This is a genomic window from Lysinibacillus sphaericus (assembly GCF_015844675.1).
Lineage (GTDB): Bacteria > Bacillota > Bacilli > Bacillales_A > Planococcaceae > Lysinibacillus > Lysinibacillus sphaericus_E.
The window spans coordinates 173,014-230,684 of record NZ_LDGC01000013.1 but is presented as its reverse complement, the minus strand read 5'-3'; the positions used below and the strand labels follow the sequence as shown (position 1 = coordinate 230,684).

Here is a 57,671-nt window from a genome sequence, read left to right as displayed (position 1 = left end):
TCAAAGAAATCTGTAATAAGCATCTAGGTCGCTACAAGATTCCTAAAAAGATACTCGTCATTGATGAATTGCCAAAAACAAGCGTCGGAAAAATTGATAAGAAAGCTTTGCAAATGTATGCGAAATAAAAAAATGCTTGGAGATCCAGGCGTTTTTTTGTTTCTATAAATGAAATGTTTCCTTCATTATCTATTTGTGGAAGTCCCTTGAAGATGTGAATAAACGGATAGGAGAGGCTAATCAATTGGGCCAGTTTTTTGAGAATCCCTTGTGTAATTATGATAAAATATTGCGAGTGAAATCAGATTTTTAACGATTTTCTGTAACAAAGAATATATTTCAGAAACGAAGAAAGGTCAGTACTACTATGGAAAACGTAACAAATGTAGAAAAATTGGAATCAATAAAATCTTTACAATCGACAATCAGCAAACTCGAAAAAGCCTTGTCTCAGATGACCGAGAAAGGCGCAAATACTACTTTAGTAAAGAAACGACTTAAAGCTGTTTGTGTTGGATTAGCGATGCTAGAAAATGTATGGAATCAAAGCCCCCATCATTATAATCAGGAAGATTTAGCAATAGCGCGCAATGTTCTCGCTGGTTTATTACCATCAATTGAGAACATATACATGAAGTCAAAGGTTGGTAGTCCCCAAAGAACGCTTTTAGAAAGAAGAATTAAAGCATTGGAACTAGCTGTTCAAGTGATTGATGACCATTCAATAACTAAATAGAGTTTCAGGAGCTTTAATAATCATAGTAATCCTTTTGAAGAACATATACTGCACTTCATTAGCGCTAAAATCATTTGTTGCCCTGACGCCCCTTACGTTGTGAATTCACTGTCTGCCACTGTTCACTAATTAGTGAGCAGTGGCTATGAAAAAATAATATCAAGGGGAATAGAGCAGTTTCCGTTTTTAGTGTGTTCATACAATAATTGACAACGCAATGATAGTTAAGTAAACTAAACTTAACTAAAAGTGAATGGGGGCTGATTAATCTGTGGATGATTATTTATTAATGATAGACCAAATCAATCAAAAGTTTGAGCAGTTCAAGTTGTTAGTTTTACAAGAAACCAAAGAGGTTGAAGAATTAGAGAACTTTCACTTAACTCCTCAACAAGAAATTATTATGTTTTATATCATTCGCAATGAGCCTGTAATTGCAAATGATATTGCAAATCATTTTGGTATTTCAAAAAGTGCGGTTAGCCAAGTAATTTCAAAGCTCGAAGAAATGAAAATGATCTATCGTCAAGAGAATTCAATAAACCGTAGAGAGACCTTTATATATCTTGGAGATAGAGGTCAAGATTTTCATCAGCTTCTAAATAAAATTGATGCCATGCTTGTGGAAAAATATTATTCAAAAGTTAGCTTAACAGAGTTAAAAAATGTTCTTGATACATTAAATAAGATTGTCGGTACTAATGAAAACAAAGGGAGTTAAGGTAATGGAGAAAAATTTGAAACAACTAACGAATCGTATACATTATTTACCGCATGATCCTGAAACAGATCGACCAATACTGTCTGCCATTTGTGGGGATCATCAAACCTTAATTGTTGATGCAGGAAATTCTCATAAACATACTAAGTTATTTCTTGATGAACTAAACCAAAGTCAAATTGCTAATTATCATTCTGTAGTATTAACGCATTGGCATTGGGATCATAGCTTTGGAACAAATCAGATGAATCTCTTAACCATCGCACATGAAAACACAAAAATGCATCTTGAAAAAATGATGGAATATGATTGGTCAGATGAAGCTTTAGATAATCGTGTTGAAAAAGGCCTAGAGAATCAGTTTTGTTCCGACATGATTAAAAAAGAATTTGGAGAAGACCGAAATATTACCATCAAATTACCTAATATTACTTTTAAAGATAAATATGAGATTGAATTAGGTGGTATTCGGTGTGTAGTCAAACATGTCGGTGGAGATCATTCCGATGACTCATCAATTATTTATGTAGAGGAAGAAAAGGTACTTTTCTTAGGGGACTGCTTGTATCCAAGTATTTACTCACAACAACCACAATATAAAATTGAAAATGTTAGACATCTCTTAGAAAATATTGAAATGTTTGATGCTGAAATTTATGTACTTTCGCATGAGCCCCCATTATCTAAAGAGGATTTTATGGGGTATATAATGTTGTTGAAGTTAATTTGTGATTTAACAGAAAAACATCAAGGAAACCATTCGAATTTAGTTAATGAACTATCTACTCAACTAAATCGTAAATTAAGTCAGTTAGAAGAAGAAATAGTATATTGTTTTAGTAACGGGTTAACAGTAGATTAATTATAGTTACAAGTAATTATAGAACCGAAAAAACGCTTGGAGATCCAGGCGTTTTTCAATTCTACAAATGAAATGTTTCTTTTATGCTCAAAGCAACTTCTTCAGCACTCAAGTTTGTGTTGTTGATCTTGAGATAATTTCCATATTTTAATTCGCCTTCTAAGGAATTTAATCTGTATTTTTCCATTGAGCTTTTCAAATCCTTTTCGTACCATTCAATATCTCTCTTTGAAGGTTTATGCTCAAGTCATTACCGCTTTTATTTCTTTCCAATCTTTCTACTACATCAGCTTCACGCTCTACAAAATAAACAGTACCCCCTCTAGATTTAAAAAGCTTTGCAAGATCTTCGACATAGTCCCAATCCTCCTGCATATCAAAAGCCCAGACATAAGTAAAAATTAAACCATACAAATTACTTTTGGATACCAAATTAACCAATCTTTTTCCTTCTGTTGTACCATAACGGATAAGTGGATTGGATTGGAGACTGAGCGACTTCACGTGCGACGTCAGTCCGAACGGAAATCAACCACACGTTGTGAATTCATTGTATTTCCCTTAGCTACTGCTCACCAACAACTCATTTATATTAAAATTGTTAATTTATTGATAAAGTATTGAAACTATTTATAGAATAATGTTTAATGAAAATGGATTACATTTTATACATAATATTCCTGTTAAATATGAGAAAGGAGAGATGAATTATTTGCGCACTTTTAAAATTAGTACGAAATTTAATTTGCTTTTAGTGGGCGTTATCCTATTTTTAAGCATTATGATTGGATTTGTATCCCATATACAAGTGAAGGAAATTATGCTTAATAATTTTGAGCAGAGTGTAACCCATATTTCAAAGGTCGGCTATGCGCTTCTAGAAGAACGATTTAAGGGCGATTGGACTATAAAAGATGGGGAACTTTACAAAGGGGATTCAAAAATAGTTGATCAGGAAGTCTTTGTTGATGAGGTTGGTGAAAGCATCGATGGTGGTGTAACCATTTTCCAAGGCTCCAAAGGACTTATTACTAATCTAAAGCTAAATGGCGAACGTTTAGTTGGCAAAGATGCTGATCCAAAAGTAGTTAATAAAGTAATGGATAAAGGGGAAACCTTTATTGGTGAGGCTGATGTAGTAGGAACGAAATATTTAACACTCTATGCACCTATTAAAGACGCAAATGGAGACATCATTGGGATGTGGTTTGTCGGTGAAACGATCGATGAAGTGAATGCTATTATTTTTGCATTTATTGGCAAGCTGCTCATTGTATTGTTCATCGGAGCTGTCATTGCTATATTAGGTAGCTTTCTGTTTACAAGAGCATTTGTAAAGCCGCTTCGAGAAATGAATGCTCAGCTTCGAGATATTGCGGATGGAGAGGGAGATTTAACAAAACAGCTGCAAATTAATTCTAAGGATGAAGCAGGTGAGCTTGCGCAATCGTTTAATAAAATGCTGACAAGCTTAAAGGTAGTCATGCAACAAATAGCACAATCCTCTAAACAAGTTGATGTATCTTCTGATGGCTTAACATCTAAATCACAGCAAACCGCTGACATGACGAGACAGCTAACTTCAACACTACAAGATTTAGCCGATGGTTCAAGAACAACATTACATAGCACAAGTGATAGCTTAACGGCCATGCAGGAAATGGCAATTGGCATCCAACAAGTTGCTGAAACGGCTTCAACGGTTTCAGATGCTGCTGATTTAATGAGTGACGAGGCTGCCCAAGGAAATGATTCTTTGAATCGTGTATTGAATCAAATGACAATTATTAATCAATCATCTGACCATGTAGAGGCGCAGGTCCGAATTTTAGGTGATCAGTCGCAACAAATTGGCAATATCGTTGATGTGATTACAAGCATCGCTGATCAAACAAATTTGCTTGCCTTAAACGCAGCCATCGAAGCGGCTCGTGCCGGGGAGCAAGGGAAAGGCTTTGCTGTCGTAGCAGATGAAGTTCGTAAATTGGCAGAACAATCAAAGAAATCTGCCGATCAAATAGCATCCCTTATTCATTCAATTCAAAGTGATACGGACAATGTTATTACGGCTATTTCTAGTAACTCGAAGGAAGCTGCCGCAGGTATGGATGTTGTCGATGATACAAAAATGGCCTTCCACAAGATTATGCAGTCGATTAAGGGAGTAAGTACACAGTTGCATGACATCTCCGCTGTGACGGAACAAATGTCTGCAAGTGTTGAAGAAGTTACTGCTTCAACAGAAGCAATGGCACGCATTGCAAGCAAGGCTACCGAAAGCACAGAACACGTTACGATAACAGCGGAGGAGCAATTAGCTTTCATAGATAATATGGCTTCTTCAGCAAAAGAAATGGCACAACAGGCAGACGAGCTTCAAAGCTTAATAAAGAAATTCCAATATTAAAGATGGTGAAAAACGCTGATCCTAGCTATTTGAAGTACAAGAATGGGAACGGTTTTTCTCAAATTTTATTAAAAGGATAGAAGAGCTTAAATAAATTCGCTCTATCTATCCTCTTTTTTATCAAGGTGGCTTTATTTACTACAACTACAATTTGTTCATTCATCAACCTATGTTGCGGTAATTCATATCAATTATTAAATGAACATTCAGCCTATTTCTTAATCGCCTATGTAAAAAAGATATAGGCTGTTTTCAGATTGATCCTATTCAACTAATGATAAAGGCTATGTTAATGAAAATTGCAAATATTCAAAATTAAATGGATGTATGTTAAAATAGTTATTTGATACATAAATATTTTTATAGGAGTATATTTATGAAAATCGTTGAAAAGCATGGAAAAGTAATAATAGACAACTTTGAATTTTATGGTCAAATTGAACAAGATAAATATTGTTCTAAATGCAAGTTTAATCTAGTATATTATGATGATTTTGATGCTTATTTTTGCCCTAAATGTAATAGTTGGACTGAATCAATATGTAGTGACCTTAATTGCAAATATTGCGCTAACCGACCAGAAAAACCTTTAACTTCTTTCAGTATTGATGAAAACTAAAACCATGAAAGGAGAGCTAAAAGTGGAAATAAGATTAGCCAAAATCGATGACTTATCGCAATTGATGTATATATTAAATGAGGTTACATTAAATTTACAACAAAAAGGAATACAGCAATGGGAATTTCCTTGGGATCATAATATAATTATAAACCAATTAAAGAATAATTTTTTGTGTAACGTTCTGTATATATGATATAGAAAATAAAATGAATTTTCCTTTGATGATAAAAGTAAGTATCTATCTCAAATTGCCATTTTACCTAAGTTTCAAAGAAAAAACATTGGTTCTGCTATAACAAAATTTTCTTGTTGCTTGGCAAAAGGATTAGATAAAACCTTGTATTTAGATTGTTGGGCTGGAAATGAGAAGTTAAAACAGTTTTATTCAAGGAACGGTTTGGAATATATGGGTGATTTTCCTGAAGAAGACTACTTCGTTAGTATTTTTAAATACAGCTAAACATATTTGCTTCAATTGGAAATAAAACATACACATGGGTATGAATTAATGTACTCCTGAACTATAGGGGCTAATATTGAGAATAACAGGTAGACAGGCTTTAAAGCATAATAATGAAATTCCAATATTAAAGATAGTGAAAAACGAACGCTTGGATATCCAGGCGTTTTTTCAATTTTGAATGAAGTGATTTATTTTAGAAATTGTAAAATAAGGATATAAGGAGGGGGAAAATGACAGAATACACATTGCATTACAAAGCGATAAAAGAAGTTGGAGAACTAAAGCTAGTAGGTTTTCGGGTTTTATGTCCCGATGATCAATATATAGTTGAAATACCTAAAACCTCTTTGCAGTTAAATAAACGAATTAGCGAAATTAAACATGTAAAAAATCCTTTACAGCAAGTTGGGGCTTTTGTTGTGGAACATGAATTTGGTGAAGAAGATGGATACTGGGTTTGTGTTGAAGTGAAAGAGTTCGAAGATATTCCACATGAAATGGTCACTCTAACAATCCCACCTCAAAGATATGCGGCTTTAAGACATAAAGGGGCCAATTATAAAATAATGGATGCCTATAAGAAACTACATTTGTGGATTGAAAAAAATAAATATAAAAGACTTAAAAATAAATGGCACTTAGAAATTTTCCACAGCATGAAAGATAGTGAAAATTTAGATGTAGAACTATTAGATACGATTGAGTAAAGTCTATCAATAGAGTCTAAACGTCAAACATTATATTAAGGGGAAATTTCTGTTTATCGTTTTTTGAAACTAAATTGTTGTGCCGATATTTATTTTTCTCACAAAGGTTCCCATAATACGAACATATCAGTAAAATAGAGTAGGTTAGGGGGACAGTATTTTGAAAGATCAACATTTTAAAATTGCGCATCGAGAGGCGCTTATCGGTATCGGGCTTGTTACCGTTAACTTTGCGATATGGTTCGGCTTTGCCTATGGACTAGGCTCTGGTGATCCAACAAACTATACGTATGTTTTCGGTTTCCCTGCATGGTTTTTCTATAGCTGTATAGCAGGGACAGGCTTTATGATTATTTTAATTTGGTTCGTCATGAAACTCTTTTTCAAAGAGGTACCATTTGACGATGAGGAGGTGGATCGATAATGCACTGGCAAGTTATTGTTCCACTGCTTTTATTTTTAGTCATAATCTTTGGTATTGGTATCTGGTCAAATAAGCATATACGCTCTTCCAATTCATTTTTACAGGAATACTTCCTCGGTGGCCGTGAAATGGGAGGCTTCATCCTTGCGATGACAATGATTGCTACGTACGGTAGTGCAAGTAGCTTTATTGGTGGTCCAGGTGTTGCTTATACGAAAGGGCTAGGGTGGGTCTTACTGGCGATGGCTCAGCTTCCAGCGGGTTATTTTGTTTTAATGATTTTAGGGAAGAAATTTGCTATTATCGCAAGACGTTATCAAGCGATCACGTTAATAGACTTTTTACGAGAGCGCTATAAAAGTCATGCCATAGTCATTTTATCAGCCATCAGTATCATCATCTTTTTATTTTCTGCCATGATGGCACAATGGGTAGGTGGTGCTCGATTAATTGAATCATTAACGGGCTTAAACTACACAACGGCATTGTTTATTTTTGCAATTTCCGTGTTAGTTTATGTGATCATTGGGGGCTTCCGCGCTGTAGCATTGACAGATATGGTGCAAGGCTCCATTATGGTGGTCGGAACAGTTATTTTATTAATTGGGACAATCATCGCTGGCGGAGGAATCGATAATATTATGGCCTCACTTGTCGCTGAGAATCCGAATCTTGTGTCTCCATTTGGAGCTGAAGGTGAATTAACGCCATTATACGTTTCTACATTTTGGATTTTAATCGGTGTTGGAGTAGTGGGGCTTCCACAAATCGCTGTTCGTGCGATGAGCTATAAAGATTCAAGAAGCATGCATTTAGCCATTATCATTGGCACTATAGCCATCGGGACAATTATGTTTGGGATGCATCTAATTGGTGTTTTAGCAAGACCGGTGATGCCAGGTATTGAAATTGGTGATAAAGTTATGCCACTGCTAACTTTAAAGGTATTGCCACCATTTTTAGCAGGTGTTGTTTTAGCAGCACCAATGGCAGCAACGATGTCTACAGTTAATGCGCTCCTAATGCTTGTTAGCTCAACAGTAGTGAAAGATATTTATTTAAATTATATAAAGCCAACAGCAAATGATACGGAAATTAAACGTGCAAGCTTTATTGTTACAGCAGTGATTGGTTTAGCGGTTATCGTATTTGCACTAAATCCACCAGATTTATTAGTATGGCTTAATTTATTTGCTTTCGGCGGACTAGAGGCAGTCTTTATTTGGACCGTCGTTTTAGGACTCTATTGGAAAAAGGCCAACAAATATGGTGCAATCGCGTCAATGATTTCAGGGATGACCTTATATATTATCATTGATCGTTTTCACCCTTCTGTCTTTGGCATGCATACCGTGACAATTCCAATCGTCGCTTCCTTCTTCATTTTTGTTATCGTTAGCTTATTAACGAGTCATAAATTTAAAGACGAAAAGTTGTTTATTTAATCTAAGAAAACGCCGTAGAGGAAAAATCTACGGCGTTTTTTTATTGTAGGCAGTAAGAGATAGATAGAAACTTTGAAATGATGGATAGAATGTCAGAAATCGTGGATAGAATCTCTGAATGGATGGATAGAATTAATGAAGCGACGGAAAGAATCTCTGAAATGACGGAAAGAACCCACGAAGCAACGAAAAGAACTTCTTCGAACTGAAGGAAAGCAAGCCCCAAAAGTTTATAGACAAGCTAAAACGCCGTAGAAATAGCCTATCTACGGCGTTTTTTCACTGAACTACTATGTAATCATAAGCATTTTTAGTGAGCAATGTAATCGTTACGATAATAAATAATATGCGAACAAAGCCGCTCCCTTTTTTGATCGCCATACGAGAGCCTACAGTCGCACCGGCAATTTGAGCTATACCCATTAATAAACCGTAGACAAAATGTATTTGACCTAAGTAGGCGAACATTAAAAGACCCGCAAAATTACTTGCTAAGTTTAAAAATTTGGCATTTCCTGCAGCCTTTAAAAAATCGAAGCCGACTAATAAAAAGCTGAAAATTAAAAATGAGCCTGTTCCTGGACCAAGAAATCCATCATAAAAACCAATGCAAAATAACAATAGCATGAATAAAACTAAGTGCGTAAACTTTAATTTTTTGACTGCAGCGACTGAACCCCAGTCTTTTTTGAAGATTGTATAGACTGCAACAGCTGCAAGCATTATTAGCATAAGTGGTTTTAGTAATTCGGGGTTTATTAAATGTACTGTCCATGCACCAAAGAGTGATCCAATAAAGGCTAGGGGAAAGTATTTGATAACCGAACGAATTTCTAGCTGACCGGAACGATAAAAGGAAATGGTTGATGTTAAAGACCCCATTGTACCAGCAAGCTTATTAGTTGCTACGGCTGCTGCTGGATTTAAACCGGCAAACATGAGGGCGGGTAATGCAATTAAGCCACCACCACCAACGACGGCATCCACAAAGGCGGCTAAAAATCCAAAAGATATTAATAATATGACTACATTTAAATCGACTTCAAATAGCATGCTTACACCTCTTTAGATAGTTACTACTGAAATAGTAACTAAATTTCAGGCGGCTGTAAAGACTAATTTTTTTCGTTGGCTAATCTTCGTATTCTTCAACTATAATAGAGGAAATGGAGGGATTCGATGGAATTATTAATCGCCCAATTAAAAGAACTGGGATTCACAGAATATGAAGCAAAAGCTTATACGGCACTCGTACAAAATAGTCATGTTAGTGCCTATCAAGTAAGTAAAAACTCCGGTATCCCACGTGCAAGAATATATGACATACTTAATGTGCTTGTTGAAAAAGGGTTAGTACTGAAAGAAGAAACTGCAAATCAAACGACATACTCTTCCATTCCAGTTGCTGTGTTTTTACAACAAATTGAGCAACGTTGGCAATCGAATTTCACGTCGATTAGTGATCAATTAGAAAAATTAGAGGTAAAAGAACAGGAAGCGGAGCATAAGGTTGTAACGCTAAAAGGAAAAGAGGCAATCGTCAATTATTGTCAGTCATTATTACAAAAAGCGGAGAAAAAAGTACTATTATCAATGTGGGAAGATATGTATAAAAAATTGCGAGAAGATATACATGAGGTCTCTCAGCGTATTCCGGTTCATGGCATTACATTGTATGTGGATGAAAATGTTGCATCGATTGACCAGCATCGCATTACTCAATATACGAGGAATGCTACCACGCCCCATTGGTTTATACTGTCTATAGATGGTCAAGAGATGATTTATGGTCACTCACCGTCCAATCAAGAAACGGCTTTTATAACAAATGACCCTGTGCATATTTATTTATTAGAGGATTATATATGGCATGACGTGCTTGTCAATCGGTTGTTAAAGCGCGATGATGATATGGAGCTTGAGGAATGGATTACTAAAGAACGTAAAGCCTTTTTCGTAGAGTGAAGATAATAAAAGAATCTACAAGCACAGATGGCTTGTAGATTCTTATTTTGGGTTATATAAAATCTTTTATCTTAATAAAAAACTTTATCAACATTGTATTTAGCGCGGAATGTATTAATCGCGTATGTTTCGTAAATTTCACGTTCCATAGGATCATCTACTTCATACACTTCAATTTTGAAAACTTCATCACGATGATTTTTCATCGGTGACACATTGTCTTCAAAATGCTTTTTAATACGTTGACGGATTTTACGTGCTTTACCGACAAATAATAGTTCGTTCTCTTCATTGTAGAATAAGAAAATACCCCCGTTTTCACGAGTGATTTTATGGAAGTCGATAAAACCATGGTATGGTGTGATTGGCACATCTCCTGGCTTTAAATCTTGTTCGCGTTGGCGAATTACTAAATCTGGTTTTGGGAATTCAATTTTAATCAAACTATTCACGTTCCTCTCTGTTACTAAAGGTATATGTTAACATAAGTACAGCATGTTTACCATCAAATAATGAATGTAAACATTCAAGTTTAGTGTTAAACAAATTACATAATGACATGCATGATTAATAACGAAATATTCTATGTATTATTGATATTCTTAATTGTTCATGTTACAATTCTTTTTAATTAAATAATCTTATCATGAGAAGTTGAGGGATTTGGCCCGATGACGCTTCAGCAACCTCTAACGAGAGTTAGAAAGGTGCTAATTCCAGCAAAGGATTTGTCCTTTGAGAGATAAGAGTGAACGTGGAAAAATCCTTCTCATTCTATCTCATATGGAATGAGGGGGATTTTTTAATTTAATCGTTTGACATATTGAACTTTGCGCAGGGCCCGTGCATTGATTAATTGAATTTAACAGAGAGAAATAAAAGAGAGGGGAATGCAAGATGCCGATTAATATTCCGAAAAACTTACCAGCTGGAGAACATTTACGTGAGGAAAAAATCTTCGTTATGGAAGAGGACAGAGCGAAAACTCAACAAATTCGCCCGTTAAATATATTAATTTTAAATTTAATGCCAGAAAAAGAAAAAACTGAGCTGCAATTACTTCGTTTATTGGGGAATACACCATTACAAGTGAATATTACATTTTTAAATACAGCTACGCATGAATCAAAAAATGTTAGTAAATCACATTTACAGTTATTTTACACGACTTTCAATCAAATTCGTCATCGCCGCTATGATGGTATGATTATTACGGGTGCACCAGTAGAAAAAATGGAATTTGAAGAAGTGAACTACTGGCAGGAAATTTCTGAAATAATGGATTGGTCCAAGACAAACGTAACATCAGTTTTACATATATGTTGGGGTGCACAGGCAGCGTTATATCATCATTACGGTATTGGTAAAATTGGGCTGCCTGCTAAATGCTCAGGTGTATATTCGCATGTTATTACGGATTTAACAGTGGATTTAGTACGTGGCTTTAGTGATTCATTTACTGCACCACATTCACGTTATACATCCGTATCAATTGATGAAGTACTTAGCCATCCCGATTTACGATTACTATCTTATTCTGAAGAAGCTGGTGTTTTCATTGTGCAATCTAAAGACAATAAAAATATTATGATTACTGGTCACCTTGAATATGATGCGACAACTTTAGCGGATGAATATAGTCGCGATGTTGCGAAAGGATTAAATATAGATGTGCCAGTGAATTACTTCCCTAATGATAATCCAGAAAATGAACCAATTAATACGTGGCGTGCCCATACACATTTGTTATTCTCGAACTGGTTGAACTACTATGTTTATCAAGAAACACCATACGAATGGGATTTTGTTGATCAAATTGAATTTCATATTTAATGCCATAGAAAAATGATGACCTTGATATTTTTTTGGTCATCATTTTTTACTTTTCTCATTTCCGTTCCGGCGAGTCACTTTACTGGGGGGCATCCGATGAGCCAATTCGCTTTTGTAATGAACCACACTGCTGTTAATTGTCTGGCGATTTTTTATTCTTATCACTGTTTGGCGTATTTCCTGTATCGCTATCATTCTGTGTATAATTGACGGTATCGTTTTCAATTTTACTTTGAGTAGTATTTTCGGCATTACTATTACTTGCACTTTGAGCAGGATTTTCGTTATTGCTGCTACTTGTGCTTTGAGAAGCATTCCCGCCATTGCTGTTACTATCACTTTGAATAGTATTATCGTTATTGCTACTACCAGCACTTTGAGAAGCGTTACCGCCATTGTTACTACTTGTACTTTGAGGAGAATTCCCACCATCGCCGTTACAATCGTTTTGAATAGTATTATCGTTATTGCTACTATTTGCACTTTGAGCAGAATTGTCATTATTGCTACTACTCGCACTTTGAGAGGCATTACCGCCATTGCTACTACTAGCACTCTGTGTAGAATTTCCATTTAGATTTTGCGTACTACTATTACATTGCGTATTATTTTCTTGATTACCATTGATTTTACGAATCTTCGCTACTATTAATAATAGTAATGGCAATAAAATCATTAAAATGAAGGCGAATATAGGCCATGTATCTCTATTGTAAATATCTGAATGAATTATATTCGGATGAACAACTTGTGAAAGTCCAAGGATAATCATGCCAAGTGGAAAAATGAGCGGTCGATGATTTTTAATTTTACATAATTGTGCGATCCCGATAACCGCAGCATAAAAATACATAAAAGTTCTAATATAAATAGTGATAATCCACATGGCTGCCATAATCACTTCAATGCGTTGTAAAAAGTTCCCAATTGAAATTCTTTGGGCTAATGCATAGCTTGGGAATGTCCGTGAAGCAGTATTTGCCGGGCCAAGGACAAGGATTGATAGTGTAATGATCGTGATTAAGACAATTCCTCCCAAAATTGCACCAATGTAAAAACCTTTTTGCGCAGATTTTTGGACGTTAACTGCTGAAGGAAAAATCATTAATAATATGACAAGCGGGAATGAAAAAAGACTTATAAATCGAATTATACTAAAGAATAATGATTTTTTTGGTGTTTCCATTATTGGCTGTATATTTTCAATCTGGATGGATGGTGCAATAAAAAGGACAAAGAAAAATAAAATTAATAAAAATATTGCAAATAGTGTTTCTGCAGAACGGGCAAAAACTTCAATTCCTAAAAATGCAGCATAAATAATGATAATACTGAACATAAATGCAAACGCCATCGTGGGTGTTTCTGGCATTATTTCTGTTTTCATGAAAATTCCAATGAAATATAATAATTCACCGGCTGAAAGTAAAGAAATAAGTATAAAGCCAATTGCAGTGAATTTTCCGAAAAAACGACCTAATATTTTTTCATTAGCTTCTACAAATGTAAGGGTCGGTGTTTTATTTCCTAAAGCAACGAATAGCTTTACTATGGGCAAACTTATAACGACACCAATGATCGCTGCAATCCATGCATCTTGCTTTGCTTCGCTTGTTACACTTGCAGGGATAATTAAAATGGCTGTACCAATTGAAAAAAGAAGGGTAATGATCATAAATTGTCTTGAACTAATGATTTCTTTTTCCATCATGAACTACCCCTTTTTCTTAACATAATATTGCCTTATTACTTTGTTAGAGAGACAATGTAATCTTTAATAGGTGAAAATATATAGGTAATCAATTCTAGTGGGCTCGGTATTTTGACCTTTAATAAGATCGCAATATTTAATGCGGTACCAAGCAATAAAAAAATCGAAAAAATAACGATCGTCTTCGTTTCTTTATTTTTTTTTAATGTTGGAATAAAGGCAAAGGCTATAACAGCAGAAATGATTAGTATGAATATCGCCATCATCATAGCTTATTCTCCTTCCGGCTTATTCACTAATGAGTTTTCCATCGTCCCTAAGCCTTGCGTGTTGACATGTACTTCAACTTTAACTGGTAGCTCTTGAAATATGGTTAGCCAATCTTTTTTTATTTTTTTCCACTCTTTTGGATTTGTGCGATGCAGTGCTTCACCGAATCCAAAAATATCAACCCGATAACTTTGCTGAACTGTACTGATTGTTTTTTCGATTCGTTTTTTAATAAGTTCTGCCGTTTTTTTATTGACGTAGTGAAGCGATTTTTCTTTTGTAAGGTCTATATCACATTCAACTTCTCCGACATTTTGGTTAACATCTATAGAAACATTGATTTTGGGAGATCCATTTTCAAATTTACCTTTTATTTTTGTCTTTGAGTGCGTAATTTCAGTTGATAAGTTACCTTCTTTAGGGCAAGCAATAATTTCAATTGTACTTTCTATTTTGTCTTTTAAAAAACCTAGACTTCTACTCTCATCTTCCGTTAAAAGCCCAATGTATTTATCTTCTTTAAAAACTGCTAGGCCAGCGTACTTCAAGATCGCAGTAGACTTTGATTTTTTAACATTCGTTTGCGCCATTCCCACACTTTTATCTCCATGAATTTCAATGGCAGACATAACTACGCTTGTTTCTTTGTTATTTAAAGTAATAATTAATTCATCTATTTTTATGGATTGGGTTGTACCCCAAGATTTCTCCGACGTTCTAAGAGAATTTAGCATTTTATTAGCTGGTACTTTTTCGATAGGTGTTAATACATTTAAAACTTCTTCGGCAGTCGCGTCATGAGCAACGATGACATCGAAATCATTTCTGAATTCATGATCTCTTGAAATTAAATCTAACGGCTTGCCCATTCCTTCTTTAGCTAATTCATCACCGAGCACAACTATTTGAAGATGAGAAAAATAAAGTTTTCGAGCTGTTACTGTTGTCATTTTTCTTATGGCCTCAAACACAGTTGCACCTTTTGAATGATAGGTAATAACCGGTGACCGTCCTGAAGTAGGCTGTTTGGAAGAGATTTCACCAGGAATTACAACTTGAACAGTTATGTCAAATTCATTATCTACTTTATCTATTCCTAATGCTGCGACAATTGCTAATTCATTGAGTTCACGTTTACTCCAACAACCACTTAAAAATATAGTAAGAATCATTAATAAACATATTGCCTTACATTTTGACATAGTTTATTCCTCGTTTACACATTCTTTTGATTCCTTTTTTTCGTATTAAAATATTTATGACCTCGGACAGTGTTTTTGTCACTAATTAAGCGTGGTCGAGTCAATAAAGCTCTACGTGGGAACAACACAAGTGCATCTTTTTGATCCTTTAAAATTAATGGGCCAAATGGACTTAAATATGGGACACCGAAAGTTCGTATGCTGCATAAATGTAGTAGGATGATCATCAGGCCAAACATCAAACCAAATAATCCAACGATTGCTGACACAATCATTAATGGGAAACGAAGAGCACGAACTGTATTGGATAAGCCATAGGCAGGGAACAAGAAGCTACAAATGGCTGTTAAGGCCACAATAATGACCATTACGGCTGATACAACGCCTGCTTCTACAGCAGCTTGACCGATTACTAATGTTCCAACAATGGACACGGCTGGTCCAATTGTTCTTGGCATTCGAAGACCGGCTTCTCTTAACACCTCAAAGGCAATTTCCATAATGAGTGCCTCTACAACGGCAGGGAAGGGAACTCCTTCACGTTGAGATGCAATACTGATTAGCATCGGAGTCGGTAGCATTTCTTGATGGAAGGTGGTGATTGCTACGTAAAGCGATGGTGCCACTAAGGCAAGGGTAATTCCAAAAAATCTCAAAATGCGTACAAGTGAACTGATCATCCAATGCTGATAATAATCTTCAGCTGATTGTAAAAAGGATGTAAATAATGCTGGCACAACGAGAACAAACGGTGAACCGTCCACTAAAATAGCAATTTTACCGTCTAATAGCTCACCAGCAATAACATCAGGCCGTTCAGAATTATAAATAGTAGGGAATATAGTGAATTTGTTATCTTGAATAAAATCTTCGATGTAGCCGCCTTCTAAAATACCATCAATATTAATACGATCTAATCGGGCTAGAACCTCTACTACTATTTTCTCATTGGCAATGTCATTGATATACATAACTGCAACTTCCGTTTTTGTTACTTCACCGACAATCCGGGTCTTGATCCAAAGATTTGGACTTTTAATTTTCCGACGGATCAGGGCCGTGTTCGTACGTAATGTTTCCGTAAAAGATTCCCTTGGTCCTCTAATAACAGACTCTGTGGCTGGTTCCATAACGGCTCTATCTTTTGCACCTTGTGTACTTGTCACAATACCAGTTGAAGATTCATCTAATAAAATGACCGTATCACCTTTTAAAATAGAATTGTACAGTGCTGAAAAATGGAAAATATCATTCACATCGCCAGCTGTTAAACAAGAATCTTTCAAATATCGAATCATTTTTTCTATTTCTGTATCTTGATTATCTCCAATATCAAGCATTAGTTTATCAATCACAGAATTAGAAATGCTTATTTTATCGGATAAGCCATCTATATAAATGATTGCTAACGTATATTGTTCAGCTTTTCCAATCGTTATTTCTCGTATGACAAGGTCATTGCTATTCCCCAGTGTGTTTTTAATCAACTTTAAATTTTGAGAAAGAGAACTATATAGTTGGTCGTTGTTTTGGGAGGTATCAGCAATTTTAGAAATAGACATGTTCTTTCCTCCTCAAGTTTTTACATAAATTTAGAATGTACAACTTTGAGAGAAGATAAACTAAGGTTGGAAGTGATTTCATAGAAAAAAGCAGTGTTCCTTTCGTATAAAGAAAGGAAACACTGCTTTATTTTGTATACGTATATTTTAGTTCGTCATTAGTAGCATCCACATCTACATTTAAATTGTGGTCATTGAAGAACCATAAATCTTTTTCATCAATATAGTAGGTCACATCGTCAATAACTGTCTTTACACCAATTTCGATTGGTTCTTCACGTGTCATACCAAGAGAAAAGCCTTCGTGAAAAGGACTGGAACCACCATATCTAGCATAAAAACGAATCGTATTTCCGGATTCTACTTCCATTTCTTGTTTAAACCATTGTAGGGCTTCATCTGTTAGTGTGATATTCATTAGAATGCTCCTCTCTTTGTTACAGCCATTTTACCTTTGGTTCAGTACCATTTTTAATACGTGCAATATTTGCTCGGTGACGATACATGATAAAGGTAAATAAACAAGCTACTAAAATACCTAACGCAAAATCACCTGTAACAAAATAATAAACGATGGAGTAAATAAGTGCTACTAAAGCGGCAATCATCGAAGTTAAGCTTACAATCTTCGTTATTTTTAATGTTACAGCAAAAGCGATAAATAGTAAGATAAATAGAGGCCATGAATAACCTAAGAGAACGCCTGCTGATGTTGCCACCGCTTTCCCACCACGAAAACCTGCAAAGATAGGGAACATATGACCAACAACGGCTACTAGTCCAAGAATTAGCGAGTGAATGGAGACGTCAGAGAAGACAGGAAGAGCTACAAGTAATACGGCTGCTGTACCTTTTAAGACATCCATAATTGTTACGACTAATCCCGCTTTTTTGCCTAAAATACGAAATGTGTTTGTCGCACCTAAATTTCCACTTCCGTGTTCACGAATATCCGTTTTATAAAAAATTTTGCCTACCCATAATCCCGAAGGTATAGAGCCGATTAGATAAGCACATAAAATAATAAGTCCATTTAGCATAGCTGGACTCCTTTCATTCATTGATTATTACTTGGTACTAATAATATGTAATAAATATTCTACACTTTTTCTCTACAATCTACAATGACATGAAGGAGATTTCTTCGTGTATCTTGAATTCATTATAAAAGATAACTATTTTTCAAGGATTTTAACATGTATTTGATTATATGTTAGGCTTATTGACATGATTCATGTTGGCAGTATGAAAGCCCTTTCTAAAAATATAGGTAAAAAGGCAATTTTGTCAATCATCCATTCCTTTGGTAGAATAGAAGTCTATCTTTAATTTCTAGAGTAAGTTAGTATGAATTTTCAAATAGACAGAAGGAAGCTATGATGTACTGTATATTTTGCAGTGGATTTTCAAATGCTTCTGTATAGAAGACCAAAACCTATACCGATCGGCATCGTTTTGAAATGAAAGAAATGACCAGAAGTTAGCCATATGTTGTTTTATTTATGGAACTAATGTTTATGATCCTGCGTCAAGGGAATAGGATAGTTAGGAATACATAATAATGCATATATTGCAACTTTTTCTTCCGGTAACATGCTTAAAACGACAAAGCTGTGAGGAAATTTTAAAAATTTATTCGGTCTGTCACTAGCTATTGACAGGAAATGCTATTATTATTAGGAAGAGAACATAAATAGAACATGCGTTTTGTTTTTTGGAGGGGAATTTTTTGGCGAATAAACAGTCACCAAGCGTCTATAATGATGACGCCATTCAAGTATTAGAAGGATTAGAAGCGGTACGAAAACGACCCGGCATGTATATCGGTTCTACAGATGGCCGTGGACTTCATCACCTTGTATATGAAATCGTAGATAATGCGGTGGATGAAGCACTGGCTGGCTTTGGTTCTCATATCAGTGTCACTATTCATAAAGATCAAAGTATCAGCGTTCGAGACTTCGGCCGTGGAATGCCAACAGGTATGCATAAGATGGGGAAACCCACTCCCGAAATTATCTTTACTGTCTTACATGCTGGTGGTAAATTCGGGCAAGGTGGCTATAAAACAAGTGGTGGCTTACATGGTGTAGGTTCTTCTGTTGTAAATGCTTTATCCACTTTTTTAGAAGTAACGATTCATCGTGACGGTAAAAAGTATCGTCAACGCTTTGAAAATGGTGGCCATCCTGTTACAACATTAGAAGAAATAGGACAAACAAAACAGACAGGAACACATGTACATTTTCTACCAGATGATACAATATTCTCTGTAACAAAATTCAATTATGATACGCTTGCAGAACGTTTACGAGAGTCCGCATTTTTATTAAAAGGCTTAAAAATTGAACTAATCGATGAACGCGAGGAAGGCAAAGGTGATGTTTTCTTTTATGAGAACGGCATTGAAGCTTTCGTTGCTTATTTGAATGAGGAGAAGGATGTCCTGCATCCTGTTAAGTATGTGGAAGGGATTCAAGACGATATTGAAGTAGAATTCGCCTTCCAATTCAATGATGGTTACTCAGAAACAATTCTTTCATTTGTTAACAATGTTCGTACTCGTGATGGAGGTACACATGAAACAGGTGCCAAGTCTGCGTTAACACGTGTTTTCAATGAATATGCGCGAAAAATTGGCCTATTAAAAGATAAAGATAAAAATCTTGAAGGGACAGACATTCGTGAGGGCTTAGCTGCGATTGTTTCTGTTCGTATACCAGAGCATTTACTACAATTCGAAGGTCAAACGAAAGGTAAGCTCGGAACTAGTGAGGCACGTTCGGCGGTAGATAGTGTTGTTTCGGAGCAAATTTTATATGTGCTCGAAGAAAACGCTGAACTGTCTGCATCTCTTGTGCGTAAAGCTATTCGTGCGCAGCAAGTACGCGAAGCTGCTCGTAAAGCACGTGAAGATGCACGAAACGGCAAGAAAAGCAAAAAAGGAAGTACGATTCTTTCCGGAAAATTAACACCTGCACAATCGCGAAATGCGGCGAAAAACGAGCTGTATTTAGTCGAAGGGGACTCTGCAGGAGGATCTGCAAAACAAGGGCGAGATCGTACGTTCCAAGCGATTTTACCATTGCGTGGTAAAGTTATTAATACTGAAAAAGCAAAGCTTCAGGATATTATGAAAAATGAAGAGATTTCAACGATTATCCATGCGATTGGTGCTGGCGTCGGAACAGATTTCTCGGTCGAGGATGCAGCGTATGACAAAGTCGTTATTATGACCGATGCCGATACGGACGGAGCACATATTCAAGTGTTGCTGCTAACGTTCTTCTATCGATATATGCGACCTTTGATCGAAGCTGGTAAGGTATTTATTGCATTACCACCGCTTTATAAAATATCAAGAGGCACTGGTAAAAAAGAAGTGATTGAATATGCTTGGACCGAAAATGATTTACAAACGGCCATTAAAAAAGTTGGAAAGGGTTACATATTACAGCGCTATAAAGGTCTTGGTGAGATGAATGCTGACCAGTTGTGGGATACGACGATGAACCCTGATACGCGTACATTAATTCGTGTAACAATTGAAGATGGTGCACGTGCTGAAAGACGTGTGACAACATTAATGGGCGATAAAGTAGAGCCACGCCGTAAATGGATCGAAGCGAATGTAGACTTCGGTATGGAGGATGATTCAAATATTTTAGAAAATGAATTCATCCAACAAGAGGAGGACCAAGCATGAGTAGTACGGAAAAGTATCAAGATTTACCGTTAGAAGAAGTAATGGGTGACCGCTTTGGTCGCTATAGTAAATATATTATTCAAGACCGCGCGTTGCCTGATGCACGTGACGGTCTTAAGCCTGTGCAACGACGTATTTTATATGCGATGTTTACAGAGGGCAATACGAACGATAAACCATTCCGTAAATCAGCCAAAACTGTCGGTAATGTTATCGGTAATTATCACCCACATGGTGACAGCTCAGTTTATGAAGCAATGGTGCGCATGAGTCAGGATTGGAAGGCGCGCCATATGCTTATTGAAATGCATGGGAATAACGGCTCGGTTGATGGTGACCCACCGGCAGCGATGCGTTACACAGAGGCAAGACTTTCTGCTATTGCAGCGGAAATGCTCCGCGATATTGGCAAGAAAACCGTTGAATTTGTACCAAACTTTGATGATCAGGATATGGAGCCGACTGTTTTACCAGCTCGTTTCCCGAACTTATTAGTCAACGGTTCAACGGGGATTTCGGCCGGTTATGCGACAGACATCCCACCTCACGCACTTGATGAGGTACTAGACGGTGTTCTTATGCGCTTAGATAAGCCAAACTCCACTGTTGATGAATTAATGACCGTTATTAAAGGTCCTGATTTCCCAACAGGTGGGATTATTCAAGGTGTCGACGGTATTAAAAAGGCATATGAAACTGGACGCGGTAAAATTATTGTGCGCGCTCAAGCAGTCGTGGAGCCAATTAAAGGTGGCAAAGAGCAAATCGTTATTACGGAATTACCGTACGATGTCAATAAAGCAAATCTTGTGAAGAAAATCGACGAGCAGCGCGTGGATAAACGACTGGAAGGAATTGCCGAAATTCGCGATGAATCAGATCGTACCGGCCTACGTGTTGTCATTGAACTGAAAAAAGATGTTCCAGGACAAGGGATTTTACAGTACTTGTTTAAAACAACTGATTTACAAGTAGCCTATAATTTTAATATGATCGCTATCCATAATCGTCGTCCGACAATGATGACATTGCCATTGTTACTGGATTCTTATATTACCCATCAAAAGGAAGTCGTGACGAACCGCTCTATTTATGATTTGCAAAAGGCTAAAGATCGTTCGCATATAGTTGAAGGCTTGATAAAGGCATTGTCTATTTTAGATGAAGTTATTGCAACGATTCGTTCGTCGAATGATAAACGAGATGCAAAAACGAATTTACAGGTGAAGTTTGACTTTACAGAAGTTCAATCTGAGGCAATCGTGAGCTTGCAATTATACCGTTTAACGAATACAGATATTACAGAGCTTCGCAATGAACAGGATGAACTAAACAAACTGATCGCAAAGCTTGAAGGAATTCTAAATAGTGAAGCTAAGCTTGTACGTGTTATTAAACAAGAATTGCTCGACATTAAAAAGCGCTTTTCAGAGCCACGTCGCTCAAAAATCGAGCAAGAAATTGAAGAAATTAAAATTACGTTAGATGTCCTTGTACCAAGTGAAGAGGTCGTAGTGACTGTTACAAAGGATGGCTATATTAAGCGAACATCTACACGATCACATGCAGCCTCAAATGGTCAGGATTTTGCAATGAAGGATTCCGATTATTTATTGTATGAAGCAAATTTAAATACACAGCATCATCTACTGCTGTTCACAAATCGAGGCAATTATATTTATCAGCCTGTCCATGAGCTACCTGATATTCGTTGGAAGGATCTTGGTCAGCATATTTCAAGTATTGTGCCGACCGGAGAAGATGAATCTATTATTGCTGTATATGGTTTTGAGACATTCGAACAGCCTAATACGTATATATTAACAGCTACGAAAGATGGACAAATTAAACGCTCATCTGTAGCAGATTATGCTGTAACACGCTATTCGAAGCCGATAAAAACGATGAATGTCAAATCAGGCGATGAAATGATTTTTGCAAGTATTGTGACGGACGAGGTAGAACTAATGTTAACGACAGATACTGCCTATGCAATTCGTTTCCCAATCGAGGAATTACCAGTAACAGGTGTAAAAACAGGTGGCGTCAAAGGAATTACACTGAAAGACGGAGAAGCATTAGTCGGCATCAATGTTTTACCGCCAGATGCAACGTCCTATGTGGCAATTGTTACGCAGCGCGGTGCTGTGAAGAAAATGAATGTTGCCGAAGTAGAAATGACAAGTCGTGCAAAACGCGGCTTAAAAGTATTAACAGAGTTAAAAGCGAATCCACATCGAATCGTGGCTGTAGTCAAGGTCACTGATGGGGAACAACTAATGATTGAAACGGAAAAAGGTGTGCAAGAGTCCCTTGATGTACAAGCATTAACTCGAGCAGATCGACATTCCAACGGCTCCTTTAAAGTAGATATTGCTACTGACGGTGCCATTTCACATGTCTTAGCGGTCAAAAAAGAAGAGAAATAAAATTAGTTTTCTAGCCCAGCTCCTTGTGATAGCTGGGCTTTTTAAATTGAATCCCTTAAAGTTAATAGAAATTTTAATCTTTTTGGGTTTTTTAGTTAAAATTACGTAATCTTTTAAAGAAATTTGAGGTGTATAAAAATGATGCCAACAAATGAATTAAGTGAATTAAGAAGTGCGGCATTCCAACAGAAGGTTCTCTATCTGTTGTTGCCTAAAATTACATCAGATAAGTATTAAAAAAGGACACAAACTTGTTGTTGCTGTCGCTTTGCTTTCCGCACGGATAACAATTATATCGAGCAGAGGCATAATTAAGAAACAAGTACTTTTCTATCATTCTTTTCACTAATTTTAGCGTATAGCGTTTTTGTTACTATATAGTACAAAAATGTACCAGTTAATCCTAGGATAAGGAGCAAACCACTCATATATATAGGGTGAATCCATTCTCCAATGATGATCAATAAAGAAGCTATAATCATTGCTCCATAGGTAGTTAAACTATTAAAAGCCATATAGGTGCTACGAGCGTTAGATGGGGCAAGTTCTCCTATCATCGCCTGCTTAATAGGTACAAACATCAGCTCACCAATTGTCCCAAAAAACATGGCAATAAACAGAATCAATACGCTATTTGAAGAAGCAAAGACACTAAAACATATCGAAAAGATCAACATTCCTGTAACAAGAGTCCAGCGATCACTGCATTTTTTTAATAAAAATAGTACAGCACTTGATAGGATAACTACAAGAATAGTATTCTCAGTTCGAAGAAAACCAAGCATTTTTGTACCATCTACTATGAAATCTATCCCAAACAAGGAGGCTGAATGTTGAGGTATATCTTTTTCGAGACGAATCCCAATATAGTTTGATAAAGACTGTTCCAAGGTAAAGATCAAGATTGCTCCTAAAATATAAAACATAAATAGCTTATCTTTTAAAACGGTTGAATAAGTTTGAAGCATTTCTACTGATGAAGATTTTTTCTTATGTTTAGAAGACTTAGGTGAAGGTTCTGGTAAATACGTTTCTGTGATAAAGAATACAGTTATAAGTACAGATAACAAAGAGATCAGTGAAATCCCAATAAATAGCTCAAATAAGTAGTTTTTAAAAAGAAATGCTCCAACGATTCCTCCAATTGCCGTTGATAAATTTCCTAACCAGTAGCTAATTGTAAATACAAGCTTTCTCGAATCAGAATTAGTAACATCAATCATCATAGCTTGTGCAGCTGGCTGAAACATGCCTCCACAAAACATATTAATGATGAAGAATGCTGCAGAAATATAAGGGAGGTTAAACCAAGGGGAATTACAAAGAGCTATAAACAGATACGAAAGCAATAGTCCAATTTCAGAATAAATCATTATTTTTTTTCGGCCAATTTTATCTGAAATATGTCCTCCGATAAACCTTCCAATGACACCACTAATGACAATCATTATAAGAATAATAGCCGTTTTAGTAGCTCCGATATTTTGAGTAAAATAAATAGCTAGAAAAGGGATAACAGCCATAGAAATAAGGCCGCCTAGAAATTGCATGACAAGGCGAAGTTTGATGTTCGGATGAATATCTCTCAATTTCATATAATCACTCCTATTTAATAAAATATTGTCTACAAGTGCTGGCTGGGGGCTTATTTATTTGTGATAGGCCCAAATAATCTCAGGGCTTGTCTCGCTATATCCTTCCGCATCACGTTTGTATATTCATCAATAAATGTTAAACGCATTCCATTTAAGATGGAAAAGTATGACTCAGCAATTAATGAAGGTGAGTCTTCATAAAAGTAACCAAGCCTTTGACCTTCTTCAATAACCGGATAAATACTATCTTTAAATACTTTTACGAAATCATCTAGTTCTTTAAAAAGTTTTGGGAAACGATCAGGTCTTGCAAGTACCTGCTGAATTAGACGTAAGTATTCACTTCTCATTGAAAAAAGTTGTACATGACAATCTATCATTTGCTTCACAACTTCAAGAGGCCCGCCTTTAAAGTGTTCTCCTAACTCAATAAAATAAGGTTTGATTTCCTTTAATGGCTCCAAAATAGTTGATTCATAAAGTGCTTCTTTTGAATCAAAATACGTAAATACGGTACCAAAGCTTACACCCGCTTCCTTTGCTATGTCGGCAACTTTTGTCTCTGCAAAACCAGTATCACTATATAATTTAATGGCAGCGTTTAGGATAGTAGATCTTTTTCTTTTCTTTTTCTCATCATTAGTAAGTTTAGTTTCCATGTTAAATACTCCTTCCATAATAAATGATTGATTGGTCAATCAAATTTTATTGTAATATGTTTCCATTGTCAATATGTTGAGGGAATTTTTTGAATTTTATAGCTATACTACAATGAAGGGCCCTAGCAGTTATTTGGTGTGAATGAAAAATATATTTCAGAAGATGGTTAGAAATAAGGGTGTTTTATCATTATTCAGCACTATCGGTAAACAGACCCTTGTCATTTACGGATTGATATGGGTATAATAATCATCGAAAAGTTCATATGGAAAGAATGTAGGGGGGCTGGTAGTTGCCAGCTGAGATTGTGTCCGATAGACGCTGACCCTTTGAACCTGATTTGGCTCGTACCAGCGTAGGGAACATCTATTCAAAAAAGAAAGTTTTTGATACTGATTGTAAAACGTCTGGGAGGAATCCTAGGCGTTTTTTATGTTTTCAGACTTTTGTTTTCTCCTGGTAAAGACATTCGTTCATGAACACTTTCACACTACTTACTTGGAGGATTCAGCATGAAAAAATGGTTATTGGTCTTGATGGTTGCACTTTTAACATTAGTGGGCTGTAGCGAAAAAGAGGCTAAAAAGGATGCTAAAGGATTAACAAAAGTATCGGTCGTTCTTGATTGGACACCGAACACAAATCATACGGGTTTATATGTAGCGGAAAAACTTGGCTACTTTAAGGAACAAGGCTTAGATGTTGATATTTTATTACCTGGTGAAACGGGTGCTGATCAGCTTGTAGCATCAGGAAAGGCTCAGTTTGGCGTAAGCTATCAGGAAGGGATTACACAGGCTCGTGTGCAGGATGTACCTTTAGTATCGATTGCAGCGATTATACAACATAATACTTCTGGCTTCGCATCTACTGCATCAAAAGGTATTAAGTCACCAAAGGATTTTGAAGGGAAAACATACGGTGGGTGGGGTGCACCGCTTGAAAAGGCTGTACTACAATCACTTATGCAAACAGAAAATGCCGATATTAATAAGTTAGATATCGTTAATGCAGGCGATTTAGATTTCTTCACTATGATGAAAAAAGATATTGATTTTGCATGGATTTATTATGCATGGACAGGTATTGAAGCAGAACTTCGTGGCGAAAAGCTGAACATGCTTTATTTAACAGATTATAGTGAGCAGTTAGATTATTACACACCTGTACTTGCTACAAATGAAAAAATGATTCAGGATAATCCTGAGACGGTAAAAGCATTTGTCGTTGCTGCAGCAAAGGGCTATGAATATGCGATAAAACATCCAAATGAAGCAGCTGACATTTTACTAGAAGCGGTACCTGATTTAGATAAGAATCTTGTTCATAAAAGTCAGGAATGGCTAGCAGATAAATATCAAGACGACGCTGCACAATGGGGCGAGCAAAAACTAGCTGTCTGGGAAAACTACGCGAAATGGATGGCCGATAATAAAGTATTAGAGGGCGAATTTAACACTAAACAAGCATTTACAAACGACTTTTTACCGAAAAAGGAGACAAAGTAATATGGCAAACTCTTTAATAAGTGTACAAATTATCCCGAAAACTAAAAACTATGAAGATGTGATCCCGTTTGTCGATGCAGCGATTGCAGTGATCGACGCTTCAGGGGTGAAATATGAAGTTCATCCATTAGAAACCACAATAGAAGGCGACCTTACGACTTTGCTGCAAATTATTGAAAAAATGAATGTCAAGATGGTCGAGCTTGGCGCAATGAATGTCATTACGCAAGTGAAAATTTTATATCAGCCATCCGGTATTACAATGGATACGCTAACGGAGAAATACAAGTAATGAAGAAGGCTGTTAAACAAGGAAGGACGATAATTTTTATCGCCTTCCTCTTATTCATATGGGAACTAATTGTCCGTTTTGCTGCTATTCCACATTGGCTTTTGCCTGCACCGAGTGCCATTTTGAAAGAAGGTTTTCAATCGTATGAAACGTTTGTGCCGCATGCTTTCGCGACAATTCAATTAGCACTTCTAGGTCTTGCAATCGGGATTTTATGTGGGCTAACGGTTGCCGTACTTTTACATCGTTTTACGTTAGTAAGGGAGTTATTTTACCCAATTCTTATTATGTCGCAAAATGTCCCTGTGCTCGTCCTCGCACCTTTATTAATTATTTGGTTTGGCTTTGGTTTATTGCCAAAGCTCATTATTATTTGTCTTGTGTGCTTTTTCCCTATTGTTATTTCGGCAATGGACGGCTTTCGTCAAACTTCGCCTGAGCTAAAGCATTATTTTGAGATGATCGGTGCAACAAAAGCACAAACCTTTTGGAAGCTAGAATGGCCTTATGCGTATCCAGCGATTTTTTCAGGCATTAAGATAGCGGCCACTTATAGTGTCATGGGGGCTGTTATTGCGGAATGGTTAGGTGCGAAAATGGGGATTGGTGTCTACATGACGTTGGCACAATCTTCATTTCGAACGGATCGTGTATTTGTAGCAATTTTTGCTATCGTATTTTTAAGTTTGTTATTATTTAGTGCTATTCGATTACTAGAAAAACTTGTTGTGAAGGGGAGAGGACACCATGCTAAGCATTCAAAACATTGATAAATCCTTTGATTCCCTTCCAGTCATCCGTAATTTATCTTTTGAGGTGAAGGACGGGGAATTTGTGGCGATTATAGGTCCGTCAGGTAGTGGAAAAAGTACACTCTTTCAATTAATTGGTGGTGTTTCTTCAATTGATAAGGGTGCTATTTTATTAAATGGTGCAGACATTCAGCGAACAAGAGGAATGATTGGCTATATGCCTCAGCAGCCATGTTTATTACCGTGGCGGACGATTATAGAAAACGTCACGATGGTCGAGGAGCTTCACGGAAAACCTAATGTCAACGTTGGGAGGGAATGGTTAGAAAAAGTGGGGCTCGCAGCATTTGAAAATGCATATCCCAATGAGCTGTCGGGTGGTATGCAACAACGGGTATCGTTTATTCGTGCAATTGTCAGTAATAAGCCTATTTTATGTTTAGATGAACCGTTTTCTGCACTGGATGAGTTTACAAGGCTTGAAATGCAAGCGTGGCTATTATCGATTTGGGAGAAATATCGAAAATCTATATTGTTCGTTACACATAATATTGAGGAAGCTCTGTTTTTAGCTGATCGTATTATTGTACTCACAAAACGGCCAGCGACGATGAAAAAGGAAATAATCGTACCTTTTGCAAGGCCACGACAAGAAGAAATTCGCCATTCCGCTTCATTTACGGCTTTGAAGCAACAGATATTCTCGTATTTAAAAGAAGAAAAGGATGAGGCGAATGTTGATTGATGCACATATTCATTTAGATCAGTATAAGGAAAATGACATACCTACTTTGCTAGAAGAAGCGGAACATGTCATTGCCGTAAGCATGAATCTACCGTCATGCGTGAAGACGTTGAAGCTGTCGAAAGCCTATGCTAAAGTAAAGGCGGCGTTTGGCTTTCATCCTGAACAATCGTTACTTAGTGCTGCAGAGGAAGAGGCATTATTCGAGTGGATACGTCAACACGCTCATGACATGGTGGCAATTGGCGAGGTAGGGTTGCCTTATTATTTGAGGCAGGAGAAGGCTATTGATGATAGTATGTATGTGGCTTTGTTAGAACGGTTTATTGTATTGGCAAAGGAGTTCAATAAACCGATTGTCTTACATGCTGTTTATGAGGATGCGGCTATTGTTTGTGATTTGCTAGAAAAACATCATATAACGAAAGCGCATTTCCATTGGTTTAAAGGCGATGATGAAGTAGTTGAACGGATGATTCATAATGGGTATTTCATTTCTGTGACGCCTGATTGTACGTATGAGGCTGACATTCAAAAACTAATCAAAAAATACCCAATCGAGCTAATGATGGTAGAAACAGATGGACCTTGGCCGTTCGAAGGTCCTTTTGATAATAAACAAACATCTCCTTGGATGATGGATCATTCCATAGAGGTTATCGCCTCGATAAAGGGGCTTACAACACAGGAAGCGGCGCGTATCATTACAAGAAATACGACAATATTTTATAATTTATAGCAAAAAACACAGCTGTTCTTTTAGAGTGGCTGTGTTTTTTTAGAATCATGATAGCCCACATTCAGTTACGAAGGTGTTCTTTGGAACGTCCACTTAGCGAAAGATTAAAAAGGGCTCTATTTATAAACACAACTTTTGCATAGAAAAATAGGAAGGCAAACCCTGGTATAGCTTTGTAAAACCTTTAATCCAAGACCCTTCCCTCACTTAGAAAGAGATTGTGCCACTGCAACAAACCTTTTTATCCCTTCACTTAGTTGTTTTTCATTTGCATAAGAATAGCTTAAACGTATCCAGGATGATGGTTGTTTTAATGGATCACAAACTTGACCTGGCACAAAGGATATAGATTGTTCGATACATTTGGATAATAATAATTCAGTCGGAATTCTATCTGGGAGTTCTACCCATAAGTTAAGACCGCCTTTTGGACTGGTCCATTTCCAATCTGTTACTGCTAGCTCCTCCTCCATGATTTCCTTTCGAATCTGAAGGGCAATCCGGATTTTCTCCAAGTGCCGCTGCAATCTTATTGATGAAAAGTAATGGAGAAAAATCTTTTGATTGAGAAGTGGAGATCCATTATCAGCTAACGATTTTACTGCTAGTAGTGAATTCATTAACGATGATTGACAAAAAACTACCGCAATTCTCAAACCAGGTGAGATATATTTGCAAAAGCTTCGGATATAAATGACTGTACCCGCAGTATCATATGTGTAAATTGGTGGTGGAGGGGCATGATCAAAATATATGTCGTGATAGGCATCGTCCTCAATTAATAGACATCGATATTGTTCAGCTAATTCTACTAATTTTTTTCGCTGCTCAACTGAAACAGTATAACCAGTCGGGTTATGGAATGTTGGGTTGAGATAAAATAGGCGTGGTTTATATTGTTTCATATATAATTCGACCTGCTGTAAATCGTACCCGTCTGGCTGGATATCAACCGTTACAATCTGTGCTCCTTGTGCTCTAAAAGTATCAATCGCAGCACTATAGCTTGGGCGTTCAAATAATACGACGTCTCTTGGCTTAATGAAAGTTTGAGCGATTAAGTGAATCGCTTGCTGTGAGCCAGAAGTAATTAACAGATCATCTGCATCTAGATGAGTTTTATACTGATTAATAAAATATTGAGTGAGTGTTTCGCGTAGCTCTAAATCACCTTGCACAGTTGAGTAGGTTGCAAGTAATTTTGGATAAAGGTCAAACACTTTCTTCACGTAATCTGAAAAATAGTGATTAGGTAAAAGATTTGGATCAATTAATGCCTGAGAAAAATGATAGGAAACGGGTGTTTGATGGATTTCAGATAAATGATTTTTTTGTACGTATGCAGAAACAATTGGATTGTCCGGAACTAGATATTCAAGATTTTTCGTCACTTTTGATTGGACAAAATAGCCTGCTTTATCTTTTACATAAACTTTGTCATGCTGTTTCAATAATTGATAAGCCTTTAATACAGTTAATCGATGAACATTCATGTCAGATGCTAATTGCCGGACGGAGGGAATCTTTTCATGTTCTTTCCATTCTTTACGTTCTATCCTGTGCAGTACATAATCGTAAACTTTCTTAAAAAGATAGTCTCCATTTTGAATCGCTTTACTCACATCGATTCCTCCTATTCAAGACGATTGTACCATGATCCAAGCTAATCTGTTCTATCTTTTTCAATCTGTTCTACTGTCTTTCTTTTATGATAGAAAAAGAGGAGGAGTGTTATATGGTAATTGTTAATTATTTCTTCATGTGTTTGATTTTTGGTACGACATTTTTAGCGATTAAAATCGGTGTAGATGCAGGATTGCCCCCATTTTTATCAGCTGGATTTCGTTTTTTCATTGCTGGTTTGCTACTATTTAGTTTTATGATTTGGAGAGAAAAAACGACAATTTGGTTATTATTTCGGAAAGAGATGTTTTTTACAGGCGTAGGTTTAACCTTTGGGACGTTCGCTGCATTATACTGGGCAGAACAGTATGTAACATCAGGGATTGCAGCTGTTTTATCTGCTACAGGTCCAATGATCATCATAGCTATTCAGACATTCATATTAAAGCAAAAAGGAAATTGGCAATCATTCATTGGTTGTGTCGTCGGAGTCATTGGTGTCACGCTTTTAATCTTACCTAGTTTTTCAATTGAAATTAGTCCCTTTTGGATGGTTGGTTGTTTCGCCGTTATATTAGGTGAAGTTATTTACGCATTTGGAACGATTTATACGAAGCATGTAACCCAAAAATTTGATACGACATCACCAATTGCTTTAAATGCAGCGCAAATGATGCATGGTGGGATTTTATTAATCATTTTGTCATTTTTTACGGAGAACATTCAGCTTGATTATCTTTTAAGTCCAGCTTCAATTGGCTCTCTTCTTTATTTAACTATTTTTGGTTCAATGATCGGCCATAGCATTTATTATTGGCTTGTCTCACGGACAAATCCAGTTTTTCCTTCTACATGGCTGTATATCTCACCATTGATTGCCATTTTACTAGGTGCTACCTTCTATCATGAATATATTTCTTGGCTAACAGGTATAGGAACTTTGACAATTATTGTAGGAACAGTTTTAGTTAATTTCGAAACATTACGGAAGTTGTTTTTTGGGAAGGGGAATGTTCTTCAGGATGTTAAAAATTAACCCACTAGATTTTGTTCCGGTATATTATATTGAAGCAGTGATAATGAGTTATTAGTGATACTGCGTAATTAATCTAACAAAACCTAGTATTTTGCCAATAAAATCTAAATATAAAGGAGTGTAAAGTATGGAAATTTCTAAGGGAGTAGAGATGCTCCAACTTGAATTTCACGGAAATATTATTCATCCCACTCTATTATGGGATCAAGAAATGGCTGTTTTAATTGACACTGGGTTCCCTGGACAAATGGAAGATTTACGCGTGGCAATGGAAAAAGTAGGTGTGTCGTTCGACAAACTAAAAGTTATCATTTTAACGCATCAGGATATAGATCATATAGGAAGTCTTCCTGAGATATTACAGGAGCGTGGAAGGAATATTAAAGTTTATGCTCACGAACTAGATAAGCCTTATATACAGGGGGATTTACCTCTTCTAAAAGACGGGCACATAGAGAATCCACCGACAGGGAAAGTGAATGATACCTTGAATGACGGCCAAGAACTGTCGTATTGTGGAGGGATTCGTATCATTCATACTCCGGGGCATACTCCTGGTCATATTAGCCTATATTTGAAACAAACTAAAACACTGATTGCCGGGGATTCGATGTACAGTGTAGACGGAGTAATTGGGGGAATTCATATCCCAACCGTACTGGATTTAAAAGAAGCTCGACTCTCTTTGAAGAAATACCTAGACCTCGACATTGAATCTGTGGTTTGTTACCACGGGGGATTAACTAAGGTAAATATTAATGAACAGATACAAAAGGTAATTTCAAATTAAAATTCCAGAACTAAAACGGGAGCGATTGTTGAATAAAACTTTTTTTCACCCCCAACCAAAACAGGACGGGGGTATGTGAGTTAGAAGTATTTAACTTTAATTGTGCAATCTTAACATTATTTTCATTCGATTCTTTCATTAAATGGATAACAAGGAAAATATAAAACTTTTTTCATTTTCCTGAAAGCAGGTGATCATGTTGAAAGATAGAATTTTAAAAGTATCAATAAATGAAGATGAACGAAAAGGATTCCGATTTACGATGGGGGATTTATCAAAGCAACTAGGTATGAGCACGAAAACATTGTATAGTTACTATCCATCAAAGGAAGAATTACTCAATGACATGATTGATCTAGCAATCAATGAATTGAAGTTGAAAGAAAATAAAATACTGCATGATTCAACGTTAAATCTTCTAGAAAAGCTACAGAAATGTCTTGTATTAATTCCAGCTGATTTTACATTTGCTCAGCTCCAATATTTAGAGGAGCTTCAACGTTATTATCCAAAGCAAAGGGAAACAGTCGATCAATTTATTCATGAACAATGGACAGGCATCATTTTGTTAATTGATGAAGGGATTGTCGCAAATCAAATACGTCCCTTTAATAAAGAGATATTTATAGAAGTCTATATTGGAGGGCTTTATCGATTGATGGATCATGCATCCAAAAGCAGAAATATAATTTCACTTCAAGATACTATGCAGGAAATGGTGGACATTCTTATGCTTGGTATTCTTAATGGTAACGTTCATGAAGAAAATTAAATGGGGGCTGTAAATGAGTAAAACTTTAGAGCGAAACACAACCACTAACAATCCTCAATGTGGTTGTGTTTTTTGTGCTTTGTAAAATTCTGATCAATGCTTTCTTTTTTCGTTTTTGTCACACGCTCATGTGTACTGAAAGGGGAATTTTGACGATTTTTTTCAACGTCCTTCCCTTTAGTACGCTTTACATGCATACGTTTCTTTTTTGCTTTTGAGTTTGTCATGTGTTTTTACCCCCAACTGTCATTTGTAAATATAGTACCGAATAAGGAAGAAAAAGTAAAACCTCGTAAGTGTTAACTTACGAGGCGGTTATCGTATTATTAGTGAGATACGTCCTGTACAGAAATACCTGTATTCGCTTTAACATCCACTTCACGATATTTCTTATCATCTGATTCCTTAGAAAGCATTGTTCCGATGAAGCCTCCAAGGAAGCCAAGTGGAACTGAGATGATTGCTGGGTTCGTTAACATAATTAACGGATCACCTACGAAAATTGCTTTTCCTTCAACTGGATTCCAAATATTTGGTGAAACAGCAACAAGAGCTAAAGCAGAGATTAGACCTGTTAACATTGCCGTTATAGCACCAGCTGTATTAAAACGTTTCCAGTAGATCGTATAGATGATTACAGGTAAGTTAGCTGAACCTGCAATACAGAATGCTAGTGATACTAAGAATGCTACGTTTAATGTTTGTGCACCGAGTGCTAAAAGGATTGAAATAACAGCGATTGTAATGGAACCGATACGAGCTGCAAGTACTTGCTCTTTCTCTGTAATTTTGCCCTTTTTAATAATTTGACCGTAAATATCATGTGATAGGGCAGATGCGCCAGAAAGTACAAGACCAGCTACTACCGCTAAGATTGTTGCGAATGCTACAGCACATACGAATGAGAATAGAATGTCGCCACCAAGTGCTTCCGCAAGAAGTGGAGCCGCCATGTTACCAGCAGCGTTTGCAGCAATAATATCTTCTTTACCAACGAATTTAGCTGCACCGAAGCCTAAGAAGATTGTAAGAATATAGAAAATACCTACAATCCAAGTAGCCCAGATAACTGATGAACGAGCTGTTTTCGCATCTTTTACTGTAAAGAAGCGCATTAGGATATGTGGAAGACCAGCTGTACCTAATACTAAAGCGATTAACATTGAAATAGTATCAATACCATTTGAATATTTAAGACCTGGATTCAAATAAGCAGCACCGCTATCAGTTGCAGTTCCCATTTCTTTGAACATCGTTGCAATACTAAAGCCGAACTCTTTTAATACTAAGAATGAAATAATTACTGTACCTATCATTAAAAGACAAGCTTTAATAATTTGTACCCAAGATGTTGCAGTCATACCACCGAATAGTACGTATGTCGTCATCATAAAACCTACGATTAAAACGGCAATCCAATAGTCAATTCCTAAAAGTAATTGAATAAGTGCTCCTGCACCAACTAGTTGTGCAATCATGTAGAATAATACAATTGTAATAGTGCTTAAAGCTGCTGTACCACGAACTTTAGCGCTATCAAAACGCGCTGTAATCATGTCAGCTAATGTGAATTTACCAAGATTACGTAATGGCTCTGCGACGATGTATAGAACCACTAAGTAAGCTACTAAATAACCGATAGAGAAGAAGAATCCATCAAATCCAAATAATGCAACTGCACCGGCGATTCCTAAGAAAGATGCTGCTGATAAGTAGTCACCTGCGATGGCTAGTCCATTTTGCCAGCCTGTTAACCCTCCGCCTGCAGTGTAGAAATCGCTTGCAGATGAAGTTCGTTTTGATGCCCACCATGTAATAACTAATGTTAAACCAACAATGGATACGAAGAAGAATATGGCTGTTAAACTCATCCCGTTATTCATCGGCGGCCACCTCCATTCTCGTACTCAGCAATAATTGCCTTTGCTTCTTTATCAAAGCTATTCGCTTTTGCTACATATAAATGACATAATGCCCAAGTCATAATGAAAAGTCCCGCTGAATATACCCACACCCAAGTGATTTCCCCAAATGCCTTTTGGTGTAGTATTTTCGTGTACGAAGTCAGAATTGGTAGCAGCATATACGCTGCTAAGAAGATCGCGGTCATTAACCACAGAAATGAATTCTTCCTTCGAACAAGTGCTTTAAATGATTCTTGATTTGCAATCGCATCATAGTCAATCACGACACTTTTGCTAGCTTTATTGTTCCCCATTAACATTCCCCATTTTGTGTTTATTTTTACTGCTTAAAGACTTGATTTTGCTAGATTAGTGAATTCACATCTTCATTTTATGAGAGAGTTCACAAAATTGCAATACATTTCAGAAAAATTATGAAAAAATAATTTTCGTGAAAAAAAGTCTTGAAAGAGAATATACGTGCCGAAGTTAAGAAATAATGGGGTTTTAGAAAATTCTGATAAATATACAGAGGTAGGTCAATTCTAGATTTTCGAGCGAGGAATATGGAAAAAAATTAAAAAAAGAAATGGTTTTTTGTAAAAAATAAACACTGTTTATTTAGTGAAAATCATTTCTTTTCTCATTTTTTTTGAAAGAGAATAGTATTGCTAGATAAGTAAATTGGGAAATATTTCGAAGTGAAAAATAAAAAAACTCGATGAAAAATCGAGTTTTTTTATTAATATTGATAGGATAATTGGTAGATGTTTTTTCAATAATTTGGATGTCAAAAATGAATCAGTGAGAGATATCAGAAACGGATACACCAGTGTTTGCTTTAACGCGAATTTCCTTGTAAATACGTTCTGCTTCTTCCTGTGGTACTTTACTAGAAGAAAGGACAGAACCTAAATAACCTGCGATAAAGCCAAGTGGAATCGTAATAACCGCTGGAACGGCTAATGGAACGATAGGATTACCAACAAAAATGGCTGCACCTTCAACAGGACTCCATACATTAGGCCCCATAGCACCTAACACTAAACAAGATACTAAACCAGTTACCATCGCTGATATTGCACCCGTTGAATTGAATTTTTTCCAGTAAATTGTGTAAAGAATAACTGGTAAGTTTGCTGAAGCACCGATACAAAATGCAAAGGATACTAAAAATGATACATTCAAGTTTTGCGCAAATAACGCAAGGATAATAGATACAATCGCGATAGAAATAGAGCCAGTACGAGCTGCTACAACTTGTTGCTTTTCTGTTAATTTACCACCTTTAATGATTTCACCATAAATATCATGGGAGATGGCAGAAGCTCCTGTTAAAACTAAGCCCGAAACTACCGCTAAAATAGTTGCGAATGCTACTGCACCAATAAATGCCATTAACACATCACCGCCCAAATAATTAGCAAGAAGAGGGGCTGCAGTGTTACCAGCTTTACTTTCAGCAAGAATTTTATCGATCCCTACAAAATTTAATGCACCAAAGCCTAAGAAAATAGTTAGTGAGAAGAAAATAGCTGTAATCCAAGTTGTCCATGATATAGAAGAACGCGCAGTTTTAGCATCTTTCACTGTAAAGAAGCGCATTAAAATATGTGGTAACCCAGATGTACCTAATACAAGTGCCATCATCATTGAAACAGAGTCGATCGTACTTGTATATTTAATCCCTGGAACAAGGAATTTCTCACCATGATCCGTGGCAATCGTATCAAACATTTTCATTAGAGAGAAGTCGAACTTCATTAATACTAATGTAGCTAATACGCCTGTCCCGAATAAAAGAAGACTAGCTTTAATAATTTGCACCCAAGAAGTAGCTGTCATGCCACCGAATAAAACATAAGTAGTCATCATAACACCTACGATTAAAACTGCAATCCAGTACTCAATACCAAATAATAGTTTAATAAGAGCACCTGCACCTACTAATTGTGCAATCATATAAAGGATGACGATAATAATTGTTCCTGACGCTGCAACGCCACGAATGCGTTTTTCATTAAAGCGGGCAGTAAGCATATCTGCTAAAGTATATCGACCTAAGTTACGCATAGGTTCTGCAATTACATAAAGAAGAACTAAATTAGCTACTACATAGCCTACAGAGAAGAAGAAACCATCGAAACCAGTTAATGCAATCGCACCGGACACCCCTAGAAATGCAGCTGCTGATAAATAGTCACCAGCGATCGCAAAGCCGTTTTGCCAGCCTTTAAGACCACCGCCAGCTGTATAGAAATCAGCCGCTGAAGACGTACGCTTCGCTGCGATATATGTTACTACTAGTGTTAAACCAACGATTGCTAAGAAGAAACCAACGGATACTAAGTTCATTTATTTTCCACCTTTCGCCTGATACTCAGCTAGTACTGCTGCGGCAGCTTTATCGAATGAAGCTGCTTTTTTTACATATACTGTACAAAGAACAATTGTCATAATGAATAATCCAGCTGAATAAACCCAAACACCCGTAATATTTCCGATGAATTTTTGTTGTAGTACAGGTTGGAAAGCAAGGATAGGCAATAAAATATAAAGTAATAAAAAAATTGCTGTGATCGAGAAAAGGAAGGTATTCTTCTTTTTTACGAACTTATTGAACGATTCCATAGCTTCAATTGCATTATAATCAATTGATTCTATATTTTTGTGTTCAGAAACATTTGCCATTATTATTCCCCCTAAAGTGATATATTTCTGTTTCAGACGACATATTTCTTTTCTATTCGTCGTTATATTCACTTATTTTATGGGGTATATTCTTATAATGCAATACTAAATTTTGAGTTTTTATAATTTTTAATCATTTACAGATTGCGGAAATAACATAGAAATAATAAGGGTTTAGTAGAAAAAAACCGTATGAAAGAGAATGGTGTTGTCTATAAGAATAATATTCCTATAATAGTTTAATAATGATAATTTTGAATGTGGTAGAAAATTCGAGTTTGAAAGAGAATTTTTAAGTGGTTTATTATTCCACCATCAGATGAGGAGGAACGTGGAAAGGTACAAAACTTTGTTATATAACAATCGTTCATTCTTTTGGGAAATAACCGAAATAGTAAAAAACGGCTTTGAAAAAATTTTTAAAAAAGTATGAATTATCTGGAATGAATCGGAGGTTAATTATACTAAAATTGTACAACATACATAGAATGGATATAAAAAGTAAAATGATAAGCTCATATCTTGTATTAAGCAACTTTAATTTATACAATTAACAACGATGGTAAATTGAAGGGAAGTGAGCAAATAAATGAAAAAGAAAAGTGTCATGCTCGTATTGATACTAACATTAAGTAGCATACTTGCTGCTTGTGGAAGCTATAAATTTGAACCAGAAATGAACATAGAAGTACAGGATTTTTCAGTAACAAATCAAAATAATGAAAAGATTAGCCTAAATGACTTAAAAGGTAAGCCATGGTTAGCGATGTTCATCTTTACTAATTGTAATTCCATTTGTCCACCAATGACGTATAACATGACTGAGGTGCAAAAGGCACTTCAAGATAAAGGTGTGGAAGACTATCAAATTGTAGCTTTTAGTGTTGATCCTGAGGTTGATAAGCCAGAAGTTTTAACGAATTATTTGAAAACGTATTCAGTGCCCGATGCAAGCAAATGGCAGCTATTAACTGGCTATGAACAAAAGTATATTGAACAGTTTGCGAGGAAATCGTTTAATTCATTAGTAAAGAACGATCCGAATTCTGATCAAGTCGTACATATGTCAAGTTACTACTTAGTGGATGCTGATGGTATGGTTGTGAAGGATTATGACGGTACTACAGATGTACCAGTTGAGACGATCGTGGCAGATATGAAGGCCTTAACTAAATAAAAAAAATAACTCAGGAGTTCGTAGGAACTTCTGAGTTATTTTTTAGCTCTCTCATCAATTAGATGAAGTGGCAACTAATTGATTGAATTAATATGATTGAACTATACGGTCATTCACAAACGCCTGAATGAAAAATAATTCATTATCATTAGGATCCCTATTATTATCTACCTTAAAGCACTCGATAGCATCTTCTAGTGAGGTAGATTGTACAGCTCGACTTGCGGTTATTAACTCTTCCCAATAAAGATTCATTTCATCAGAATCACAGATTGATTCATGACCAAGTAGGAACATTTTAGCATCATATTTTTGAATGTCATTTATCATAGGCAATAACAATGATTGCTTGAAGTGAAAAAGGGAATTTGCAGTTGTACCATATGCAGCATCACCTAAAAAAATAACCTTTTCATCTGGAATGTAAATAATGGTGGAGTCGTCTGTATGAGTACTTTTAATTCTTTCAATGATGCAAACTTTATTACCTAAATCAATGGTTAATGTATTTTCAAAAATTACATTCGGAGAGTTCAATTTAAAACTCTCGCGGTTTGGTATGTCTGTTTGTATAATCTCCATACCCTTAGCACTCATCTGATTAGTATTCACATAAACAAGAAGGGAATGATCATCAAATTTATAAATTTGCCATTCTTTTAATCGTTCGTTTGTTTGACTATTAACGATAACTGTTGCATCAAATTCATTCATACCGAGGAAATGATCCCAATGTGCATGGGTAATGACCAAATATTTGATAGGTGGTACATTTAGTTTTTCGATTTCTAGTAAAAAATCTTTAGCATGTTGAGTTGAATTACCAGAATCTATAATTAGACTGTACTGCTCACCACATACCAATCCTAAAGTTGGTCGTTCTCTATCATCTTGATGGGATAAATAATAAATAGTATCACTTAATTTATTTAACATGTTATTTCTCCTCTACTCTAGATATTCATTGTATGAAAGAGAAAATCTACATGTGTATTTTAAAAATAACTTTAGATTTTCTCATTTTTATTTTTTTACCATTGGACCTGTACCTCCTTATTTAATAAGGAAAAGTATACCATATCATCAATTGAATTAACTGTTTTTTCGGAAAAATAAAATAATCTTCTTCGTGTAGGATGGCTATACATATCGAAGAAAAAGCAACCGCTTCGTGTGACGTAACTAATCGCAAATGGAGTGGCTTTTTTATGGACGATTTAAAGAAAGAACAGTTAGAGCAGTAAAATGCTAGGTGAAATAGCACCTTTATGATAATTTTATTATGTCTACTAAAAGTTGAAATCAAATTAAACTTCATTAATAATTAGTGGTTTTGGAATGTATTTTTTTCCAAACATGTATATATTTAATTTCGCCAGCTTATATATTATTAGAAAGATATACCGTCTGGCAGTCGATTCTAGGCAAAACTTATTCCGAGGTATGACAGCAGCAATCGCAACGGAAACATCTTGAAGTTGCAAGGAAGGTAGTGCCATCATGTTCAGTACAGGTGAAACTTCTACAAAAAACGTCGTTTGCAACACTTTTAAATTTCTACTATTTTGCCAGGATCAATGGTTTTTTGATAACGTGTATTGACAAAAAATGAAGCGGAAAAATTGGTACTCTAAAATATACGACAATCGTTGTTTATTTTAGAGTTACTTGACGTTGACCACAAACGATATGAAGGGATGAAATAAATGAAAAAGCTTATCGAATTTATAAATGTAACGAAAGAATACAAAATAGGAGAAGTCCCAATCAAGGCCCTTGATGGTGTTGATTTTTCCATTTATGAGGGAGAATTTGTCGTTATACTGGGTGCAAGTGGGGCGGGTAAAAGTACGATTTTGAACATTCTTGGTGGTATGGATACAGCTACTTCAGGTCAAGTGTTTGTTGGGAATCAAGAAATAACAAGATTGAACGAAAAAAAGTTAACAGACTATCGTGGTGAGAAAGTTGGTTTTGTCTTTCAATTCTATAACTTAATTCCGAATTTAAACGCTCTCGAGAACGTTGAATTTGCTACCGAAGTATGTAAATACCCTCTTGATGCAAAGGAGGTTTTACACCAAGTCGGTTTAGAGAATCGTCTCAAAAATTTCCCTTCACAACTTTCTGGTGGCGAACAGCAAAGAGTTGCTATAGCTAGAGCGGTTGCAAAAAATCCATTGCTTTTACTTTGTGATGAACCAACCGGTGCTTTGGATTATGTAACTGGTAAGTCCGTATTAAAGACTTTGCAAGATTTAAACAGAGAAACGAAGAAATGCGTTATTTTGGTCACACATAATTCAGCAATTGCTCCTATGGCAGACAAAATTATTAAAGTTAAAAGCGGATACATCGAAAGCGTCACGATCAATAATGAAAAACAAAGTGTTGAAGGGATTGAGTGGTAAACATGAAATTGTTTTTAAAATTATTGAGGGACATCAAACAATCTATGGGGCAATTTATAGCCATAGTGATTATTATCGCAGTTGGTGCTTTTTTCTATACGGGATTAGTAACGTATAGCTCTAATCTAAGTTCTTATACGAAGGATTACTTCCAAAAACATCATTTAAGCGATTTAAATGTGTATTACAGTCACCTTTCTAAAAATGATGTGACGCGTTTGAGTAAAATTGAAGGGATCCATAAAATTGAAGGTCGTTATACCTTTGATGGAACGCAAGCCTTTGAAGATTACAAAACTGTATTAAAAATTCACTCGATCCCTGAAAACAATGAAATAAATACGCCTACTATCATTGAAGGGAATATCCCATTAAACAAGGGTGAGATTTTATTAGATTCTCACTATGCAAAAGAACATCATTATCGTGTTGGCGATCAATTCGCAATTAAGACGAATGACGGAAATTTTGATTTTACAATAAGTGGTTTGGGTGAGAATGTGGAATATGCAAAAAAGAACGAAATTCAAGACCATAAAACGTATGGGGTAGCTTATATTACTGAAGAAACATTACCTGAAATCTTAAATGGCTTTTATTATAATGAGGTCATCATTGATGCTAAAAAAGGGTACGATATTGAACAATTAGGCAAATCAATTGAGGCACAATCTAAACAGCTCAGTTATTTAGATCAAGTAAACAAGGAACGGACTTTGAATTATTCTAAAATCAATCAAACGATAAATAATAATAACTTAATGAGTAAGGTAATACCTTTAGTACTCTTTTTGATTGAAGCGGTTATCCTTTTTCTAGTTATGTCGAGGACAATCGATTCTCAAAGAATTCAGGTTGGTATTATGAAGGCTTTAGGTGTGAAAAATAGCAACATTATGCTTCACTATATGGGATACCCTGTGTTGGCAAGTATACTAGGATCAATCATTGGTTGTGTTCTGGCCGCTTTCGTTTTTATCCCTTTAGTAACGGCATCATGCGCGAGGGCCTACTCTCTACCTGACATTAAATTCTCACTCTCTCTATTTTCAATCATTCCTCCGATTATTTTCTCAAGTGCTTTTGGAGTTCTTGCATGTTACTTAAGCGGTAGAGCTATATTAAAAGAACGTGCAGCACAAGCTATGCGTCCTAAACCGCCAAAGAAGATGAAAAAGCTATTGATAGAAAGAGTTCCAGGTTTTTGGAGTACTATTTCCTACAGTAATAAACTCATATTAAGAAATATATTTTTAAATAAACAGAGGGCTTTAGCCAGTTCGATTGGTGTTATTGTTAGCACGGTTTTACTAATCACTGCTTTTGGTACTCAATCATCCTTGCTAAAAGTAGCTAATCAAATTGAAGATGTTTATAGCTATGATTTAAAAGTAGATTATACGATCGGTACATCGCCTAATATGATAAAACAACCGCCTGGTATAAAGGAAAGCTATTTTTTATCCACTTTTCCTATTGAAATCATCAAGGACGATGAAAAAGAAAATGCTACTTTAACTGTTATTGAAGAAAATAACAATCTCATTCATTTCTTTGATGAAAAGAACAATAGCATCCCTTTAGAAATTAACGGCTTACTTGTACCCAAATCTTACGCGGATCAATATGATATTTCAAAAGGAGATTTTATCAAAATAAAGTTCACAGCACCAGAGCTTAAAAATACTACTGTAGATATGAAAGTTATAAATATATCTACACAATATTCGAATCCATCGTTTTATAGTACACCAGAGTACTTAAAGAGCTTTAACATAGACTACACGCCAACCTCGCTATTAGTTCAAGCAAATAGCGCCGCGGATCTTATGAGTGTTCGTAACTTTTTTGAACAAGATCGTTATGTAGAAACAATTGCAGATAAGAATGATTTGAAAAAATCTGCTCAATACATTGTGAAACAAAACAGTTTTATTTTTATCATGTTTATCACAAGTGCCATCATACTTTCCTTTGGCGCCATCTATACGATATCTTCCATAAACATCTATGAAAGGAATCGCGAGCTTGCAACGCTAAAGGTACTAGGCTATCAAAAAAATAAAATAAACAGACTAATATTTTTGGAGAACATTATATTAACTTCATTTGCTGTCATTGTGGCTTTACCGATTAGTGGTTATGTTTATAAAATTATTGTAAAGGCTCTATCAAGTACCCATCAGCAAATCCCTGATAAATTAACTATTTTAATCATTTTGGTTGCTGTATTGCTTGCGTTCTTACTGACGATTGTTTCTAATTTACTTCTTAGAAGTAAAGTTACGAAAATCAATATGATTGAATCGTTAAAAAGTGTGGAATAGGACTTTTAAGATGATTGGACAAAATAGCAGTTTTACCCCTGATGCGAAGATAATTCATCTTTCGCTAATATGCGAATGAAAGAGGTACTCAAAAGATTTAGGCTTGTTAAGCTAAAGCCCGCGTTTGTTTAAGCACATTTCTTCATGAACTTATTAGTATTAAAGCTGTCTTAAGGTCATACACAAACCCCACTTTCGTTTTTGAAAGTGGGGTTTGTGTATGGCAACAGAATTGGACAACTTTTTAAGTAAGCAATGTTTTGAGGTTTTGAATTTAGTTAAAAGGTGTGTAATAGATAATACCTTATGTTTAGGTCATATGATTAAAACACTTAAATAATATGGTAGAATAAAAAAGGGATTGAAAAGGCGTAATTTAACAATAAAAGAAATATTTATACTTAAATTTAAAACAGTATATTTGAATTGGAGAACCTTAATGAAGTCGATATTAATTAAAATTAAAGAATATTTTAGAACTAGTGCTCCGAAGCCTCCTAAAAATGCTTGCTATTTTTGTAAACGAAAAGCAGCTGATTTAAGAAATTATCGGAATGAAAGAAATAAAAAAATTAAAGTATGTTATCTATGTGTTGAATATGCTGAAAGACGTGCTTATCGTAAATAATCTTGCTGCTTTTGGGATTAAAAAAAGGGTAATAAAAATTGGACAAACGATATCTTGGAATATAGTATGTAATTTTTGGTATAATTACATATAACTATATATATTAAGGAGTGACTATATGAAAAAATTACTTATAGTAACAAGTTATTTAAGCTTTTTTATATTAGGAGGATTAACCTTTACATACCTCTCAACAACGGAAGCGGCTAGCAATTTGAAAAAGATTAGCGTATTTCAGGATACAATCAATTACTATTTTGATAAGGTTGAAAAAAAACCACAAGCGGGTCAATCTGGCTTTATTTATGAAGGTACTACTTATGTGCCATTGCGTTTTGTTGCTGAATCATTAGGAAAAAAAGTGGCATGGGATGGAAAATCAAAATCCGTTTATATTGGGGATGTTCCAAAAATCGTCTCTTTAAAAGATGTAAAACCTATTGGGAGTGATGAGGATCACTTCTTCCATAACCCAAGCACTATTGTGATTAGTACAGGAGAAAAGTTTGAACGATCCTATCAACTTGGTGGATATCATGGTGGAGGAGCTGTACAAGATCATACAGTTGAATACTTAGCGAATGGAAATTACAAAGGATTCGAAACGTATTTAGCACCAGTTAAAAAGTTATCGGCGGGCTCTTTCGGCGTAGGTTATATGAAAATTTACGCGGATAATAAATTGATTTATGATAGTGGATCGATAAAAGACAAGGTAAAAGTTAATGTTAATTTAGAAGGTATTTCAAAAGTGAAGTTAGAAATGGAAGGCGGTGGCTTAGGTATAGTAGATCCTAAATTTATTCAATAATTGTACAAAGGAAATATAGAAGAATCTGAAGCCAATACAGCACGTGTTCGGTGATAAAAAAGAAAGAACGAGGAGACTCACTCATACGTTCTTTCTTTTTTTTGCTTTAGGTTTCAAAAAACATATAATTATCAAACTGGTTTGGGTACTACTACCATATAACTTGACTTGTCCTCGAATCCATTAGTCATCCATAGTTCGTATCATTAAAGATGTTTTTTGAGGAGGTATTGGTTTATGAAATGAAGTTTACATAAGAAAACCTATCTATTTTTCGGTGTGAAGAGATTAAATCTGACGATGAAAAAGGGAAGGTACTGCGATACAAGGCAGCATATCATACGATCTTAATCTTATATTTGTCGATTTTAATTATATATCTTATCTCAGAGCGCACTTTTATAAAAATTGATCATATATTCACTATCTACGCCATTTTGGTTTTTAGTTATACAATGAATCTGTTGGTTTTGACAAAAAAGAATAAAAGGCAACAATTACTTTGTAAAATTAAAGATAAGTGAATGTATGTTTTTGTTATAAAAACAGTAACTTATCTTTAATGTCGCACATTATAGGATAATTAGTACATCCCTTATTTATAAGTGGTGTACTTTTTTTGTTGCTGAGATTTTGCCAACTTATTGGTCGTCTTGTGCTTCTAACATGATTGATTTGGAACCCGATGAACGAAAAGTCTTTGAGAAGCTGGTTAATAAATTATTAAAATCTATACAAAGAAGACTTGAGGTGGAACGTTAAACTGTAGCTTCGTTGATGCAGTTTAATTTTTTTAGTCATTTAATTAGATTATCTAACTATAAGTCAATCAAATTAAAAAGGGTGATTTATTGTATGAACAAAGCAATTACAGGAAACCAAGTGAATTATTCTCTGATGACAATTACTTTATCTTGGTCTGGGATGGTAGTTATGTCTAGTTTATATTTAACAATACCTCTTATTAGTCTTTTCAATGATTATTTTCATAATTCATTGTCCAAAGCAAGCATCACTTCAAGTATTTATTCACTTGGTTTTGCTACAGGGTGTTTTTTCTATGGAGCTATATCAGAAAAATATGGACGAAAAAATGTGATTGTTATGAGAGGGATTTGAAATTGGCAATACTAATATAAACTTTTCTATTAAACTAGCTATAACAGTCCGTTTACCTGGTAGACGGGCTTTTTTATTGTATGTATATACAAAAATACCGTGCAAAGAGCGAAAGAGAAAATACTCATAAGATAGATAAAGCATAATTTTCTAGTTAATTTGAGTATTTGCTTTTGTCAAAAACATGTAATATTGTTTCTGTTTTTGTTTAAAGTGAACAATGTTATTTAAATACTCCTATCATACAATTACATTAAGCAATTAACATAATAATAAATATAAAAAGGGAGTGACTCAAAATGAAAATGTCACATTTTTTGTGCAAAATATACAAAATGACAGACTGAAATTTCATCCCCCTTTTACTGTGTGAAATAACAGTTTTGAAGAAATGTGAATCTTATGGTCACTAGTTAATCAACAGACGTATTTGAAAAAAAGGAAGGAATGAATTGAATGTTAGTTAAATTATTAGAACCATTAAATGTTTCAGATTCGATCATTGAAAAATTAGCGGAGCCAATCAAACAGGCCGGTCATGAATTTGTTTATTACAACGAGAAAACAACGGACTCGGCAGAATTAGCAAGACGTAGTGAAGGTGCAGATGTTATTATGATTGCTAATAATCCGTATCCTACAGAAGTCATTGATCAAAATGACAATGTAAAACTAATCAATGTTGCCTTTACAGGTGTTGATCATGTAGGGATCGCTCAAGCTAAAAACCAAGATATTATGATATGTAATGCAGCTGGATATGCGAATCAAGCAGTTGCGGAATTAACAATTGGTTTAGTATTAGATGTGTATCGTCACATTACTCAGGGAGATAGAGAAATGCGTGCTGATCATTTCCCAGGTGCATTCCAAGGTCGTGAAATTAAAGGGAAAACTGTTGGTTTGATTGGTACAGGTAAAATTGGCATGATGACGGCTCATTTGTTTAAAGCATTTGGCGCAAAAATAGTAGCTGCAGACCGATCCCGAAGAAATCCAGAAGCTGAAGCTTTAGGAATCGAGTATATGGAATTAGATGAGGTATTAAAACAATCTGATATAGTATCCTTACATATTCCGTTACTACCAAGTACGAAGGGATTAATCTCTAAAGAAAAATTAGAATTAATGAAGGAATCAGCTATTCTAATCAACTGCGCGCGAGGACCGATTGTTGATAATGATGCATTGGCGGATGCATTAAATGAAGGACAAATTGCAGGGGCTGGTATTGACGTATTTGATATGGAACCGCCTATTCCTGGAGACTATAAACTATTGCAAGCCAAAAATGCGATTTTAACACCTCATGTAGGGTTCCTTACTGATGAAGCTATGGAATTGCGAGCTAGAATTGCATTCGATAACACAATGGCATTTTTAGAGGGTAAACCTCAAAATATTATGAAAAGATAATTCTTTGCTATTTTCTAGCAAATCCGAGAAGTTTTTATTCGTTGTCTAATACACGCTAAATCATTTGAGTATGGTGAAGTTTGAAATTTGAAACAAGGAGAAAATACTATGAAATATAAAAAAATAGCAAGAAATGATTTGAAAAACCGTATTTTCCATTGGCCAGATATTCAAGAGTTTAGAGATGAAGAAGCGACAAAACATATTTTCTATGAAACACCTAATACTGTTGGAGCTGTCTGGTGTATGCGTCCAGGACAAGATTTGCCCATTCACTCGCATAAGCAAGCGGATGATATTTGGATTGTTATTGAAGGAACAGCAGATTTTTATCCAGAATGTGGTGAAATGGTCCAAATTAAAGCAGGTGATGTTGTTGTTGCGCGTCCGGGTGAAAAGCACGGTATGACTAATACTTCTGATAAAGATTTTGTAATGTTAGGAATTGCGGGTCCAACACCAATTGGTTTTATTCCGCATTAATAGTATAGAGTTAACTATCGCGTCTGTTGATTAACTAGTTTTCATCGTAAAAAAGAGAGATTAACACGATTTCACGGGAATAAGTGGATCTTACAATGAGGCTGTCCAAAAAGTCAGATTTACATCTGATTGTTTGGCAGCCTTTTAATTATATGTCCAACAAAATTTACTAGGGAAGCGGATTGAGGAAATAATAAAATTCCTCACTTCGTTTTTTTATTAGTCTTTTTAGACAGTCCCTCGAAGTTCAAGAGTAAAACAAAGAGAGGATTCGTTCGTTTGGACAAAATTATAACTATTTTAAAAATTCCCTTTTGTCTAAAATGTGCAAAGTTATTTTTATTTTTGTTCAAAGTGAACAATGTTATTTAGTTGCTCGTAACCTACAATCAAGTTAGTAATAACATAAGTAACAACATAAGTAAATACAAAAAAATGGGAGTGTCAACCATGGAAAAAACAGTTAAACATGACCCGAATTATTACAAAAAAATCATTTTTGCACTGTGTTTAGGTTGGGTAGCTATTTGGATTTATCGTACAATACTTACACCAATATATCCACAAATTCAAGAATCGCTTGGTAATATTAGTGATACTCAAGTAGGACTTATTGCTTCTATTTATTTCTTTGCCTATACTGGTATGCAAATTCCATCAGGAATACTCGTTGATAAATTTGGACAAAAACGAGTATTAATCCCTGCGTTTATCATTTTCGCATTAGCAGCATTCGTCATTGGATCAAGCACGACAATCACTCAAGTTTATGTAGGCGCCTTAATGGCAGGTCTTTCGACTGGTTCATACTATGGTGCGGCTTTCTCTTTATCAGCTAAATATATGCCAAAAGATAAGAAAAGCTTTTCTAATGCGATCATCAACAGTGGTTCGGCATTAGGGATGGTTATTGGTCTAGTAGGCTCATCAGTATTAGTAGGTGGCCTTGAAATCCAATGGAATTACATGCTTTATATTATAGCAGTCTTAATAGTAGCAGTAACATTTGTGTTTGCGTTATTTGTTAAACAAGACAAAAGAACAGCTACAAATGAAACATCTGAAGATAAGGAAACAACACAAGCCACAGTATCTCAAGGCGTAGAATTATTCTCGCTAAAAAAATTAGTTATTTATTTCGTCTATTTTGCAACATGTTATGGTTATTACATGATTGTGACATGGTTACCATCATTCCTTGTCGCAGAAAAAGGATTCGAACAAGGTTCAGTAGGATATGTAGCTGCTTTAGTTGCAGTCACAGCAGTACCTGGTGCATTGATATTTTCTAAGTATATTGACAAAAATGCACATATGCGTCAGAAATTAATTATCTTCTTGTTAATTGGTGCAGCCGTAACAATTAGTTTAACCGTATTTGCACCTAACCCATCTGTCCTTTATGCAGCATTAGTTTTATACGGTTTATTAGGTAAACTTGCAATTGATCCAGTTTTAATCACATATGTAACGGATTCAGTACCTTCCAACAGCATGGCCAAAGCACTAGGTATCTTTAACTTCTTTGGAATGACTTCATCAGTTATTGCGCCAACTCTTACAGGTTATATTGGTGATATCACTGGTTCGAAAGTATTAGCATTCTATATTGCAGCAATACTTCTTGCAGCAGCAGCGATTTTATTCTTCCTTGCTGTGATGGTGAAAGAGAAGAAAGCAATCAATCCCCTAACTAATGAATAAAGTAAAACTACCTATCAGTGGAGGTTTAATACATCTCCTGCTGATAGGTAGTTTTAATTTCCCTGTCTAAAGGTAGCGGAATTTAGCGAGGTCTTACAAGCTAATGCATTAGATTTATATAAAACATGAATTGTACAATCCCATGAAGTTCGAGTTTCATTATAACAACAGAATTAAGCAGTAGTAACAAGAAACAGATTCTTGTCACTACTGCCTTTTCGATTTAGTGTGTATAACGTATTTTACACATTATTGGTTTGGCAGTGTTTTTCGGCTGGATCACCAACCGCAGCATGGATTCATTTTTCTTATTGAGCTAACTAAGCAGTGTAGTTGAAGAACAATCTCCTTTTAAAATTGGAACTTTCAGCCAATGATAAACGTTAAACTTTTAAATTCTCTACTGCTATTAATAGCTTTGTGAAATAGAAAGGAGGCTTTTATGAAATCCAATCTTTTAATGTGGGTATTTTTTCTTCCTTTATTCTTATTTTTCAGTTTAATGCTATATATTGAGGTGTCAATTTATTCAGCTTTGCCTCCAGAACTAGGTGGAAGGGGTTTTTGGGTAGAATTTATGAATGTTTGGTATCGTTCAATTTGGTTTTATGCAATAGTATTATTAATTTCCTTTTTGCTTTATTTGAAGTTTCTACATAAAGGAAAATAAAGAATGAACTATTAATATTGAACTCCCACGAAATAACCTAATCATCTTTCATTTTCTGTGGTAAAGTACTGATTTTGTACTTAACGGATGGCTAACATGAGCTTAAGAGGAGCTACTACATTTTTCATGATCATAATTTAGGTGGGGAAGCAAGTGTTCCGGTAAAATAGGCAAAAAGAATCCCGCTAAAAAGCATTCATAACAGCTTTTTAGCGGGATTTTATAGTTTAAAAATTTACTTTCTCTGACGCAAATAATGCTAATCGTAGATCCAATGAAATATCAGGCGATTCGATAGACTGACCTAAAATCTCTTCACATTTTTTAATACGATATTTTACCGTATTCCGATGAATAAATATATCTTCAGAAGTCTTTGTCAGATCACAATGATTCGCCAAATAGATTTTCAATGTATGTTTTAGTTCTTTTTCTTTCGTCGTTTTCGGATAGGCTAATGAACCTAGTGTATACGTGATAAACGGTTTTAATTTATTGGCTGGAATGAGTTGTAACAATTCTTCTACACTTTTAGATTTATAGAGTTCTATAAATTCAACTTTACTACTTTCAGACTTATGATCAAAAGCTTCATTCGCTTCAAAATAAGAGAGTGGTAACTGTGAGAATTCAGTAACTTCATTACCAATACCGAATGACAGTGTGCTATTAAAAAGTTTTTGATACTCTTTTTGGATATATTTGCAGTAATCTAAATAATATTGATGTTTAGTTTGTAATAGTATCGTAAACCGATGATTACCTGGAGACCTATAAACACTGATAGAAGGATCAATGTCAGTCAACTTATGAGTTAGCCATTCAAAAGTCATCTGATAGCGCTCATTCAAATAGATATTATTTTCCACATCCCTTTCTTGATCAATCGCACAAACGATCACTTGATAGAAATTGGATGGTTGAATAAGGTGCTTTTTTAAAAACTCGGGGTGCTGTTTGACTGATATAAGATTATCAGGATGTTCAGTCATCAATGTTTCGAAAAAGCGGTTTACATCTTGTTGTTCCGCTTCTTTGATTTTACTATTTTTATAAATGGCGAGACTAAGTGTATTTACGGCTTGTTCTATGGCAAGCAGACTAAATGGATAAGTGAGCGTATTAACATTTGAAACCATCAAATAATACGGAAAATATTTAAATGCTGGAACTTCAAATATAATATGTTCTTCTTGGAAAGATGCTTTATTATTAGGTGAAATTTGCTTGGAATTAACACATCTTTTGAAGTAACTAAGATTTTTCTGAATTTGCTCTGAGTGTTCTTGGAAGTGATGGCTCATCGATTTAATTTGATGAAAAGGATTTAAGAGCATCACAGGGACTCTAAGGAGTCTGCTCATTCGTTCAATCATCATTTCCAAGCTCAAACCTCTCATAAGCATTGTATTTAATTCTTGTTGGATATCTAAAGCAAAGTATAACTTTTCAGTTTCTCCATCCAAGATATAGGATGACATATGATGCGTAATAGATCCAAGGTTCCAACTATCAGGGATTCTAATAATGGGGAATTTTAAATCGTTTGCATATTCTATTACTTCATCGTCAATTTCTTCTAAAAAGCGCGATAATTTAACGCCTATGCCAGAAACTTGTATATCATTTAATTCTCGAATGAGATCCTTTAATCCGGATTGGTCGTGTTGATAACACATACCCGTAGTGACGATAAATGAATGAGGTGCTGTGAAATTTTTAATATCAGGCGTTTCCGTAATATCAACCATTGCTACTTCTCTTTCTAAATCTCCCTTATCATTTAATAATGTTAAATCAGAAAATTGTTGGACAGACATGATTTCTTTTAATGTTGTCATAAGAATCATCTCCTTTATATTTGTTAGAAAAAGCCAAAAAATGAATTAAATATGTGAGATGCTACAAGGATAAGCTATCACTCTGATTGTATACTATTTTTGAAGGTTATTATACGTATAATCCTTTATTTCGAAATAGTAAAGGAGAATCATATGCTTGAACTAGGTCAAAATATTCTATGTAATGCTTTGTTTTTGAAAAGCGGGTTACAACAAGGATAGCATGCTAAAGTAGCTCGAACAAAGAAATTCACCTTTACTCAACTAAACAATGTTAGAAATAACTATGTTAGAAAGAAGTGACAACGATGTGGGATCAACAATACAATCCACTTGGAAAAGAAATAGCGAGTGGCATCATAGCCTTTCTTCCTATACTCCTATTTCTACTTAGTTTAACAATCTTTAAATTAAAAGGGGTATATGCAGCAGCATTAACTTTAGGTGTTACCATTATCATTACAGTCGGAGTTTTCGATATGCCGATAACTAAAGCATTTGGAGCAATTATTCTCGGAACAGGTAAAGCGTTGTGGCCCATCGGTTATATCGTCATTATGGCCGTTTGGTTGTACAAAATTTCTGTGCAAGCCGGAAAATTTGAGATTGTACGTGGTAGTATAGCGAATATTACCGAGGATCAAAGACTACAATTATTGCTCATTGGTTTTTGTTTTAATGCTTTCTTGGAAGGAGCGGCCGGATTAGGTGTTCCAATCGCTATTTGTGCAGCCTTACTTGTGACGCTTGGTTTTCATCCGATTAAAGCTGCCGGACTTTGTCTAATCGCCAATGCCTCTACGGGCGCATTTGGTACAGTTGGAATTCCAGTCATTACTGGTGCAGAAGTAGGTGGGTTGGAAACGTTAGAACTGTCAAGAATGACAGCCTATCTATTACCTTTAATTTCATTTGTCGTACCTTTCCTCCTCATTTTTATTTTAGATGGAATCAAGGGAATAAAAGAAATATTCCCAGCTATTTTAGTTGTAAGTAGTGTCTATTCAGTGCTTCATTTACTGACAATTACGATGATCGGTCCTGAGCTTGCGAATATTATTCCTTCTTTAGTTAGTATGGTGGTTTTAGCCTTATTCTTAAGGAAATGGCAACCGAAAACGATTTACCATGAACCTGGAGTAGAACTTACAGGGAAATTAAAAACCTATACGATGAAAGAGATTTTGGTAGCATGGTCACCATTTTATATCCTCACTGGTGTTATTGCCGTTTGGAGCTTGCCTGCATTTAAACAATTATTTCTAGATGGTGGTTCACTTGATTTTACGACTGTCGCTTTGAAAATTCCCGGATTACATGATCAAATCATGCGTACACCACCGATCGTAACAGAAGCAAATTCTATACCAGCTATTATTAATATTAACTTTGTTTCGGCTACGGGAACGGCGATTTTATTGGCTATCATTTTAACAAGTGTCCTGTTTCCTGCGTTAAACATCAAACAATCCGTTCATTTATTAGGTTATACAATTAAAGAACTATGGTTACCGATTTTTACAATCGTACTTGTAATGGCTTTTGCTAATCTTTCGGCCTTTTCTGGGCTTAGCACTTCTCTAGGACTGGCGCTTGCCAAAACGGGTGATTTTTTCCCATTTGTTAGTCCAGTATTAGGATGGATTGGTGTTTTTCTCACGGGATCTGTTGTGAATAATAACGCATTATTTGGTAGCTTGCAGGTAGTTACCGGGACGCAGATCGGGATCTCACCATCATTGCTAATGGCAGCTAATACTGCTGGGGGAAGCGTAGCAAAATTGATTTCACCACAATCTATCGCGATTGCAGCAGCAGCCGTTAATCAAACCGGGAATGAGTCAAAAATCTTTCAATATACAATACGATACAGCTTAGGCTTGCTCCTACTTGTATGTATCATGACACTCGGGTTATCGTTTATCCTCTAATCATTTTAATAATGACTATACCACATGGTAAATCTAAGTTTTCAAATAGATTTACTATGTGGTTTTGTTTTTTTATTAAGGATCAATTCGATTATTTACTCCACTCATATGCCTTCTTAGTACCCTTACATAATTCGACTGCTAGATTTCTTTTTTACTCCGGGTACCTGCTCCTTATCAATAATTATTTTGTCTAAAGTGCATAAAACGACCATCCATTATTGTTCGTTGTGTCAATGAATGGTTATGAGTATGGACCTATAATAAAAGTGTACTAGAAGGAAGGAGTGAAAGAGTAATGGATATTCAATCAACTTTTCAATCTTTAGATAAGAAATTCACAAGTTTTGGTGGTTTAGAACAAGGTGGGATTACACGCCTATTATATTCTCAAGAATGGAATGAAGCCGTTCGTGAACTGGAAAAAACATTCAAAGAAGAAGGCTTAGAAGCAAGTTTCGACGATATAGGTAACTTAACTGGGCGTCTTGTTGGCAGTAAATATCCGGAAGAAACCATTTTAACAGGATCACATATCGACACAGTAGTTGAAGGTGGTCATCTAGATGGACAATTCGGTATCTTAGCTGCACTAGTGGCTGTGAAATATTTAAAAGCTAAACATGGCCAACCACTACGCTCATTAGAAGTATTATCGCTTGCAGAAGAAGAAGGTAGTCGATTCCCTTACACATTTTGGGGTAGCAAAAACTTCTTTAACTTAGCTAAAAAATCGGATGTTGACACAATTGAAGATGCTGAGGGCATTAAGTTCGAAGACGCGATGCGTAAATTAGGCTTCGATTATCGTAAAACGACTGACGTTCGTAATGACATCAAAGCATTTGTTGAAATTCATATTGAACAAGGTAAAGTGTTAGAGACAGAAAACAAAACAATCGGAGTTGTTAATGGCATCGTTGGTCAAAAACGCTTCACGATCAACTTAAAAGGTGAAGCAAACCACGCTGGTACTACGCCAATGTCATTACGTCGCGATACAGTTGTTGCCTATAGTGAAATTGTCTCAGATTTAACAAAACGTGCTAGAGAAATTGGGGAACCACTTGTATTAACGTTCGGTCATGTAACACTTGTACCAAACACAGTAAATGTAGTTCCTGGTGAAATTACGTTCTCAGTAGATTGTCGTCATATCGATCAGCAAATATTAAATGATTTTGCAGTAGAAATCGAAGACAAAATTAAATTAGTCGCTGAAGCAAATAGCATGGCTTACGACATTAATTTATGGATGGATGAGGCACCAACATTGATGGACAAAAAAATCGTTCAAATCATTGAACAAGCAGCAAAGAACAATGTAGGGGATCAATATAAAGTGATGCCATCTGGTGCAGGACATGACTCACAAATTTTTGCTCAATATGTTCCAACGGCGATGATGTTTGTACCTTCTATTGGTGGAATTAGTCACAACATTAGTGAAGAGACGAAGATAGAAGACCTTGTTAAAGGTATTGAAGTATTAAGCGATGTACTTTATGAACTAGCATATAAAGAATAAAAATAATGAAAAAGGAGCCAGATACTTATGGGTTACTTAAATCAAGTTCAAGGATATAGAGAAGGTTTATTAGAAACACGTTCTGTCATTAAAAAAGACAATTATGCGGTAATCACACCAGACGGCCTAGTTAATAATGTTGTACCTGGCTTCAAAGATTGTGATGTAACAATCTTAGGATCCCCACGTTTAGGTGCAAGATTTGTAGATTACTTAGTAACAGTAAAAAACCAAGGCGGAAACAAAACTGGTTTCGCTGGTGATGGTATTCAATCTTTTGTATACGTTGTTTATGGCAAAATCAATGCTTTTGCAGATGGTAAAAGATACGAATTAACAGAAGGTGGGTATTTATATGTGCCCCCACACTTACAGTTAACTTTTGAAAATAATAATAACGGTGAAGATAGCCGCTTATTCTTATACAAAAAACGTTATCAACCTCTTAAAGGACAACCTCTTAAAGGGTATACACCAGAAGTCGTTACAGGTAATGTGAACGACATCGAACAAGAGGCATATGAAGGTATGAAAGAAGTATTAATTCAAGACTTATTACCAAAAGAAATTGGATATGACATGAACATTCATATTCTTTCATTCAAACCAGGTGCTTCACATGGTTACATTGAAACACATGTTCAAGAACACGGCGCTTATGTTTTAAGTGGGCGAGGCATGTACAACTTAGACAACGAGTGGATGCCAGTTGATAAAGGTGACTATATCTTTATGGGCGCTTATGTACCGCAAGCAACCTATGCAATTGGTTTAGATGAACCATTCTCATACATTTATTCTAAAGATGCAAACAGAGATATTGATTTATAAAGAGGAAGCCTAATTAATCTTCGAGGCTTTCAAAAGATTAATGACGTATCTCTGTTACAAAAGATATTCACTTATGTAGAATCTGACAAAAAATTTTAATCATGTAAGGCAAGGGGCTGACAAGATGCGTGTATCTAAAGAAGAACTATTTAATTTAATGAAACAAAAGTTTATAAAAGCAGGATTAAATGAAGGAGCGGCACATGATGTTGCAGATGTATTAACATACGCTGATCATAGAGGTATTCACTCACATGGTGCTGTACGTGTTGAATACTATTCTGAACGAATTGCAAAAGGCGGTATTACAACCAATCCAAACTATACATTTGAACAAACAGGACCAGCATCTGCGGTCTTTAATGGGGATAATGGTCCAGGTCACCAAATAGCAAAACAAGCGATGGAAAAAGCGATTGAAATGGCTAGAAAATCAGGGGTTGCCGTTGTTGGTATGAAAAATATCTCACATAGTGGTGCATTAGGATACTTTGTTGAAATGGCAGCCGAACAAGATATGGTTGCTCTAAGTATGTGTCAATCAGATCCAATGGTCGTGCCGTTTGGCGGAACTGAACCTTATTTTGGGACAAACCCAATTGCATATAGTGCACCGTCTGCT

General features: G+C 35.6%; 50 protein-coding genes, 3 pseudogenes and 2 riboswitches (2 of these 55 only partly in view). Of the genes and pseudogenes, 34 read left to right on the top strand and 19 right to left on the bottom strand.

Features of this window, described 5'->3' with window-relative positions; translation table 11 throughout:
• The 4 genes from ABE34_RS05385 to ABE34_RS05370 form a co-directional block, all read left to right on the top strand.
• Positions 1-128: the 3' portion of a class I adenylate-forming enzyme family protein gene (locus tag ABE34_RS05385; protein WP_197140975.1), read on the top strand. It extends 1,330 nt beyond the left edge of the window; 128 of the gene's 1,458 nt are visible here — the last part of the coding sequence; its start codon lies off the left edge, out of view; its stop codon occupies positions 126-128.
• 239 nt (positions 129-367) lie between these two features.
• Positions 368-736: a hypothetical protein gene (locus ABE34_RS05380; protein ID WP_197140974.1), complete on the top strand. Its 369-nt coding sequence runs from the start codon at positions 368-370 to the stop codon at positions 734-736.
• A gap of 271 nt (positions 737-1,007) precedes the next feature.
• On the top strand, positions 1,008-1,457 hold the full coding sequence (locus ABE34_RS05375) for a MarR family transcriptional regulator (protein ID WP_197140973.1): 450 nt from the start codon (positions 1,008-1,010) through the stop codon (positions 1,455-1,457).
• Positions 1,458-1,461: 4 nt separating this feature from the next.
• Complete coding sequence (locus ABE34_RS05370; protein ID WP_197140971.1) at positions 1,462-2,319, top strand: MBL fold metallo-hydrolase; 858 nt, start codon at positions 1,462-1,464, stop codon at positions 2,317-2,319.
• Between the two features lie 61 nt (positions 2,320-2,380).
• On the opposite strand, the pseudogene ABE34_RS05365 reads toward ABE34_RS05370, so the two are convergent.
• Positions 2,381-2,799: pseudogene (locus tag ABE34_RS05365) on the bottom strand (shikimate kinase); the annotation flags it as partial.
• 232 nt (positions 2,800-3,031) lie between these two features.
• Between ABE34_RS05365 and ABE34_RS05360 the strand changes: the two are divergent.
• The 6 genes and pseudogenes from ABE34_RS05360 (at position 3,032) to panF (ending at position 8,387) form a co-directional block, all read left to right on the top strand.
• A complete protein-coding gene (locus tag ABE34_RS05360) occupies positions 3,032-4,726 on the top strand; it encodes a methyl-accepting chemotaxis protein (protein WP_197229804.1) in 1,695 nt (564 codons plus the stop codon).
• 376 nt (positions 4,727-5,102) lie between these two features.
• A complete protein-coding gene (locus tag ABE34_RS05355) occupies positions 5,103-5,345 on the top strand; it encodes a hypothetical protein (RefSeq protein WP_197140967.1) in 243 nt (80 codons plus the stop codon).
• A 241-nt stretch (positions 5,346-5,586) separates the two neighbouring features.
• Positions 5,587-5,808, top strand: a pseudogene (locus ABE34_RS25800) (hypothetical protein); the annotation flags it as partial.
• Between the two features lie 233 nt (positions 5,809-6,041).
• Entirely contained in the window at positions 6,042-6,518 is a 477-nt protein-coding gene (locus ABE34_RS05345; protein ID WP_197140964.1) for a GyrI-like domain-containing protein, read from the top strand.
• Positions 6,519-6,678: 160 nt separating this feature from the next.
• Positions 6,679-6,942 carry a YhdT family protein gene (locus tag ABE34_RS05340; RefSeq protein ID WP_197140963.1) on the top strand — a complete coding sequence of 88 codons (264 nt, stop codon included), beginning with the start codon at positions 6,679-6,681 and terminating at the stop codon, positions 6,940-6,942.
• Positions 6,942-8,387 carry a sodium/pantothenate symporter gene (gene panF, locus ABE34_RS05335; RefSeq protein WP_197140961.1) on the top strand — a complete coding sequence of 482 codons (1,446 nt, stop codon included), beginning with the start codon at positions 6,942-6,944 and terminating at the stop codon, positions 8,385-8,387. Before ABE34_RS05340 ends, panF begins: the two co-directional genes overlap by 1 nt.
• A 279-nt stretch (positions 8,388-8,666) precedes the next feature.
• On the opposite strand, the gene ABE34_RS05330 is transcribed toward panF, so the two are convergent.
• Positions 8,667-9,440: a TSUP family transporter gene (locus tag ABE34_RS05330; protein ID WP_197140960.1), complete on the bottom strand. Its 774-nt coding sequence runs from the start codon at positions 9,438-9,440 to the stop codon at positions 8,667-8,669.
• Positions 9,441-9,566: 126 nt separating this feature from the next.
• Here ABE34_RS05330 and ABE34_RS05325 point away from each other — a divergent pair, with 126 nt between their 5' ends.
• A complete protein-coding gene (locus tag ABE34_RS05325) occupies positions 9,567-10,352 on the top strand; it encodes a TrmB family transcriptional regulator (protein WP_197140959.1) in 786 nt (261 codons plus the stop codon).
• Positions 10,353-10,423: 71 nt separating this feature from the next.
• Here ABE34_RS05325 and ABE34_RS05320 read toward each other — a convergent pair whose 3' ends face one another.
• Positions 10,424-10,795: a nucleotide excision repair endonuclease gene (locus tag ABE34_RS05320; RefSeq protein WP_197140957.1), complete on the bottom strand. Its 372-nt coding sequence runs from the start codon at positions 10,793-10,795 to the stop codon at positions 10,424-10,426.
• 195 nt (positions 10,796-10,990) lie between these two features.
• A riboswitch (SAM riboswitch) is annotated at positions 10,991-11,101 on the top strand.
• A 148-nt stretch (positions 11,102-11,249) separates the two neighbouring features.
• Here ABE34_RS05320 and metA point away from each other — a divergent pair.
• On the top strand, positions 11,250-12,185 hold the full coding sequence (gene metA, locus ABE34_RS05315) for a homoserine O-acetyltransferase MetA (RefSeq protein WP_197140955.1): 936 nt from the start codon (positions 11,250-11,252) through the stop codon (positions 12,183-12,185).
• A gap of 133 nt (positions 12,186-12,318) precedes the next feature.
• Here the strand turns inward: metA and ABE34_RS05310 are convergent, their stop codons facing one another.
• The 6 genes from ABE34_RS05310 to plsY all read right to left on the bottom strand — a co-directional run bounded on the left by ABE34_RS05310 (position 12,319) and on the right by plsY (position 17,970).
• Positions 12,319-13,896, bottom strand: coding sequence for a GerAB/ArcD/ProY family transporter (locus ABE34_RS05310; RefSeq protein WP_241747010.1), 1,578 nt, complete (start codon positions 13,894-13,896; stop codon positions 12,319-12,321).
• A gap of 35 nt (positions 13,897-13,931) precedes the next feature.
• Complete coding sequence (locus tag ABE34_RS05305) at positions 13,932-14,165, bottom strand: hypothetical protein (protein WP_197140954.1); 234 nt, start codon at positions 14,163-14,165, stop codon at positions 13,932-13,934.
• Between the two features lie 3 nt (positions 14,166-14,168).
• On the bottom strand, positions 14,169-15,368 hold the full coding sequence (locus ABE34_RS05300; protein ID WP_197140953.1) for a Ger(x)C family spore germination protein: 1,200 nt from the start codon (positions 15,366-15,368) through the stop codon (positions 14,169-14,171).
• A 14-nt stretch (positions 15,369-15,382) separates the two neighbouring features.
• Complete coding sequence (locus ABE34_RS05295) at positions 15,383-16,930, bottom strand: spore germination protein (RefSeq protein ID WP_197140952.1); 1,548 nt, start codon at positions 16,928-16,930, stop codon at positions 15,383-15,385.
• A 127-nt stretch (positions 16,931-17,057) separates the two neighbouring features.
• A complete protein-coding gene (locus tag ABE34_RS05290) occupies positions 17,058-17,348 on the bottom strand; it encodes a HesB/YadR/YfhF family protein (RefSeq protein WP_197140950.1) in 291 nt (96 codons plus the stop codon).
• Between the two features lie 19 nt (positions 17,349-17,367).
• Complete coding sequence (gene plsY / locus ABE34_RS05285) at positions 17,368-17,970, bottom strand: glycerol-3-phosphate 1-O-acyltransferase PlsY (protein WP_197140949.1); 603 nt, start codon at positions 17,968-17,970, stop codon at positions 17,368-17,370.
• Between the two features lie 689 nt (positions 17,971-18,659).
• On the opposite strand from plsY, the gene parE reads away from it, so the two are divergent.
• Together parE and parC are read left to right on the top strand one after the other, a co-directional pair.
• The gene (gene parE, locus ABE34_RS05280) at positions 18,660-20,636 is read left to right on the top strand and encodes a DNA topoisomerase IV subunit B (RefSeq protein ID WP_197140947.1); all 1,977 of its coding nucleotides are present in this window, start codon (positions 18,660-18,662) and stop codon (positions 20,634-20,636) included.
• A complete protein-coding gene (gene parC / locus ABE34_RS05275) occupies positions 20,633-23,065 on the top strand; it encodes a DNA topoisomerase IV subunit A (protein ID WP_197140946.1) in 2,433 nt (810 codons plus the stop codon). Before parE ends, parC begins: the two co-directional genes overlap by 4 nt.
• Positions 23,066-23,376: 311 nt before the next feature.
• Here the strand turns inward: parC and ABE34_RS05270 are convergent, their stop codons facing one another.
• Positions 23,377-24,660: an MFS transporter gene (locus ABE34_RS05270; RefSeq protein WP_197140945.1), complete on the bottom strand. Its 1,284-nt coding sequence runs from the start codon at positions 24,658-24,660 to the stop codon at positions 23,377-23,379.
• Between the two features lie 50 nt (positions 24,661-24,710).
• Positions 24,711-25,319, bottom strand: coding sequence for a TetR/AcrR family transcriptional regulator (locus ABE34_RS05265; RefSeq protein WP_197140943.1), 609 nt, complete (start codon positions 25,317-25,319; stop codon positions 24,711-24,713).
• 269 nt (positions 25,320-25,588) lie between these two features.
• Positions 25,589-25,699, top strand: a riboswitch (TPP riboswitch).
• A gap of 133 nt (positions 25,700-25,832) precedes the next feature.
• Here ABE34_RS05265 and ABE34_RS05260 point away from each other — a divergent pair.
• The 5 genes from ABE34_RS05260 to ABE34_RS05240 are packed head-to-tail and all read left to right on the top strand — an operon-like array spanning position 25,833 to position 29,356.
• Positions 25,833-26,828: an ABC transporter substrate-binding protein gene (locus ABE34_RS05260; protein ID WP_197140942.1), complete on the top strand. Its 996-nt coding sequence runs from the start codon at positions 25,833-25,835 to the stop codon at positions 26,826-26,828.
• Position 26,829: 1 nt separating this feature from the next.
• Positions 26,830-27,120: a thiamine-binding protein gene (locus ABE34_RS05255; protein ID WP_197140941.1), complete on the top strand. Its 291-nt coding sequence runs from the start codon at positions 26,830-26,832 to the stop codon at positions 27,118-27,120.
• The gene (locus ABE34_RS05250; protein ID WP_197140939.1) at positions 27,120-27,890 is read left to right on the top strand and encodes an ABC transporter permease; all 771 of its coding nucleotides are present in this window, start codon (positions 27,120-27,122) and stop codon (positions 27,888-27,890) included. Before ABE34_RS05255 ends, ABE34_RS05250 begins: the two co-directional genes overlap by 1 nt.
• The gene (locus ABE34_RS05245; protein ID WP_197140938.1) at positions 27,868-28,617 is read left to right on the top strand and encodes an ABC transporter ATP-binding protein; all 750 of its coding nucleotides are present in this window, start codon (positions 27,868-27,870) and stop codon (positions 28,615-28,617) included. Before ABE34_RS05250 ends, ABE34_RS05245 begins: the two co-directional genes overlap by 23 nt.
• A complete protein-coding gene (locus ABE34_RS05240; RefSeq protein WP_197140937.1) occupies positions 28,607-29,356 on the top strand; it encodes a TatD family hydrolase in 750 nt (249 codons plus the stop codon). Before ABE34_RS05245 ends, ABE34_RS05240 begins: the two co-directional genes overlap by 11 nt.
• A gap of 203 nt (positions 29,357-29,559) precedes the next feature.
• Here ABE34_RS05240 and ABE34_RS05235 read toward each other — a convergent pair whose 3' ends face one another.
• Positions 29,560-30,978: an aminotransferase class I/II-fold pyridoxal phosphate-dependent enzyme gene (locus ABE34_RS05235; RefSeq protein ID WP_197140935.1), complete on the bottom strand. Its 1,419-nt coding sequence runs from the start codon at positions 30,976-30,978 to the stop codon at positions 29,560-29,562.
• 113 nt (positions 30,979-31,091) lie between these two features.
• Here ABE34_RS05235 and ABE34_RS05230 point away from each other — a divergent pair, with 113 nt between their 5' ends.
• The 3 genes from ABE34_RS05230 (at position 31,092) to ABE34_RS05220 (ending at position 33,577) form a co-directional block, all read left to right on the top strand.
• Entirely contained in the window at positions 31,092-32,015 is a 924-nt protein-coding gene (locus ABE34_RS05230; RefSeq protein ID WP_197140934.1) for a DMT family transporter, read from the top strand.
• A gap of 127 nt (positions 32,016-32,142) precedes the next feature.
• The gene (locus tag ABE34_RS05225; RefSeq protein WP_197140933.1) at positions 32,143-32,805 is read left to right on the top strand and encodes an MBL fold metallo-hydrolase; all 663 of its coding nucleotides are present in this window, start codon (positions 32,143-32,145) and stop codon (positions 32,803-32,805) included.
• 196 nt (positions 32,806-33,001) lie between these two features.
• Positions 33,002-33,577, top strand: coding sequence for a TetR/AcrR family transcriptional regulator (locus ABE34_RS05220; protein ID WP_241747009.1), 576 nt, complete (start codon positions 33,002-33,004; stop codon positions 33,575-33,577).
• Between the two features lie 44 nt (positions 33,578-33,621).
• Here the strand turns inward: ABE34_RS05220 and ABE34_RS05215 are convergent, their stop codons facing one another.
• From ABE34_RS05215 to ABE34_RS05195, 5 genes are all read right to left on the bottom strand, one after another.
• Entirely contained in the window at positions 33,622-33,804 is a 183-nt protein-coding gene (locus tag ABE34_RS05215) for a hypothetical protein (RefSeq protein ID WP_197140931.1), read from the bottom strand.
• Between the two features lie 99 nt (positions 33,805-33,903).
• Positions 33,904-35,448, bottom strand: coding sequence for a solute symporter family protein (locus tag ABE34_RS05210; RefSeq protein WP_197141016.1), 1,545 nt, complete (start codon positions 35,446-35,448; stop codon positions 33,904-33,906).
• 8 nt (positions 35,449-35,456) lie between these two features.
• On the bottom strand, positions 35,457-35,795 hold the full coding sequence (locus ABE34_RS05205; protein WP_197140930.1) for a DUF485 domain-containing protein: 339 nt from the start codon (positions 35,793-35,795) through the stop codon (positions 35,457-35,459).
• 487 nt (positions 35,796-36,282) lie between these two features.
• The gene (locus tag ABE34_RS05200) at positions 36,283-37,836 is read right to left on the bottom strand and encodes a solute symporter family protein (RefSeq protein ID WP_197140929.1); all 1,554 of its coding nucleotides are present in this window, start codon (positions 37,834-37,836) and stop codon (positions 36,283-36,285) included.
• A complete protein-coding gene (locus ABE34_RS05195) occupies positions 37,837-38,172 on the bottom strand; it encodes a DUF485 domain-containing protein (RefSeq protein WP_079561867.1) in 336 nt (111 codons plus the stop codon). It abuts the gene before it with no gap.
• Between the two features lie 589 nt (positions 38,173-38,761).
• Here ABE34_RS05195 and ABE34_RS05190 point away from each other — a divergent pair.
• Positions 38,762-39,349, top strand: coding sequence for an SCO family protein (locus ABE34_RS05190; RefSeq protein ID WP_197140927.1), 588 nt, complete (start codon positions 38,762-38,764; stop codon positions 39,347-39,349).
• A gap of 87 nt (positions 39,350-39,436) precedes the next feature.
• On the opposite strand, the gene ABE34_RS05185 is transcribed toward ABE34_RS05190, so the two are convergent.
• Positions 39,437-40,285: an MBL fold metallo-hydrolase gene (locus ABE34_RS05185; protein ID WP_197140925.1), complete on the bottom strand. Its 849-nt coding sequence runs from the start codon at positions 40,283-40,285 to the stop codon at positions 39,437-39,439.
• Positions 40,286-41,055: 770 nt separating this feature from the next.
• On the opposite strand from ABE34_RS05185, the gene ABE34_RS05180 reads away from it, so the two are divergent.
• The 7 genes and pseudogenes from ABE34_RS05180 (at position 41,056) to ABE34_RS05150 (ending at position 50,248) form a co-directional block, all read left to right on the top strand.
• The gene (locus ABE34_RS05180) at positions 41,056-41,760 is read left to right on the top strand and encodes an ABC transporter ATP-binding protein (protein ID WP_197140923.1); all 705 of its coding nucleotides are present in this window, start codon (positions 41,056-41,058) and stop codon (positions 41,758-41,760) included.
• A 2-nt stretch (positions 41,761-41,762) separates the two neighbouring features.
• Entirely contained in the window at positions 41,763-44,087 is a 2,325-nt protein-coding gene (locus ABE34_RS05175) for an ABC transporter permease (RefSeq protein ID WP_197140922.1), read from the top strand.
• A gap of 746 nt (positions 44,088-44,833) precedes the next feature.
• Entirely contained in the window at positions 44,834-45,526 is a 693-nt protein-coding gene (locus ABE34_RS05170) for a stalk domain-containing protein (protein WP_197140920.1), read from the top strand.
• Positions 45,527-46,381: 855 nt separating this feature from the next.
• A pseudogene (locus tag ABE34_RS05165) lies at positions 46,382-46,627 on the top strand (MFS transporter); the annotation flags it as partial.
• A 474-nt stretch (positions 46,628-47,101) separates the two neighbouring features.
• Complete coding sequence (locus ABE34_RS05160; protein WP_197140919.1) at positions 47,102-48,061, top strand: 2-hydroxyacid dehydrogenase; 960 nt, start codon at positions 47,102-47,104, stop codon at positions 48,059-48,061.
• Positions 48,062-48,169: 108 nt separating this feature from the next.
• A complete protein-coding gene (locus tag ABE34_RS05155) occupies positions 48,170-48,544 on the top strand; it encodes a cupin domain-containing protein (RefSeq protein ID WP_197140917.1) in 375 nt (124 codons plus the stop codon).
• Between the two features lie 450 nt (positions 48,545-48,994).
• Positions 48,995-50,248, top strand: coding sequence for an MFS transporter (locus ABE34_RS05150; protein WP_197140916.1), 1,254 nt, complete (start codon positions 48,995-48,997; stop codon positions 50,246-50,248).
• Between the two features lie 897 nt (positions 50,249-51,145).
• Here ABE34_RS05150 and ABE34_RS05145 read toward each other — a convergent pair.
• Complete coding sequence (locus ABE34_RS05145) at positions 51,146-52,759, bottom strand: PucR family transcriptional regulator (RefSeq protein ID WP_197140914.1); 1,614 nt, start codon at positions 52,757-52,759, stop codon at positions 51,146-51,148.
• 308 nt (positions 52,760-53,067) lie between these two features.
• Here ABE34_RS05145 and ABE34_RS05140 point away from each other — a divergent pair, with 308 nt between their 5' ends.
• The 4 genes from ABE34_RS05140 to allD all read left to right on the top strand — a co-directional run.
• The gene (locus tag ABE34_RS05140) at positions 53,068-54,690 is read left to right on the top strand and encodes a lactate permease LctP family transporter (RefSeq protein WP_197140913.1); all 1,623 of its coding nucleotides are present in this window, start codon (positions 53,068-53,070) and stop codon (positions 54,688-54,690) included.
• A 298-nt stretch (positions 54,691-54,988) separates the two neighbouring features.
• The gene (gene allC / locus ABE34_RS05135; RefSeq protein WP_197140911.1) at positions 54,989-56,218 is read left to right on the top strand and encodes an allantoate deiminase; all 1,230 of its coding nucleotides are present in this window, start codon (positions 54,989-54,991) and stop codon (positions 56,216-56,218) included.
• Positions 56,219-56,245: 27 nt separating this feature from the next.
• On the top strand, positions 56,246-57,049 hold the full coding sequence (gene allE / locus ABE34_RS05130) for a (S)-ureidoglycine aminohydrolase (RefSeq protein ID WP_197140910.1): 804 nt from the start codon (positions 56,246-56,248) through the stop codon (positions 57,047-57,049).
• Positions 57,050-57,173: 124 nt separating this feature from the next.
• Positions 57,174-57,671, top strand: partial view of an ureidoglycolate dehydrogenase gene (allD, locus tag ABE34_RS05125; RefSeq protein ID WP_197140908.1) — the 5' end (the start) only. Its footprint extends 552 nt past the window's final position; 498 of the gene's 1,050 nt are visible here — the first part of the coding sequence; the start codon lies at positions 57,174-57,176; the stop codon falls past the right edge of the window.

Bases quoted from the DNA above. Each gene is read 5' to 3' on its own strand.
- ABE34_RS05380 (WP_197140974.1), top strand. From the start codon at position 368: ATGGAAAACGTAACAAATGTAGAAAAATTGGAATCAATAAAATCTTTA.
- ABE34_RS05370 (WP_197140971.1), top strand. From the start codon at position 1,462: ATGGAGAAAAATTTGAAACAACTAACGAATCGTATACATTATTTACCG.
- ABE34_RS05355 (WP_197140967.1), top strand. From the start codon at position 5,103: ATGAAAATCGTTGAAAAGCATGGAAAAGTAATAATAGACAACTTTGAA.
- ABE34_RS05345 (WP_197140964.1), top strand. From the start codon at position 6,042: ATGACAGAATACACATTGCATTACAAAGCGATAAAAGAAGTTGGAGAA.
- panF (WP_197140961.1), top strand. From the start codon at position 6,942: ATGCACTGGCAAGTTATTGTTCCACTGCTTTTATTTTTAGTCATAATC.
- ABE34_RS05330 (WP_197140960.1), bottom strand. From the start codon at position 9,440: ATGCTATTTGAAGTCGATTTAAATGTAGTCATATTATTAATATCTTTT.
- ABE34_RS05325 (WP_197140959.1), top strand. From the start codon at position 9,567: ATGGAATTATTAATCGCCCAATTAAAAGAACTGGGATTCACAGAATAT.
- metA (WP_197140955.1), top strand. From the start codon at position 11,250: ATGCCGATTAATATTCCGAAAAACTTACCAGCTGGAGAACATTTACGT.
- ABE34_RS05310 (WP_241747010.1), bottom strand. From the start codon at position 13,896: ATGATGGAAAAAGAAATCATTAGTTCAAGACAATTTATGATCATTACC.
- ABE34_RS05305 (WP_197140954.1), bottom strand. From the start codon at position 14,165: ATGATGATGGCGATATTCATACTAATCATTTCTGCTGTTATAGCCTTT.
- ABE34_RS05300 (WP_197140953.1), bottom strand. From the start codon at position 15,368: ATGTCAAAATGTAAGGCAATATGTTTATTAATGATTCTTACTATATTT.
- ABE34_RS05295 (WP_197140952.1), bottom strand. From the start codon at position 16,930: ATGTCTATTTCTAAAATTGCTGATACCTCCCAAAACAACGACCAACTA.
- ABE34_RS05290 (WP_197140950.1), bottom strand. From the start codon at position 17,348: ATGAATATCACACTAACAGATGAAGCCCTACAATGGTTTAAACAAGAA.
- plsY (WP_197140949.1), bottom strand. From the start codon at position 17,970: ATGCTAAATGGACTTATTATTTTATGTGCTTATCTAATCGGCTCTATA.
- parC (WP_197140946.1), top strand. From the start codon at position 20,633: ATGAGTAGTACGGAAAAGTATCAAGATTTACCGTTAGAAGAAGTAATG.
- ABE34_RS05270 (WP_197140945.1), bottom strand. From the start codon at position 24,660: ATGAAATTGAGAGATATTCATCCGAACATCAAACTTCGCCTTGTCATG.
- ABE34_RS05265 (WP_197140943.1), bottom strand. From the start codon at position 25,319: ATGGAAACTAAACTTACTAATGATGAGAAAAAGAAAAGAAAAAGATCT.
- ABE34_RS05260 (WP_197140942.1), top strand. From the start codon at position 25,833: ATGAAAAAATGGTTATTGGTCTTGATGGTTGCACTTTTAACATTAGTG.
- ABE34_RS05255 (WP_197140941.1), top strand. From the start codon at position 26,830: ATGGCAAACTCTTTAATAAGTGTACAAATTATCCCGAAAACTAAAAAC.
- ABE34_RS05250 (WP_197140939.1), top strand. From the start codon at position 27,120: ATGAAGAAGGCTGTTAAACAAGGAAGGACGATAATTTTTATCGCCTTC.
- ABE34_RS05245 (WP_197140938.1), top strand. From the start codon at position 27,868: ATGCTAAGCATTCAAAACATTGATAAATCCTTTGATTCCCTTCCAGTC.
- ABE34_RS05240 (WP_197140937.1), top strand. From the start codon at position 28,607: ATGTTGATTGATGCACATATTCATTTAGATCAGTATAAGGAAAATGAC.
- ABE34_RS05230 (WP_197140934.1), top strand. From the start codon at position 31,092: ATGGTAATTGTTAATTATTTCTTCATGTGTTTGATTTTTGGTACGACA.
- ABE34_RS05225 (WP_197140933.1), top strand. From the start codon at position 32,143: ATGGAAATTTCTAAGGGAGTAGAGATGCTCCAACTTGAATTTCACGGA.
- ABE34_RS05220 (WP_241747009.1), top strand. From the start codon at position 33,002: ATGTTGAAAGATAGAATTTTAAAAGTATCAATAAATGAAGATGAACGA.
- ABE34_RS05215 (WP_197140931.1), bottom strand. From the start codon at position 33,804: ATGACAAACTCAAAAGCAAAAAAGAAACGTATGCATGTAAAGCGTACT.
- ABE34_RS05210 (WP_197141016.1), bottom strand. From the start codon at position 35,448: ATGAGTTTAACAGCCATATTCTTCTTCGTATCCATTGTTGGTTTAACA.
- ABE34_RS05205 (WP_197140930.1), bottom strand. From the start codon at position 35,795: ATGGGGAACAATAAAGCTAGCAAAAGTGTCGTGATTGACTATGATGCG.
- ABE34_RS05200 (WP_197140929.1), bottom strand. From the start codon at position 37,836: ATGAACTTAGTATCCGTTGGTTTCTTCTTAGCAATCGTTGGTTTAACA.
- ABE34_RS05195 (WP_079561867.1), bottom strand. From the start codon at position 38,172: ATGGCAAATGTTTCTGAACACAAAAATATAGAATCAATTGATTATAAT.
- ABE34_RS05190 (WP_197140927.1), top strand. From the start codon at position 38,762: ATGAAAAAGAAAAGTGTCATGCTCGTATTGATACTAACATTAAGTAGC.
- ABE34_RS05185 (WP_197140925.1), bottom strand. From the start codon at position 40,285: ATGTTAAATAAATTAAGTGATACTATTTATTATTTATCCCATCAAGAT.
- ABE34_RS05180 (WP_197140923.1), top strand. From the start codon at position 41,056: ATGAAAAAGCTTATCGAATTTATAAATGTAACGAAAGAATACAAAATA.
- ABE34_RS05175 (WP_197140922.1), top strand. From the start codon at position 41,763: ATGAAATTGTTTTTAAAATTATTGAGGGACATCAAACAATCTATGGGG.
- ABE34_RS05170 (WP_197140920.1), top strand. From the start codon at position 44,834: ATGAAAAAATTACTTATAGTAACAAGTTATTTAAGCTTTTTTATATTA.
- ABE34_RS05160 (WP_197140919.1), top strand. From the start codon at position 47,102: ATGTTAGTTAAATTATTAGAACCATTAAATGTTTCAGATTCGATCATT.
- ABE34_RS05155 (WP_197140917.1), top strand. From the start codon at position 48,170: ATGAAATATAAAAAAATAGCAAGAAATGATTTGAAAAACCGTATTTTC.
- ABE34_RS05150 (WP_197140916.1), top strand. From the start codon at position 48,995: ATGGAAAAAACAGTTAAACATGACCCGAATTATTACAAAAAAATCATT.
- ABE34_RS05145 (WP_197140914.1), bottom strand. From the start codon at position 52,759: ATGACAACATTAAAAGAAATCATGTCTGTCCAACAATTTTCTGATTTA.
- ABE34_RS05140 (WP_197140913.1), top strand. From the start codon at position 53,068: ATGTGGGATCAACAATACAATCCACTTGGAAAAGAAATAGCGAGTGGC.
- allC (WP_197140911.1), top strand. From the start codon at position 54,989: ATGGATATTCAATCAACTTTTCAATCTTTAGATAAGAAATTCACAAGT.
- allE (WP_197140910.1), top strand. From the start codon at position 56,246: ATGGGTTACTTAAATCAAGTTCAAGGATATAGAGAAGGTTTATTAGAA.